Consider the following 57,671-nt stretch of genomic DNA (forward strand, 5'->3'; position numbering starts at 1 on the left):
TCCAACTCTTTTATTTCTTGCTTAAAAGAAACGTATTGAGTATTTAGAGATTCTTTTCTGGAAATAAGATCTGCAATTTGCTCTTGCAACTTATTGGAATTAAGATGTTTCAGGTTTATACCATTTTCCTGTAAAATATGTTCAGCACCCGCGAAAAGAATAATTTGAGATTCATATTTACGGAAATAACGATCTGGATCTTTGGAGCTTTTATAATGGTCGTCGTAAATTTTATTTTTCTGATATTGTTCGGCATATTTTAGCATTTCTCGAAGATGGCGTATCTGAGACTCGAGAGAAACAACAGAGGTATTTACCTCTTTTTGCTGCATATGTAACAAGGCTATGCGGTCTTCAAGTTCTGAAAAATTATGTAGATTATGTGTGAACATCTTGTTATATTCAGCAGAGACAATTTTTAAATTTTCCTTATTTGCCCATTTCTGAAGTCCAATGTTTCCTGCTATATTGGGAGCATTGGTATCTATTAATTTGTTATGAACAGAAGGAAAAATAGCTTTCTGACGTTTATTTTCAATGCGTTCTTTGATACGTTCTTTAGTAAAATTTTTTCCTAAAGATTTAGCACTTCCACGCACTGGACGGGACATATCGGGAGAACGAAAGGTAATGTATTTTCTGCTGCTTTCGCCAAATTCTGCGTTTTTTATTTCATATCCTTTAGCTTCCATAAATGCAAGAAATTCTGAGTAAGTGGAAACAATTCGGATTGTCTGGTTGATATCTTTTCGCAGCTGCGCTTTTTTACTGGATTCAGATTTATTTGCAGCCCATTCATTGTATTTCATTCCTTTTTTACCATCTGGCATAATTGTGGACAGGTTATGTTCCTGGCATAAAGTGTCGCTGAGATTTCGTATTTTCCAGTAATTCTTTTTACAGTCATGGTAATGAGAAAAAGTGATGTTATCTGCAGAACAGAAAATTAAATGGTTATGTACATGACCTTTATCAGTGTGTGTTGTCAGAACATAGGAGTATTTTCCCTCCAGTAAGCGATCCGCAAGTTCTTTGCCAATTTGATGGGCTTCTTCATAGGAAACTTCACCAGGGGAAAATGCCTGAATCAGATGAAATGCCTTATTTGTATTGTGCGGATCTCTGCAGTCATGTGTATGATCCAAAGTGTATTTAAAGTCAAGAACGGCTGTTTCGGGAGAGCAGGCAAAGGAAGAAATATATAGATTCTGGTCAGTTTTATCTGGATTGCAGATGTATTCTATTGCTTTATTAACGGTTGTTTTGATACCATGGATTTTTGTAACTGCCATATTTTTTCCATTAACTCCTTTATATCGTCCAGGTCCTTTGGGTAAACTGTATTGGTACTGTTTATACGATGGGTGATCTGATTCAAATTGCTGCTGATATTGCCCAACAGGGTATTCATTTTTCGGATATGAGAGTAGTCTACTTCATATACAAATCCATATAAGATCATTTTCCGTAGAAAGGCAGATTTGCTTTTCATCCTGGAAAGACGATATTTTTCTTCTAAAATGTATTGTTCGTCATCATTCAAATAAAATTGTACGGGATGAATTCTGGTACGTTTGCTCATTGAAATCCTCCAATTCGTTTTTTTCTATAAAAAAGAGTACAAAAAAACTGTCTAACCAGTTCGGTTATGACAGTTATATTACTTGACTGTATGATGTTTTGGATAGATGTGTCTACAGTTTATTTTAACAGGAGTAGGCGGAAGCGTCAAATTAAGAAATTATAAAATATGAGAGGGCCAGGGATACTCCCTGATACATTTTGGTAGAATGAACCGGAAAGGGAATTTGACAAAATGAGCCAGGTGTCATGACACTGGCAGTGCTTGCTTCTTTTGGGGTGTAGCCTGCAAAGCAGGCTATGCAAAAGCTATAAAACATAAATAGAACTGTGAGAAGTGGTTGAGAATACAATCCTGATAGCGTATAATCAGAGAAAGAAATCGTAAGTGAGGGATAAATTTGAAACGTGAAGAAATTTTTCAATATGTAAAAGAGCAATATGGAACTGAACCGGAATATTTATGGAAAAAAGATCCTGATTCTGCGGTGCTTCGACATAAAAATGGAAAATGGTATGCTATAATTATGGTAGTGGAAAAGAAAATACTGGGATTAGAAGAAGATGGAAACATTGACATCCTGGATGTAAAATGTGATCCTGATCTGGTTGGGATGATTATTCAAACGTATGGATTTTTACCGGGGTATCATATGAATAAGCAACACTGGATTACGATTCTTTTGGATGATTCTGTCAGTGAAGCTAAGACGCTGGATTTTCTGGATATGAGTTATGATTTAATTGACAGTGGGAAGTAATAAAAAAGGAAGCCTTTCAGAAAAATCTCTGATCGGCTCCCAGGTATTCATTCTGGATATGTATAAGTTGATCTTTGCAACAGGATATTTTCCCAATCTCGTTCATGGCGCAACACTCGGAGAATATGAATCTCTTTTGTTTCTTCCATTATAATATAAAAAATAATAGATGGCGGAAAAGATCTTTTATGTATGGAATATCCTCTGTACAGAATTTGAGTTCGGGGAAAGGCAGTACTGAACTGGCCTAAATTCTGCATTTGTTCTTTCAGATCAGATTGAAAACGGTCAGCACGTTGCTGGCCGAATTCTTCTTCAATATAATCTGCAATGTCTGTGACATCGTAAATTGCTTCCCAGGTTAAAATAATTTTATATTCTTGCATTTCTTCGTGCATCCCTTAATTCTGTGATTTTGCGAAAAGCATCTTCCAGTGGCAATTCACGACCAGCTTCCATATCATCAATTCCCCGGTCTAACATGCGGAGAAGATGATTGTTTTCCTGGTTTTTATCGGTTGTAGGGATTTTTTTTGTTAATTCCATGAAATCACTCCAATCATACGGTTTATAAATAGTGTATGTTGTTCAGAAGTATCTATCCATAGTTTAGCATAGAATGGGCAGCAATACAATTGAATTATTTTGCAGGAGCGTCCGTCAGACCAAGAAGATATTCGCAGGAAACATTAAATACTTCGGCCAGTGCGACAACTTCGTAGTCGGGAACGAAACGTGTGCCTTGTTCAATTCGCAGGATTGCCAGATCATTAAAATCATATCCTGCAAGTTGTAATTTGGCAGCGAGTGTTTTCTGAGTAAGATTATGAGCCTTTCGTAATTCTTTTACCCGTTGTCCTATTCTGTTTTTACTGTTCGTTTTTTTATCCCAATAAATAATCATTCTGATCCTCAAAAGTTTCTAAAGATGAAGTATTATTATTGATTTTAGGGAAAAATATTGTTACTATACTTCTAAAGATGAAGTTTTTGGAAAGTTTATTTGATTTTTGAAATAAGAAAATGATAATGCTGCCTGTAATGAGAAATAATTCTAATGAGAGGTGGAAAGAAGATGAATGAATTTTATGAAGCAGTATCGAATTTATTTGAGGAATTGCGCTGTGACTCCGGAGAAAGAGAATATACAGTACAGCCGGAAGAATGGAAAGAAGCAGAGAAGAATTTGAAACAAATACAAAAGAAGCTGCCACTACGTCTGGAAAAAATCCCAGAGCGTGAGCAGAATTTCTGGAATAAATATCTGGATCAGTTAGAACATTTCCATTATGAAGAGGAGCAGCGGGCTTATTACCAGGGAATGATGGATGTAGTTGAGTTTCTTATTAATATAGGGGCAATAAAGAAATCCACGAATGTTAAGAGAATGATAGAAAAATATGCACGTTAAGAGTGGCGGTATGGGAAACCATACCGCTTCTTCAGAATAATTCAGATAGAATTCAAATGAATTTCAGGGATCTTGTTTATCGTGGTCTGTAGGAATTTTGTATGTGCGCAGGTATGCTTCTACGATGGCAAGGATAGCGGTAATTTGCTCATCGTTGCATTTTGACAGGTACATGAGCAGGCGTTGATAATCAAGATTATCTGTATGATTGTTTGGATAAAACAATGGTTCAGGAGGAACATTTAAAGCGCGTACCAGTTTTCTGATTTTATGAAAACTCGGAACTCGGCCCCCATTTTCAATTTCCTTTAAATATCGGCTGGACATTTCTGCTTTTTCAGCTAATTCTTCATAAGTCAATTTTTGCTCGTGTCGGGCGTTCTTAAAAAACAATCCCAGTTCTTTATCTGTTTGTTTTGGCATATGATACACCTCCATGTTTAGTGTATAGTTCCCTTTCTTGAAAGAAAATGAACTAATATTTCACTAAAAAAGGGGGTGATATTTCACTTTTTAAAAGACATATAAAATTCTGAATTTCCGTAAAACAGATCCGGAGGTATAGGAAAGATTAAGAATTTTATTGTCTGGTATCATATCCGTCATTACGTGACGGATGAAATAGATAAATAGTTCAAAAAAGCAAATAAATTTCTTTACCTCAAAAAGTGAATTATATGCCACAAAAAATGATGGCAAAATATTATCTTTTGATATAAATAGCGTCCGATGGGCTAAAAACTACCCATTAGGACGTTTTTTATATACCTCAAAATACAGGAAAAACAATTTTCTCGTATTTATTAAGAAATTTTTTAAAAATTTCTTCCCACACCCCGACAAATGCACTCATCCGTTTGGGATATGTGTGAAGGGGAAGCAAGAACTTTGCTTATTGCCTACCGGCGGGGAAGGAGGTGAACTCTTATGGAGCAATCCTCTTTTCAAGATGAGCAGACAGTCAGACATCAGTTTGATTCTCTGTGCAAGCTGGCATTGAAAAGTGAAGTTATTAATTATGAAAAGCATATGGCATATCGCCAGAAGTATGAAGTGATGTTGTCAGAATTATCAGAAAAGGAGTTGAGCAGACTTTTTATAATGGATGAGCATGAAATGGAAACACATCGTTTTCAGGTCCTGGGTTACGACATAGAAGTCAAAGATGCATTGATTGCTGAAGCACTGCAGACACTTACTGAAAAGAAAAGGAATGTTGTGTTATTATCATATTTTATGGATATGAGTGATGCAGACATTGCCAGAGAAATGAATCTTGTACGCAGCACAATTAATGAGCATCGTAGACGATCACTGGAACTGATGAGAAAAAATATGGAGGAATCTGCAAATGAAAAAAAGTAAAAAACAGAAATGCGCATTTGATTTGCTGCCATTCCATGTTATTGAGGCAGCATCAACTGGTGATACTGAGGCAATCCAGGCAGTGTTGAAGCATTATGAAGGGTACATAACAGTTTTGGCTACCAGAAAAATGTTTGACGAATTTGGACAGGTGCATTACTGTGTAGATGAAACTCTGCGTCAACGCCTGGAAGCAAAACTGATTACTAAGACCTTGGGATTTGATACGAAATCATATGTAAGGAAAAGTAATCAGTAAAGGGAGTATTTAATATAGATTCCTTTTCCCCTTCAGGAATTTTTGTACCTTGAAAATTGTATATTGTTTTACATACAGGACGTGAAGATATGTAGAGCCACTAGGTAAATCCGCCATGATATATCTGCTCTGTTAATGGAGTAAATACGAGGAAATGCTGAAATATAACATTGAAGTAAAGGTATGGAGCGAGAAGAATTTGACAAAATGTGTAGCAGCTGCACAGGGCGACGAAGCATATCTGTGATAATGATACTTCCAGAAAAAATCTGGTCATATTTAATGACGGTGCAAAACCGATGTGGGCAGAGTACTGAACTGCCACCTGTATTGTAATTTTATCTGCCGATGACAGTGTATAAAATTGTAAATTGTCATGGGCAGATAAAAATGTTTTGTCCAAAGAGAAAAGGAGGAGAGAAGAGTGGCGATTAAAATTGAAAAAGGTAAGATTCCAATTTGGGAAAAATATATGCTTACGGTGGATGAAGCAGTGCAATATTTCGGAATAGGTGAAAAGAAAATAAGGATGCTTATTTCGGAACATCTAAATTCAGAATGTTGCTTTACAGTCCAGGTGGGGTGTAAGTCATTGATTAACCGTAAGAAATTTGAGGCCTTTCTGGATCAGACTACGTCTTTTTAAAAAATATACGAACAATTTAGCACTTTAAAGTGGAAATGTTAGCCCTGGTATGATATAATACCTATATCGTGCTAGGGCTTCTTCGTAGAAAGGGGCGAAGACGTTTGGGTAAAACAAAACGTGACCAAAAACGACGAGATAAAAAAGGTCGAATTTTACGAAACGGAGAAAGTCAGAGAAAAGATGGAAGATATGCGTTTGTATATACAGATTGTTATGGAAAGCAGAAGTTTTTGTATAGTTGGAAATTAGAGCCAACAGATTCTCTGCCAACTGGATGCAGACCATGCTTAGCTCTAAGGGAAAAAGAAAAAAATATCCAAAGAGATTTACATGATGGTATAGTACCTTACGGAGGAAATTTAACAGTTTTGGATTTGGTTCAAAAATATATTGGACAAAAAAAGGGGGTTCGTCATAATACTCAGGCGAACTATGATTTTGTGATCAATATAATAAAAAAAGAAGAATTCGGAACCAGAAGAATAGATAAAATAAAATTGTCGGATGCAAAAGCATGGTTTATTAAGCTGCAAGCAGATGGAAGAGGATACAGTTCCATTCACAGTGTGCGTGGAATTGTAAGACCTGCATTTCAGATGGCAGTTGAAGATGATTTACTGCGCAAGAATCCTTTTGAATTTCAATTATGTACAGTTGTCGTAAATGACAGTGTTACAAGACAGGCAATTACAAAAGAACAGGAAGAGTTATTTCTGGAGTTTATCCGAAATGATGACCATTACTCAAAATACTATAATGGAATGTTTATTTTGTTTAAGACTGGACTTCGTATTTCTGAGTTTTGTGGATTGACAGTGAAAGATATTGATCTTCAGGAGAGAAAAATCAATGTGAATCATCAGCTTCAGAGAACCAGAGGAATGCAGTACGTCATTGAAGATACCAAAACTTCAAGTGGAACACGAATGTTGCCGATGACAGATGAAGTTTATGAATGTTTTGAACAGATTGTGAAAAACCGTAAAAAAGTAAGGGTTGAGCCGATTATAGATGGATATAGTCGATTTTTATTCCTGGATAAAAAAGATATGCCTGAGGTAGCACTCCATTGGGAAAAACATTTTCAGTGGGCGTTAGGAAAGTATAATCGTACTCATGAGGAACAAATGCCAAAGATCACGCCTCATGTATGTAGGCATACATATTGTTCCAATATGGCGAAAGCTGGAATGAATCCGAAAGCACTCCAATATTTAATGGGACATTCTGATATAGGGGTTACGTTAAATGTATATACGCATCTGGGATTAATTGATGCAAAAGAAGAGATGAATAGGATTGCAAAACTGGCATAGTATGATAAAATAATAGAAAAAAGAATTAAAAATAATCTGATTATAAGGTTCTTAGAGAGCCTGTTTTCCAGGCTGGTTATTACTAAGAAGTTACTAAATTTGGATAAGAAAATATACGAATTTATGCTGTGATATACAGGAAAATGACAGGATTGAAGATTATCGGAAAATGCCTGTAAACAGCGTAAATACAGCATTTCAAGGAGTTTTAAGTAATGATAAGAGTGTTATTTGTCTGCCACGGCAATATCTGCAGATCAACCATGGCCGAGAGTGTTTTTACGCACAAAGTAAAAACGCTCGGCCTTTCAGATCAGTTTTTGATCGATAGTTTTGCAACAAGTACAGAGGAGATTGGGAATCCACCTCACAGAGGAACAGTGAACAAGCTGAGAGAAGTGGGAATACCACTGGTTCCGCACAGAGCGAAGCAGATTACGTGGGCGGATTATGAAAAATCCGATTATATTATTGGTATGGATTCTGCTAATATGCGTAATCTTAACAGGATGCTGAAGAATGACCCGGAAGAGAAGCTTTATAAGTTTCTGACTTTTGCCGGATCAGGACGGGATATTGCGGATCCTTGGTATACAGGAAATTTTGACGAAACTTATGAAGATATACAGGAAGGTTGTGAGGGATTTCTGGATTATCTGGAGAAACATGGAGAAATCCATTAGTGATATTTCGGAATGAGACACAAATCTGAAACAATACAAAAGGTATGACAGCAAAAGGCAGCGGAAGCTGCTTTTTCTGTCGATGAAAACTTCTTTACAAATCTGAAAACTTCTATTATACTTGTCCATACAGCAGGCAACTCAGATTCAGCAGAGAAATCTGCTCTCTGCAATTCTACAGTGGAAGTTCTTTCCACAGAAATATCTAATCATGTTATCAGATCAGAATCATTTTGTGCGTCGTTGTGAGAGCGCACAGGATTTTGTCGGGACATTCGTCCGCTTTGTTTCACAGAAAGGAAATTAAATATGGAAAAAAGTTATGAAACTTTTGTCACGGACCTGAGAAAGCTTCTTCTTGCGGCTATGGACCTGAAGGAAGAAGAAATTTATTTTTCAAACGATGGAGAAAAATATGGCTGTTTGGGAGATAGGCTATTTGTAGAGAGTGGTCATATGGAAAAGGCAAAAACAGTCTGCGGGTTGCATACAGAAGAGCTTTATAAAAGGTACTGTCAGGAAGATTCTTTTGAAAATATCGTTCATGATTGTGTTAGGGAGATAAAAAAAGTCAGTGAAAATTGTGTGCTATGTGATTTGGATGATCTGAAAGATTATGAGAAGGTAAAAAGCAGACTTTTTATTCGACTTCTGAATGCAGATAAAAACAGGACTATACTGAAGGAGTTGGTTCATCACAAAATCGGAGATATTGCTTTAGTGGTTTATTATCTTGCAGGAGAAAAAGAGGGATATGTTCTGAGTGCAAAGATCAAGAAAAGCTTTGTGGAGAAATGGGGAAAAGATGCGGATACTGTTTTCGAAGCTGCTCTAATAAATACATATTTTATCAGTCCACCAAGAATCTATCATTGGGAAAAAATGCTGTTTGATAAAACATATGAAGGAGATAATTTCATGGATATCCTTGGAACATACCATCCAAATAAAGGGATTGCCGGGAATTGCCTGAGTACAGAAAAGCGTACTAATGGAGCGGCAGCAATCTTTTTGCCCGGGGTAGCCAGACGTCTTTCTGAACTTCTGGGGTCAGACCTGTATCTGGTTTTTACCAGTGTTCATGAAGTAATGGTCCATAATGCGGATGTGGTTTATCCGGAAGATTTGAAAGAAGTTCTAAGTGATACGCTCGAGAAAGCAACTCCGGAAGAGGATTATCTGACATCTTCCATTTATCGATACAGCAGAAGGAGTGGTGAATTCTCTGTGGAATTGAAATGAGCTAAAGAGAGGTGACATGTGGAAGTGCTTTGAGTTTATCGTTATTTGGCATTAGAACAGAAATTAAGGCCGGAATCCATCATAAAGAATGAAATTCCGGCCAGGTTTTTTCCATGTGTTATGCTGTTTGTTTAACTATTATAAGAGTTCTTTTTTTGTGGTTTAGCTGAGAAGTGCGGAATCGTTGGAAAATTCTTCACCGCTGGCTTCTTCGAATTTGTCCAGGAGATCTTTGACTGTAAGCTTTTTCTTTTCTTCGCCCTGGATATCCAAAATGATCTTTCCCTCCCACATCATGATCAGACGATTGCCGTGAGTGATTGCATCACGCATGTTATGGGTGATCATCATGGTTGTCAGATGATCGCGGTTTACGATCATGTCTGTGATCTCGAGAACCTTGGCTGCAGTCTTCGGATCAAGAGCAGCAGTGTGCTCATCCAGAAGAAGAAGCTGAGGCTTCTTTAAAGTTGCCATCAGAAGTGTCAATGCCTGACGCTGGCCACCGGAGAGGAGTCCGACTTTGGAAGTGAGCCGGTCCTCAAGACCAAGACCGAGAATCTTCAGGAGTTCGTGGTATTCTTCCCGTTCCTGGCGGGTAATGCCCGGACGGAGAAGGCGGGATTTTCCGCGGCGTTTGGCAAGAGCGAGATTTTCTTCAATTCCCATAGTTGCAGCAGTTCCGGTCATAGGATCCTGGAATACACGGCCAAGATACGCGGCTCTTTTATATTCGGAAAGTTTTGTGACATCGGTTCCACCGATAATGATCTTTCCGGAATCTACAGGCCAGGCACCTGCAACTGCATTCAGCATAGTAGATTTTCCGGCGCCGTTTCCTCCGATGACTGTAACAAAATCACCTTCGTTCAGATGAAGATCCACGCCGTTTAAAGCAACCTTTTCATTGATGGTGCCCGGATTAAATGTTTTATGTATATCGATCAGTTTCAGCATGATCATTTACCTCCCTGTTTGGCTTTTGTAAAGTATTTGCCCTTCCAGTATGGGAAAGCAAGGAAAAATGCAACGACGAGTGCGGAAAGCATTTTCAGAAGGTCTGTATCAATTCCCATCCAGATAACAATCTGAAGTACCAGATAATAAAGAATAGAACCAAATACAACGCTTAACAGCTTCAGTGCAAAGTTGCGGAAAATACGGCTGAAGATCGCTTCACCGATAATTACTGCAGCAAGACCGATAACGATAGAACCACGTCCCATGTTGATATCTGCAAATCCCTGGTACTGTGTGAGAAGAGCGCCGGAAAGAGCAACAAGTCCGTTGGAAAGCATCAGTCCCAGAACCTTATTGCGGTCTGTGTTGATACCCTGTGCACGGGACATGCTTGGATTACATCCGGTCGCACGCAGGGAACATCCGAGTTCAGTTCCGAAGAACCAGTAAAGGACTGCAATCAGAATGATGATCATAATTGCTACGATAAAAAGCGTATTCTGTGTCAGAGCAACACCCTTGACACGTCGAAGGGATACCAGAAGATTAAATTTATCAACATTGATCGCCTGGTTTGCTTTTCCCATGATCTTCAGGTTGACAGAGTAAAGGGAAAGCTGTGTCAGGATTCCGGCAAGGATAGCCGGGATGCCCATAAAGGTATGAAAAATACCGGTGGCAAGACCGGCCAGAAGTCCGGCTCCTGTTGCAACCAGCATGGACACCCATACATTGTGTCCGCTGAGCATCATCATGATACAAACAGCGCCGCCTGTACATAAAGTTCCGTCAACGGTAAGATCCGCAATATCAAGAATGCGGAATGTAATGTACACACCGATCGCCATGATTCCCCAGATAAGCCCCTGTGCGGCAGCTCCTGGAAGTGCGGTTATTAAACTCATAATCTGCATGTTAAATTATCCTCCTCTTTTTTATGCACGAACAGCGAGAAGGGGAACTCCCTTCTCGCTGTATCAGTGTATAATAGGTTTTTTACCGATTATTCAGCTGTTTTATCTGTTTCGATTGCTTCATATCCATCCGGAATTTTAATACCAAGCTCGTCACAGATGTCTTTGTTGTATTCTTTTGTGAATTTTGGTGCATATTCAATCGGCATTTTGGAGATATCTTTACCATCCTGAAGGATGCTGACTGCCATTTCGCCGGTTTTGTATCCAAGATCATAGTAGCTGATGGAAAGTGTTGCAACACCACATGCCTGGCAGATACCTTCTTCACCAGCGATTACCGGGACCTTTGCCGGAAGACAGATGTTGTTGATGATCTCAGTATTGGATGCTACAGTATTATCTGTAGGTGCATAGATCACATCACTGTCATTGGCAGCTGTGGTAACAACGGATGAAAGATCGTTGGAATCAGAGAATGCATAATCTTCACAGGTATAACCAAGCTTCTCGAGAGCATCTTTTACTGTATCTACCTGATACTGGGAGTTTGGCTCTGCTGAGCAGTAGAGAAGTCCGACATTTTTTGCATCCGGGAAAAGCTCATGGAGCATATCGGCCTGCTCATCAAGAGGAGCAAGATCAGAAGTACCGGAAATGTTCCCGCCTACTGTTCCGTCAAAGTCATCGATTCCAAGAGCGACACCATATTCGGTAACGGCTGTTCCAAGGATTGGGATATCGGAAGTTCCGGCAGCTGCAGCCTGAAGAGATGCGGTTGCGTTTGCAAGGATCAGGTCTGCCCCTTCTGAAACAAAGCTGTTGATAATGGTAGAACAGGTATTAGAATCACCCTGTGCATTTTGCTCGTCAAATTTTACGGAATCACCCATCTTTTCAGTGATGGCATCCTCAAAACCCTTGGTTGCGGCATCCAGTGCGTCATGCTGGACCAGCTGGCAGATACCTATTGTGTAAGTCTTTTCTTCTTTGGCGCTTACTGTGGCAGCACAGGTTCCTGTTACAAGAGCTGCTGCGAGTACAGCTGTTAAAATACGCTTTTTCATATTGTTTTCCTCCTCACGATGTTGCTGCATTTTTGGATTATTTAAAAATACAACGCTGATTGTGTTAATATAACACTTTAACGCTTAAAAGTCAAGAAGAATTAACGTGAAAATATGTTGAGTAAACAGATCCGGAAAACAAAATAAAGCATGAAATGAAATGCAGGCACAGGAAAAAACATACAGTCATATCATATTGTGAATGAAATTCTCAAGGAGAAAGAACATGGCATATAAAATCGTTCTGGATGCCGGACATGGTGGAGAAGATCCGGGTGCTGTTTATAAAGATCGCAAGGAAAAGGATGACAATCTGAAACTGACCCTTGCAGTAGGAAAGATCCTGGAAGAGAACGGCGTGGATGTGGTTTATACCAGGACTACAGATGTTTATCAGACTCCTTTTGAAAAAGCGAAAGCTGCAAATGAAGCTGGAGCAGATTTTTTTATTTCTTTTCATCGCAACAGCAGTTCCAAGCCGGAACAATACAATGGAGTTGAAGTACTGGTCTATGATAAGAAAGGCATTAAATATCAGATGGCACAGAATATCCTGGGAGCATTGGGAGAACTGGGGTTTCGGGAACTGGGCGTAAAAGAACGTCCGGGGCTGGTAGTGCTCCGGCGCACAAAAATGCCGGCACTTTTGATCGAGACCGGATTTATAAACTCGGAAAAGGATAATCAGCTTTTTGAAAAAAAATTCGAAGAGATTGCCAGAAGCATCGCAGATGCCATTCTGGGAACATTGAATGAGGAAACGGTGGAAGAGCCATTGTATTATCGGGTACAGACAGGAGCATTTCGAAATCGGGAAAATGCAGACAGGATGTTGTATCAGCTGACAGATCAGGGATTTCCGGCGTTTATCCTGAGAGAGAATGATCTTTACAAAGTTCAGGTAGGAGCATATATGCAGCTTGGAAATGCGGTCAATATGGAACAAAGGCTGAGGGACAGTGGATATAGCACAGTGATCGTTACAAAATAGAAAACAGATGATCTGTTAGTGCATCTGCCACGAAAGAGTGATATGATTAGGCAATACAGAAAGCTGGATAAGGGATACCTGTCAGATAAATATCTTTTGATCCGGGATTTAGTTGCAGATGGTAAAGAAAGGACATAGAAAATAATGTACGAAGAGTTTCTGAAACAGATAGAAGATTTCATGTTTATAGAAGATAAGCCGGAAAAAGCGGATGTGATCTTTGTTCCGGGAAACGGATATCCTCAAATGGCGGAAAAAGCAGCGGAGCTTTACAGGAATGGGTTTGCACCAAAGATCCTGCCCAGTGGAAGATACAGTATCACAGCAGGGAGATTTACAGGAGTTCTTGACAAGAAAGAATGTTATTGTGGGACATACAAAACGGAATGGGATTTTTTGAAAGATGTTCTGATGCAGAATGGTGTACCGGAAGAAGCGATTCTGAAAGAAGATCAGGCAACCTACACTTATGAGAACGCAATTTATTCCCGGCAGGTAACAGACAGAGAATACCTGGATATCAAAAAGGCGATTCTCTGCTGTAAAACCTGTCATGCAAGACGTGCGTTGATGTATTACAAGTTGCTTTATCCGGATACGGAATTCTTTGTGAGTTCGTGTTGTGTGGATTCTATAGATAAAAATACGTGGATTATGACAAATGATGGAATTGATGAGGTAATGAGGGAAATAACTAGAATAATTAAACAATTTTCATTGATGCTCAAAAAAAATTAATTTAGGGGTGTCGTAAAAAAAAGAATTGTGTTATAATGCATTTGACGAAAAAAAGAAATATCTGTTACGAAAGATTAACAAGATATTAATTTTTGGAGAAATATTGGTTCGAGCGCATGTTACATGCGTTCGATATTTTATATAACTGAATTTTTTGACAAAAGGCAAATATGAATCTTAGATTTTGAATATAGAGGTGCAGATTATTATGAAAAAGAACACAAAGATTACATTTAGCAGAAGCTTTTCAATACTGGCAGCAGCGGCATTGTCCATGACACTGATCGGAGGACAGACCTTTCCGGCATATGCGGAGAACTCTTCAGGTATAGAATCCGGTGCTGTGATCCCGGATAATATAACTATTGACAGCCCTACAGCTCTTGCTAACATTGCGCTCCCATCTAATGCGTATGGAACTCTTTCCTGGGCAGATAGTTCTTATGTTCCGGACAAACGTGTGCAATCCTGTGGGGTAGTGTTCAAACCTGCTGCAGGTGCTGACCTTTCAGGCCTTCCGGGGTGGGATAGTAATTCAGGAACACTTACAGGTTCCGTGACAGTTGTGGTCAGCAGCATTGACAGTACAGAGGAAAATTCCGGAAGTGAGGAAAGTTCCGATTCTTCTGATTCAGATTCAGGAGAATCCTATGGAACCGATGATAAAGAGGAAAATGGAACCGACGTCAATGAGAGTGATGCAGATACTTCTGTAAAAGAAACAGAGGACAGCACTGCAGAGAATGAGAAGAAGAACGAAGGTCTGCAGGATGACAGTGCCCAGAAAAATAAAGAAGATCCGGAGACAACAGGAAAAACGGAGCAGTCTTCTTCAGATTCTTCAGATGCAGCAGATGCCAGTGGAGAGGAAAAAAGGGATCCGGAGATAACAGAAGCTCCGGAGGTAACAGCTGCACCATCTGAGGATAATAAAACTCAGGATGGGGAAGAAGCAGAAGCTGTGGAAACTCCTGCTGTAACGATAACTCCGGCGGCAGAAGATGGTATGGATCCTGATGCAGCATCTGAGAATAGAGACGATGAGAAGCATGAAAAAAATAACGATGCTGAAATTACTGCGATTCCAGAAATTACGGAGACTCCTGATACTGAAGAAAACAAGGATAATATTTTTGACAGGAAAGATGATACAGAGGATAAACGCCCTCAGAATGCAGCTACCGATCTGACAGAAACAGAAAAAGAGGAAATTGCGTCTCAAAATCATACCTGTGATGGAATAACTGTATCAGGAATCGATCTTCCGTGGTATGTACAGTTTCGTGTTTCTGGTGGTGAGGACTATCAGTTTACCAATGAAGAAGATGCAACAATCTTTAAATCCTATGAGTTTGAACTCTGGGATACACAGAATAATACAGAGTATAAAATTCCGGATGGGGAGTATATCAGTGTGACTGTACCTGTAAAGGCCGGCTATACATATTCTATTGAACACCTTCTTGATAATGGCGCAATGGAGACTATCATTCCAAGCATGGATGGTGCCACAATGACTTTCAGTACACATTCATTCAGCCCATTTGGCATCGCTGGAAGTAAATCTCTGGTAGGGCCAGATGCTGAAAGCAATACCGGTGCAACGGTTACACCTGCAGCTGATGCTTCATCTTCAGATACTGCATCTTCAGGTACTGCAGATTCTGCAGAAACAGACAGTACAGACACCAATACGGCAGAGACATCTCAGAATCTGACTTCAGATAGCACAGATCAGGAACAGTCTTCTTCTCAGAACAGTGATACGGCGGAGAATGAGGCTGAAGAACAGTCTTCTGCAACAACATCCAAGAAACAGGTAAATACCGGAGATAACACTCAGATCCTTCCGTTTGTGATCTTGTTTGTGGCAGCGGCAGTTGTAGCTGGTGTAGCAGTGTTTTTTAAGAAAAGAAAGAAGTAATGAATAAGAGAAAAAGCTCTCCCATATAATGACTGTGGGAGGGCTTTTTTATGAAGGGAAAAGCAATATTACGATCATTGCTGCTAGCCTATGGAGTGACAGGACTTTTTCTTCTGATACTGGCGTTTCTGCTCTTTCAGTTTGAATTTGGAGGAGGGACGGCGGCGGTGGGGATCATTATTATTTATGTAGTATCCTGCCTGGTCGGAGGTTTTATGGCGGGAAAGATCATACGGAAAGACCGATATATATGGGGGATCGTTACCGGGCTTTCCTATTATGTTCTGCTGCTTCTGGTATCTTTTCTGGCACAGGGGAAATGGGATATGACCTTTGCCCATGCGTTGACTACTTTTTTCATGTGTCTTGGTGGCGGAGCCATTGGTGGGATGCTGTCGTAAAAGCTTACAAAAAAATGCTTTGAAAATCGATGATTTTATGCTATACTAGGCAAAGAATAGAATACATAAAGGAGGATATATCATGGAACATATCAAGACATTAAATACAAAGAACCTTCAGAACACGGTTAAGAAGGGTGGATGTGGCGAATGTCAGACATCCTGTCAGTCTGCTTGCAAGACTTCCTGTACAGTAGGAAACCAGAGCTGCGAGCACAAATAAGAAGCAGCCGTTGAATGAGTGGAAAGCAGCGGGAGATCCGCTGCTTCACTTGTTTTATCTGAAAGTAACAGGTATCCAGCAAAACGCGCCGGAGGGCGCGTTTTGTCGGGTTATAAAAGAATTTTAGAAAGGATTGCGGGAAGATGAGTCTGATTCACCGTTATCAAAGTAATGGATATAATATTGTGCTGGATATCAACAGCGGCTGTATCCACCTAGTAGATGAAGTAACCTATGAGGTGCTGCCGTATCTTGAAGAAGGCATGGAAGCGGCTGCCATTGCTGAGAAGCTTGGCGACCGTTTTAAGAAAGAGGATGTGGAAACCTCTGTAACTGAATGTAAGAAGCTTCAGGAACAGGGAATGCTTTTTACAAAAGATATTTATGAGAATATCATTGATGAATTTACCAAAAACCGCCAGACCGTTGTAAAGGCTCTTTGCCTTCATATTGCTCATGACTGTAATCTGGCATGTAGATATTGTTTTGCAGAAGAAGGAGAGTATCACGGAAGACGTGCGCTGATGTCTTTTGAGGTAGGAAAAAAAGCGTTGGATTTCCTGATCGCTAATTCCGGCTCCAGAAAGAATCTGGAAGTGGATTTCTTTGGCGGCGAGCCTCTTATGAACTGGCAGGTTGTAAAGGATCTTGTGAAATATGGAAGAGAACAGGAGAAACTTCATAACAAAAAATTCCGCTTCACACTGACAACCAACGGCGTTCTTTTAAATGATGAGGTGATGGAATTCTGCAATAAGGAAATGGGAAATGTTGTCTTAAGCGTGGACGGTAGAAAAGAAGTTCATGACTACATGCGCCCGTTCCGTAAGGGTGCAGGAAGCTATGATCTGATCATGCCGAAATTTGAGAAATTTGCGGAATCCAGAAATCAGGACAAGTATTATGTAAGAGGAACCTTTACTCATCATAATCTTGATTTCTCTCAGGATGTTCTGCATCTGGCAGATCTTGGCTTCAAGCAGATTTCTGTTGAGCCGGTCGTGGCAGCAGATACAGAAGAGTATGCGATCCGTGAGGAGGATATCCCACAGATCCTGGAACAGTATGATATTCTTGCAAAAGAAATGATCAAAAGAGAAAAAGAGGGAAAAGGATTCAACTTCTTCCACTTTATGATAGACCTTACCGGTGGTCCGTGTGTATACAAACGACTTTCCGGATGCGGTTCAGGAACCGAGTACCTGGCTGTTACTCCGTGGGGAGATTTTTATCCATGTCACCAGTTTGTGGGTGAGGAACAGTACCTTATGGGTAATGTAGACGAGGGAATCACAAAGCCTGAAATCGTAAAAGACTTTGGAAGATGTAACGTCTATACGAAACCGGACTGTAAAGACTGTTTTGCCAGATTCTACTGCAGCGGCGGCTGTGCGGCAAATGGTTACCATTTCGGCGGGGATATCCGGGGGAATTATAAGATCGGATGCGAACTCCAGAGGAAGCGTGTGGAGTGCGCTATCATGATAAAAGCCGCTTTGGCGGAATAAGAGAGGAAAAAGAAAATGAAGAAAAGTAGAGGAATTGCAGTGCTGCTTCTGACAGCAATTGTCACAGTATTCTTCTGCTATGTGGCTGCGGTAGGCATTGGTCCTACAGGAACAGGTTCGGCTAAGAATATCAACACCGGACTTGATCTTGCCGGCGGTGTCAGCATCACATACCAGGCTAAGGACAGCAATCCGAGCAAGGAAGACATGTCCGATACTGTTTACAAGATGCAGCAGCGTGTTTCTCAGTACAGTACTGAGGCACAGGCATATCAGGAAGGTTCCAACCGTATCACCATTGAGATTCCAGGAGTATCAGATGCAAATGCGATCCTGGAAGAACTTGGAAAGCCAGGTTCTCTGTATTTTATCGATCAGACAGATGCAGACGGAAACCAGAATTTTACAACAGGAAACAGTGAGAGTGGATATGTTCTTGCAAGAAGTATTGAGGATATCCAGAAAGCCGGATCTGTTGTACTGGAAGGTACAGACGTTGCAGACGCTGAGGGAGGTGCTTATCAGGATTCATCCACAAGCTCCCAGAAATATGCAGTCAGTCTGACTCTTACAAAGAATGGAAAAACCAAATTTGCGGAAGCTACCAAGGCAAATGTTGGAAAGCAGATCGCAATCGTATATGACGATCAGGTTTTAAGCGCTCCGAATGTAAATGAGGAGATTTCCGGCGGAAAAGCTCAGATCACCGGAATGGCAAGTACAGAAGAGGCACAGAATCTTGCTTCTTACATAAGAATCGGTTCCTTAAGTCTTGAGCTTACCGAGCTTCGTTCCAGCGTAGTTGCTGCACAGCTTGGTGAAGAAGCCATTGCAACAAGTGTAAAAGCCGGAGCAATCGGTCTTGTGATCGTTATGCTGATCATGATCATCGCATACCGTATCCCAGGTCTGGTTGCATCTGTTGCACTGGTTCTTTATACAACCTTAATGCTGATCACACTGAATGCCTTTGATATCACCCTTACGCTTCCGGGTATTGCAGGTATCATCTTGGGCATTGGTATGGCAGTGGATGCCAATGTTATCATCTACGCCAGAATCCGTGAGGAGATCGCGGCAGGCCTTTCTGTCCATGCAGCGATCAAAAGTGGATTCGGCAAAGCGTTTTCCGCTATTTTTGATGGAAACATCACAACACTGATCGCGGCTTGTGTGCTGATGTGGCTTGGCTCCGGTTCTGTTAAGGGGTTTGCCTACACGCTGGCAATGGGTATCGTGATCTCCATGTTTACAGCACTGGTTATATCCAGGCTTGTTATTAATGCGGTATACGCAATTGGTGTTCGTGACCCGAAATTTTATGGCATTGCCAAGGAACGTAAGGTTGTGGATTTTGTTGGAAAGAGAAAAATCTTCTTTGCTGTTTCCATTATCCTGATCCTTTGCGGACCTGTAGGAATGCTGGTCCACAGTAATGTGATCGGTGACAAAGCCATGAATTACAGTCTGGAGTTTTCCGGCGGTACTTCTACCAATGTAACCTTCAATAAAGAGATGGATATCAAGGAGATCGATTCCGAGGTAACACCGGTTGTTGAGGCAGTGACAGGTGATAAGAATGTACAGCCGACCAAGGTGCAGGGAACCAATCAGGTAGTGATCAAAACACGTTCTCTGGATCTTAAGGAACGAGAAGCACTGAATAAGGCATTGGAGGAAAATTTTGATGTAGATACAAGTCTGATCACATCGGAGAATATTTCCGCTACTGTCAGCAATGAGATGAGAAGAGACGCTATCGTAGCGGTTATCGTAGCTGCGATCTTCATGCTTCTTTACATCTGGTTCCGTTTTAAGGATATCCGCTTTGCAAGCAGTGCAGTACTCGCACTTCTTCATGATGTCCTGGTCGTACTTGCGTTTTATGTTATTTCCAGAACATCTGTGGGAAACACATTTATTGCGTGTATGCTGACGATCGTAGGTTATTCTATCAATGCTACTATTGTCATCTTCGACCGTATCCGTGAGAATATGAGAGGCAGAAAGAAAGTTGAGGATGAGAAACTGAAAGAGATCGTAAATACCAGTGTTACAGAAACTCTGACACGAAGCATTTACACATCCCTGACAACATTTGTAATGGTTGCAATTCTTTATGTAATGGGTGTTTCCTCAATTAAAGAATTTGCAGCACCGCTGATGGTAGGTATCATTGGTGGAGCATATTCTTCTGTATGCATCACTGGTGCTCTGTGGTACACCATGAAAACATTCAGAAAAAATCGTGTTGCAGCACCGGCAGCTGCAGCAGCTTCCGCAAAGATTTCTTCCGAGAAATCTGAGAAAAAGGTAAAACAGCCATCCGGACAGCAGACAGCTCAGCAGCAGCCGAAGAAGAAAAACCGTAAAAGAGTTGCCGAGCGCCTTGCAGCGCAGGAGGCAGCAAAGCAGCAGAATGATGAGGAGAAATCTGAATAAAATTGCTGAATAACAGAAACGTTCCGTACCGGGAAAGAATATTTCCTGGCGGAGCGTTTTTTTTTTGTGTGGCATAAAAAACTTGCAGCTATGCAGGAGTATGAGTTACAATACGGTTATTGCGTTGCTTTGAAGAAAGAAAGCGGCAAAGCATCAAGGAGGAAACAATATGGAACGATGGGTTGTTGTTGCAAAACGGGCGGATTTTGCTGCAATTGGAAAAGAGTTCGGAATTGATCCGGTGATCGCCAGACTGATCCGAAACCGGGATGTACAGGACAGGGATGAAATTCGCAGATATCTTTATGGAAAGGTGGACGAACTGGCTTCTCCGCATTTGATGAAAGATGTGGATAAGGCAGTGGAGATCCTGCGGAATAAAATAAAGGAAAAAAAACGCATCCGTATTATAGGCGATTATGACATTGATGGGGTAGTATCGACCTTCATTCTGATCAAAGGACTGAAGCGTGCAGGAGCTCTGGCAGATACATATATTCCGGACCGTGTGGCGGACGGATATGGAATCCATGAGCACCTGATCGAAAGAGCAGTGAATGATGGGATTGACGTAATTGTTACCTGTGATAATGGAATTGCGGCGTACAATGAAATCACTATGGCTAAAGAGAAGGGAATGACGGTGATAATAACCGATCATCATGAAATTCCCTATAAAGAAACGGAAGATGGAAGAGAACTGATCCTTCCGCCGGCTGATGCCATTGTAAATCCAAAACAGCCGGACTGTAATTATCCGGAGAAAAGATTGTGCGGAGCAGTTGTTGCGTTGAAGCTGGTGACAGCTCTCTATGAGGCATGCGGGATTCCGGAAAAAGAGCTGGAAGATTTTCTGGAATTAGGAGCCATTGCCACGGTGGGAGACGTGATGGATCTTCAGGGTGAAAACCGCATCCTTGTAAAGGAAGGCCTGAAACGACTTTCCCACACTTCTAACAAAGGTCTCCGTGAACTGATCCGTGCCAATGGCCTGGAGGAGGGGCCGATCACTGCCTATCATGTAGGGTTTGTGCTGGGACCATGTATCAATGCCAGTGGAAGACTAGATACCGCTGCACGTTCCCTGAAACTGCTCTGTGCGGAGACGGAAGATGAAGCAGCAAAACTTGCCGGTGATCTGACTGCGCTGAATCAAAGCAGAAAAGCTCTCACAGAAGAGGGAAAGGAAGCAGCGATCCGTATTGTGGAAGAGACAGAAATCGGACAGGACAGGGTTCTTGTGATCTATTTACCGGACTGTCACGAAAGTCTGGCCGGAATTATTGCAGGACGTATCCGGGAAAAGTACAATAAACCGGTCTTTGTCCTGACAAAAGGTGAAACAATGGTGAAAGGCAGCGGACGTTCCATAGAAAGCTATTCCATGTTTGAGGAACTGGTAAAATGCGGAGATCTGATGGAACAGTATGGCGGTCATCCTATGGCGGCAGGATTATCCATTAAAGAAGAAAATGTGGAAGAGTTCCGCAGACGGTTAAACGAAAACTGTACTCTGACAGAAAAGGATCTGGCTCCAAAGATCCTGATCGATGTGCCAATGCCGGTTTCCTATATAAATAAGGAACTTGTGGAAGAGATATCCCTGCTGGAGCCTTTTGGAAAGGGAAATACCAAACCGATTTTTGCACAGAAGGGACTTCGGGTTTTAAGCAGCCGTATTCTTGGCAAAAATAGGAATGTGGCAAAGCTTCAGCTGTCAGACAGTACCGGCTGTGTAGTGGAAGCAGTATATTTTGGAGAAGCAGATGAATTTGTTGATAGAATAAAAAACTGTGGAAGTATTGCGGTCACATATTATCCTGAGATCAACCGTTATCAGGGAAGAGAGACCTTACAGATCGTAATCCGAAATTATATTACAGAATAACAGGAGAAAGTATCTCTAAAATGCACATCCTGACAGCGAGTAATTGACTGTCAAACAGGAAAGGAAGCTCTGTACTGGGCAATATGCAGTCCAGGACCTGTCGTAATTCCACGAGTTCTGTCGGGTTGCACATTGATTCCCTACAGAAAAAGTGCTATACTATCTAACATCTGATTGACAAATTAAACCATTGGAGGTTATTATGAAAAAAATAGAAGAATATGTAAGAAGTATCCCGGACTTTCCAGAGCCAGGGATTATTTTCCGTGACGTTACCAGCGTCCTTCAGGATGCGGATGGATTACAGCTTGCCATTGATTCTATGCAGGATTGTCTGGAGGGTGAGGAGTTCGATGTGATCACAGGTCTTGAATCCAGAGGCTTTATCTTTGGTATGCCGATCGCATATAATCTTCACAAACCCTTTGTTCTGGTCCGCAAAGCAGGAAAACTTCCATGTGAGACCGTTTCCAGAACCTATGATCTGGAGTATGGAAGTGCAACTATCGAGATGCATAAGGATTCCATCAAGCCGGGACAGAAGGTTGTTATTGTGGATGACCTGATCGCTACGGGCGGAAGCGTGGAAGCAGCCATCAAGCTTGTGGAGGAGCTTGGCGGCGAGGTTGTCAAGGTGGTTTTCCTTATGGAGCTTGCAGGTCTGAAGGGACGTGAGCGTCTCAAAGGTTATAATGTGGCATCTGTGATCTGTTACGACGGAAAATAATTTTTTGTCGGTGGAAGGGGATGTGAACTGTTGTAGTCATACGGCAGTATGAAATTGTGCACAGGCAGGTGGGATTTAATGGCAGAGACAAAAAATACGGAAAAACAAAACATTGAGATACAGAAGGAAGAAGAAAAAAGAGAGTCTGTCCGGAAGGCAGATGCGGCGGTGAAATCCATGCATGATTTTACAAGCCCTGAGGTTCTTTATCAGGAGCTGATAAAAAGTGTGAAGAAATATCATCCGTCTACAGATATTTCCATGATTGAAAAGGCCTATAAAGTGGCCAGTGAGGCACATAAGGATCAGAAACGTAAATCCGGTGAACCTTATATCATTCATCCTCTTTGTGTTGCAATCATCCTTGCGGATCTTGAGCTGGATAAGGAGACCATAGTGGCAGGTCTTCTTCATGATGCGGTAGAAGATACTTGGATGACGTATGAAGAAGTAGAAAAGGAATTTGGTTCTGAAGTAGCGCTTCTGGTAGATGGTGTTACCAAGCTGGGACAGCTGTCCTATTCCAAGGACAAGGTAGAGGTTCAGGCTGAGAATTTAAGAAAGATGTTCCTTGCAATGGCTAAGGATATCCGCGTCATCCTGATCAAGCTTGCGGACCGTCTTCATAATATGCGTACCCTGCAGTATATGAGACCAGAGAAACAGCAGGAGAAGGCAAGGGAAACCATGGATATCTATGCTCCCATTGCTATGCGGCTTGGTATTTCCAAGATCAAGGTGGAACTGGATGATCTTTCTCTTAAGTATCTGAAGCCGGATGTTTACTATGATCTGGTAGAAAAGGTTGCTCTTCGCAAAAGTGCCCGTGAGGAATTTGTTAATTCTATCGTGAAACAGGTAAAGCAGCATATGGAGGATGCCAATATCAGGGCACAGGTGGATGGCCGCGTGAAGCATTTCTTCAGCATCTATAAGAAGATGGTCAATCAGGATAAAACCATTGATCAGATTTATGACCTGTTTGCTGTACGCATCATTGTAGATACTGTGAAGGACTGTTATGCAGCTCTTGGTGTTATCCATGAGATGTACAAGCCGATCCCCGGCAGATTTAAAGATTATATCGCAATGCCGAAGGCCAATATGTATCAGTCTCTGCATACAACGCTTATTGGTCCTAACGGACAGCCTTTCGAAATCCAGATCCGTACATTTGAAATGCATAAAACCGCAGAATACGGTATTGCAGCTCATTGGAAATATAAGGAAACTTCCGATGGTAAGAAACCTGGAAAGAGTGAGGAAGAGAAGCTGAACTGGCTGCGCCAGATCCTGGAGTGGCAGCGCGACATGTCCGATAACCGGGAGTTCATGAGCCTTCTGAAAAATGATCTGGATCTTTTTGCGGACAGTGTTTACTGTTTCACTCCCCAGGGAGATGTAAAAACACTCCCAAATGGTTCTACACCTATTGATTTTGCATACAGCGTGCACAGTGCAGTAGGAAACAAGATGGTAGGTGCCAGGGTCAATGGCAAACTTGTTCCTATTGAATATAAGATCAAAAACGGTGATCGTATTGAGATCATAACATCCCAGAATTCTCAGGGCCCCAGCCGTGACTGGCTGAAGATCGTAAAGAGCACACAGGCTAAGAATAAGATCAACCAGTGGTTTAAGAAAGAACTGAAGGAAGATAATATCCTGAAGGGTAAGGACATGCTGAATCAGTATGCCAAGACCAAGGGCTTTAAACCAGGCATATATACCAAGCCACAGTATATGGAATCGGTAATGCATAAATATGGTTTCCGAGACTGGGATTCTGTATTGGCAGCGATCGGACATGGTGGCCTGAAAGAAGGTCAGGTGTTTAACAAGCTGGTAGAAGCCTATGAGAGGGAGCATAAGAAGAATCTTACAGATGAACAGGTCCTGGAGGCAGCTTCCGAATCACAGGAGAAGCTTCACATTGCCAAGAGTAAGAGTGGCATTGTAGTAAAAGGCATTCATGATGTGGCAGTTCGTTTTTCCAAATGCTGTAGTCCGATCCCGGGAGATGAGATCGTAGGCTTTGTAACAAGAGGAAGAGGGATCACCATTCATCGTACAGACTGTGTGAATGTGCTCAACATGCCTGAGATTGACCGGAAACGTCTCATTGAAGCAGAGTGGCAGATGCCGGACAGAGCGGATTCCGAGAAATACGAAGCGGAGATCCAGGTTTATGCAAATAACCGTACCGGACTTCTGGTGGATATTTCCAAGATCTTTACAGAGAGGAAGATCGATCTTCGTTCCATTAACAGCCGTACCAACAAGCAGGAACGCGCCACGATTTCCATGTCCTTTAATGTATGCAGCAAACAGGAACTGAATTCTCTGATCGAAAAGATCCGTCAGGTTGAAAGTGTTCTTGATGTAGAGCGAACAACGGGCTGACCCGATAAACGGAGGAATTTTTATGAGTAAACTTGAAATGCAGCAGTGTGTGCTGGGCCAGGTGTTTACCAACTGCTATTTTCTGAAAAATAAAGAGACCGGAGAACTGCTGATCGTAGACCCGGGAGACTATGCAGAAAAAGTTTTTCAGAAAGTATCTCTTATGCAGGGAAAACCGGTGGGGATCCTTCTGACACATGGTCATTTTGATCACATCATGGCTGTAAAGGAAGTGAAGGAAAAATATCAGATCCCGGTTTATGCATGCATGCAGGAAGAAGTGATGCTGGCAGAGCCCACGATAAATATGACTGTTGTTTATGGAAGTGCCTGTTCAATTAAGCCGGATGTTCTTCTGGATGACGGGCAGATCTTCGAAGCGGCTGGATTTTCCATTCAGATGTTCCACACACCGGGACATACCAAAGGAAGCTGCTGCTATTATATCAAAGACGAAGGTGTGCTTTTCAGCGGAGATACATTGTTTTGCGGCTCTGTGGGAAGAACCGATTTTCCTGGCGGAAGTTCTGCTGAGATCGTAAGAAGCCTTCACAAGCTTGTGGATACTTTGCCGGAGGATACAGAAGTATTTCCGGGGCATGACGCATCCACAACCATTGGTTATGAAAAGAGGTATAATCCATTTGTATAAGATTGGCATTTTGTTTCAGAACAGAGATTTTGAGCATGATGTGTATGAACTGATCAAAGCGTTTTATCCCGGAAATGAGATCGTTTCTCTTTATGAAGAGGATGATGCGGATTATGATATCCGCTTCCGGGTCTCACGTGATGAAGAAGGTTATACCATCAGTTACAACAACGGAATAGAGAAAAAAACAGCTCATGGGGCTGTGATAGAAGGGCAATCCAGTGGAGAAGCTTCGGATGCCCTTATTTCTTGCAATGATGCCCATGATATCCGCAGAAAAAATAAAGACGCGATCAAATACGCTCTGTATCAGATGCTTTCCAAAGTTACAGGAAAGACACTTCCCTGGGGAAATCTTACAGGCATCCGTCCTGTGAAAATGGCTATGGGAATGCTGGAGTCCGGAATGAAAAATACGGAGATCGCCAGATATATGAGAGATCAGTATCTGGTAAGTCCAGAGAAAACAGCTCTTGCAGTTACCATCGCAAATCGTGAGCGGGATATCCTGAAAAACATTGATTATGAAAACGGTTACAGCCTTTATGTTGGCATTCCTTTCTGTCCGAGTATCTGTCTGTACTGTTCATTCAGTTCCTATCCGCTGGAGAGATGGCGTAAATATGTGGAGGCGTATCTGGATGCGCTGGTAAAGGAAATCAGGGCTGTTTCCGGGATGATGAAAAACCGGAAGCTGGATACGGTCTATATCGGTGGGGGAACACCTACCACACTGGAGCCGGATCAGCTTCGGAGACTTCTTGGCGCGATCACGGAATATTTTCCCTGTGAGGAGCTGGAAGAATTTACGGTTGAGGCAGGAAGACCGGACAGTATAACCTTGGAAAAGCTTCAGGCGATCCGGGAGTTTCCGGTTACCAGGATTTCTGTAAATCCACAGACCATGAATCAGGAAACCCTGGATATCATTGGCAGACGTCATACAGTAGAACAGACAAAGAATGTGTTTCATCTGGCAAGAAAAGCCGGATTCGACAATATCAATATGGATCTGATCGTGGGTCTTCCCGGCGAAGATATCACAAAAGTGCAGCATACACTGGACGAGGTAAAAGCTCTCGGGCCGGACAGCCTGACCGTACATTCTCTTGCTGTGAAGCGTGCGGCAAGACTGAATATTTTCCGTGATAAATACCAGGAGATGACCTTTGAAAACAATCAGGAAATCATGGATCTGACTATGAAAACTGCCTACGAGATGGGAATGGGCCCTTATTATCTGTACAGACAGAAGAATATGAAGGGGAATTTTGAGAACGTTGGGTATTCTGAGGTTGACAAAGCAGGGATTTACAATATACTGATTATGGAGGAAAAGCAGCCGATCATCGCACTGGGTGCAGGTGGTTCCTCCAAGCTTGTGTTTGATCACGGACAGCGCATTGAGCGTGTGGAGAATGTGAAGGATGTTGTCAATTATATCACACGTATCGATGAAATGATCGAGAGAAAACGCGAGGGCATTGCAAAATGGCTGTAGACGGAAAGGAGAGACGGATCCTTGAAAAGCGTACAGAAGATAAGTGAAACTACGCAGGACCGGATCCTGGAAATGGATCTTTCCGCAGAGCTGAAACATGGGGTTGTTGTCAGTAACCTTGCCTATGATGTGGCAAAGGAGCTTGGTCTTGGCGAGAAAGAATGTTATCAGCTGGCTATTGCCGGAATGCTCCATGATATAGGCAAGCTGAAACTGGAAGGATACATTAATGGCCAAGAGCAGAATCCGATGGTCATTGAAGAATTGAAGTATGTCCGCATGCACTCCACATTAGGTTACGAGATCCTGAAAGACCAGGGATATTCCGATTATGTTCTGGAAAGTATTCTTTATCATCATGAGAATTTTGACGGCAGCGGTTATCCCTGCAACAGAAGCGGAAAGGATATCCCTATGGGTGCAAGGATCCTGAGAGTATGTGATGTATATGCGGCTTTGAGTATGGACAGACCATATCGGAAAGCTCTGGAAAATGATGAAGTTTTAAGACTGATGATCGATGAGATTAAAAACTTTGACATGCAGGTGTTTCTTGCATTTCAGAGGGTGATTCATAAAGGAGGAAACTATGGCATTAAAAAAGAAACCGGTTACAGGAATGAAGGACATTTTACCGAAGGAAATGGCAATCCGTAACTATGTGATGAATATGATCAGAGAGACGTACGGAACCTTTGGTTTTTCCGCAATTGAGACTCCCTGTGTAGAACATATTGAGAATCTCTGCAGCAAGCAGGGCGGTGAAAATGAAAAACTGATCTTCAAGATCATGAAGAGAGGCGAGAAACTGAAACTGGATACTGCAAAAACAGAGAATGATCTGACAGATTCCGGACTTCGCTATGACCTGACCGTACCGCTTTCCAGATATTATTCCAATAATGCAAACGAGCTTCCAGCTCCGTTTAAGGCACTTCAGATGGGAAATGTATGGAGAGCTGACCGTCCGCAGAGAGGTCGTTTCCGTCAGTTTATGCAGTGTGATATCGATATCCTGGGTGAGCCGACCTATCTTGCTGAAATCGAGCTTGTACTTGCAACTACAACACTTCTTGGAAAACTGGATTTCCATAACTTTACGATCCGTATCAATGACAGAAGGATCCTGAAGGCAATGGCTCAGTACAGTGGATTCCCGGCAGAGAGCTTTGATACTGTCTTTATTATTCTTGACAAGATGGATAAGATCGGCATCGAGGGAGTTGCAGAGGAGCTTGAGAAAGAGGGCTTTGCGAAAGAGAGCATTGACACTTATCTTGGACTTTTCCGTGAGATCACCAACGATGTTGAGGGTGTCCGTTATATTAAAGAAAAACTTTCTGATGTTCTGGAAGCAGGTATTGCAGAGGATCTTGAAACGATCATCAACACTGTAGAATCTGTAAAAACAGCAGACTTCAAAATGTCCTTTGACCCTACACTGGTACGTGGAATGTCCTATTACACAGGTCCGATCTTTGAGATTTCCATGGATGAGTTCGGCGGAAGCGTCGGTGGAGGCGGACGTTACGATGAGATGATCGGTAAATTTACAGGAAATAATACCTGTGCTTGCGGTTTCTCCATTGGATTTGAGAGAATCGTTATGCTGCTTCTTGAGAGAGGCTATGAGATTCCAACCAAGAATGGCAAGAAAGCATATCTGATCGAGAAGAACATGCCGGCAGACAAGCTTCTGAACATCCTGAAACAGGCAACTGAGGAAAGAAGTGCAGGTACACAGATCAATATCTCTATCATGAAAAAGAACAAAAAATTCCAGAAAGACCAGCTGGCAGCAGATGGTTATACAGAGTATGTAGAATTTTTCAACAGAGACTGAAACTGCCCGTCTGAAAACGGAGATAGCAGAGTAAATTAAAATGACTATGAAAAAAATAGTCAGAGGAGGATAAAGAGATGGCTGAAAGCATGCAGGGACTGCACAGAACTTGCCGATGTGCAGAAGTGACCACAGAGATGGTCGGAAAAGAAGTAACATTAATGGGATGGGTGGCAAAAGCCAGAAATAAAGGAGGTCTTGTATTTGTGGATCTTCGTGACCGTTCCGGGATCATGCAGCTGATTTTTGAGAATGGCAGCATTGACGAGGAAGGCTTTACAAAAGCAGGTAAACTGCGTAGTGAGTTTGTTATTGCTGTAACCGGTACCGTAGAGAAACGTGGAGGAGCAGTAAACGAGAATCTTGCAACTGGCGAGATCGAGCTTCGTGTAAAATCCCTCCGTGTTCTTGCTGAGGCAGATGTTCCTCCATTCCCGATCGAGGAGAATAGCAAGACAAAAGATGAGATCCGACTTAAATATCGTTATCTTGATTTAAGAAGACCAGATCTTCAGAGAAATATCATGATGAAGAGCAAGGTTGCCCAGCTTACAAGACAGTTCTTTACAGAAGAGGGATTCCTTGAGATTGAGACACCGATGCTTGGAAAGAGTACTCCTGAGGGAGCCAGAGACTATCTGGTACCATCACGTGTTCATCCGGGAAGCTTCTATGGCCTTCCACAGTCTCCGCAGCTGTACAAGCAGCTTCTGATGTGCTCCGGATTTGATCGTTATATCCAGATCGCAAGATGCTTCCGTGATGAGGATCTTCGTGCTGACCGTCAGCCGGAGTTCACACAGATCGATATGGAGCTTTCCTTTGTTGATGTAGACGATGTTATCGATGTTAACGAGAGATATCTTGCATTCCTGTTCAAAGAAGTTCTGGATATCGATGTAAAACTCCCGATCCAGAGAATTACCTGGCAGGAAGCTATGGATCGTTTTGGTTCCGACAAGCCGGATATGCGTTTCGGTATGGAACTTCATGATGTCAGTGATATCGTAAAAGACTGCGGATTTGGTGTGTTCACAGGTGCGCTTGAGAACGGCGGAAGTGTTCGTGGTATCAATGCAGAAGGTCAGGGCGCAATGCCGAGAAAGAAGATCGATAAGCTTGTTGAGTTCGTAAAAGGTTATGGTGCAAAAGGTCTTGCATACATTGCCATTGCAGAGGACGGAACCAGAAAGTCTTCTTTCGCCAAGTTTATGACAGATGAAGAGATGGATGCTCTTGTAAAAGCTATGGACGGCAAGCCGGGAGATCTTCTTCTTTTTGCAGCAGATAAGACAAAATTGGTATACGATGTACTGGGAGCACTCCGTCTTGAGCTTGCAAAACAGATGGATCTTTTAGATAAAAATGAGTATCGTTTCGTATGGGTAACAGAGTTCCCGCTTCTTGAGTGGAGCGAGGAGGAGAACCGTTTTACAGCAATGCACCATCCGTTCACCATGCTTATGGAGGAGGATCTTCCGCTTCTTGACACAGATCCGGGAAAGGTTCGTGCAAAAGCATACGACATCGTTCTTAACGGAAATGAGATCGGCGGCGGCAGCGTGCGTATCCATCAGGATGATATTCAGGAAAGAATGTTTGAGGCACTTGGCTTCACAAAAGAAGCTGCACATGAGCAGTTCGGATTCCTTCTGGATGCCTTCAAATATGGAGTTCCGCCACACGCAGGACTTGCATATGGCCTTGACAGACTTGTTATGCTTATGGCAAAGGCAGATACGATCCGTGATGTTATTGCATTCCCGAAGGTTAAGGATGCCTCCTGTCTGATGACTCAGTCTCCTAGCCAGGTAAGTGAGGCACAGCTTCATGAGCTGGGACTTGACCTTGAGCCGCAGAAAGAAGAGGAAGAATAAAAGATCATGCAGCCGACAATCTATACATTTCTGATCGTTTGTCCACTTGTATTTCTTGCCGGATTTGTAGATGCTGTAGCAGGCGGGGGAGGACTGATCTCCCTGCCTGCTTATCTTTTGGCCGGAGTTCCTGTACATAATGCTGTTGCCACCAACAAGCTGTCATCAGCAACAGGAACATTGATCTCAACTGTCCGTCTGTGCAAAAATAAATTTGTGGACTGGATCCTGGTGCTTCCATGTATTCCAATGGCACTCCTGGGATCTTCCATAGGAGCTCACCTTGCGCTTATAGCCAGTGATAAGCTCCTGCGTTATATGCTGATCCCGGTTCTTCCGGTGGTTGCTTTTTATGTGCTGCGCAAGAAAAATATGGATGAGAAGGGTGGCGAGATCGCCAGAAAAAAACAGATCCTGCTCTGTGCCGTATGCTCTCTTGCTGTAGGATGCTACGATGGATTTTATGGACCAGGAACAGGAACTTTTCTCCTGCTTTTGTTTACAGGATTGGGAAAAATGAGTGTGGCAAAAGCTTCCGGTACCATGAAGGTTACCAACCTCTCTTCTAATGTAGCGGCTCTTGTTGTATTTCTGCTCAGCGGAAAGATTGTGATCATGCTTGGAATTGCAGCGTCAGTGTTCTCGATCGCAGGACATTATACCGGTGCAGGTATGGTTATGAAAAACGGAAGCCGGATCATACGGCCTATTATTCTTATAGTCCTTGCATTGCTTTTTATAAAGATCATATCCGGAATATAAAAAAGAAGAATATAAAAAACCCGTGAAGATCACGCTTTCCTGTCAGAGAAAGCAGATATTCACGGGTTTTCTAGCTTTTATTCTTTATTCGTTATCTTCGGTAGAATCTTCAGGAACCGGTGAAGCGGTAAGAGTTCCGAAGATGGCATTGCCTAGTTCGGTACCTGCATTCTCAAGCTTCCAGGATGCACCATCGTTTGTGAGATGGAAGGTAGCAGTGGCAGTTATGGTTGCCTGATTATTCCTGATACTGTCCAGAAGCAGTTCATGTGATTTGTTGTAACGCTTCTGGGAACCGTCGATCACTGCATCAGCAGAAGCCAGATAAGTATTCAATTCTTTTTCGTACTGTGTAAGAATGGAATTACTGTCAAATGTGGTAAGCTCTGCGTCCACTTCAGCAAGATATCCGGAAACAGAGGTGCTTGATATTTTGTAGTTAAAACAGGAGTGAAACTGTTCCATAAGGGCAGAGGCAATGGCGTTTTTTGCCGAATCTGAAGTGTTCAGAATGGAATCCAGCCCTAAATAATTAGCCATCTGCTTTACATCCATTTCCTGAAGCGTTTTCAGATAGACGGTAAGCGTTTCGGCAGGCGGCACAAGATCAGGATCGGACAGATAGGTGATAAGGCCACCGACCAGATCATTTTCGAGAGAGGAACTGTGCGTAATCTCCCAGTCAGGTTCTGAAGAAGATCCAAGATTGTTTAGTTGGATGGAAGTATTGCGTTCTACAGAACTGTACGTGTTATTCTTGAGAAGCTTGTACAGGAGCAGATAACGCTGCTCCAGGGAATTTCCGTTATCATTTTCTTTACCGGAGGCGGTTTCCAGTATTTCTTCCTGAAGGCTTGCAGAAACAAAATCACTGGCAAGAGCTTCAGCATCCAGAGTAGTAAGCTTAAGCTGCGCAGAAGCATTTTTTTCGTCGCTATCAACGGATATATCCAGGATTTTGTAATCGAAATTCTGAAAGAAGAGAGAAAATACTTCTTTTATGTCAGCAGAAAGCTTTGTGCTGTCATCAGAATCCGGAAACAGTTCCTGATAGGATATGTACTGCATGGTTGTTTCAGAGTCCAGATTTTTAAGAAGATCCAGATCTTTTTTGATCGCCTTCTCCGCATGAGCTTTGGCCGACTGGGAGCAGCTACATAAAAAAACTGAGAGAAGAATGATCATCAAGAAAGCCAGCAGATGTTTCACTGTCTTCATATTGTTCTTTCCTTTCAAAAAAGTTATATTACAACATTTTAGCAGATAAAGTACCGAAAGTCAAAATATCGCAAAAATGGAGAAAAAGGAGACTTTTTTATGAAAAATCTGTGAAATCTGCATCGTTTTCTTCAGGGACTTTTCTTTTTAGAGTGAATCTGCTATGATGTTTGAAGCAACAGATAGTTTTAGTACGATGCTGAGAAAAGGGGACAGATATGAAAAAACGTATTTTGATCGCACTTGGGGTCCTTGTACTTGCAGCCGGTATCGGAGCCGGTGGATGGTATTATTATACACATCATGCAGGGTCCGCAGGAGGCAGCGATATTGTATATGTAACAAAGATAAGCAAGCTTTCGGAAATGGATTCCGGAGTGGAAAACCGATATGCAGGTGTTGTGGAACCGCAGGAAACGGTTCAGGTAAAGATCGAAAGCGGTCGAAAGGTAAAAGAAGTTCAGGTAAAGACCGGTCAGGAAGTCAAGAAAGGGCAGCTTCTTTTTCAGTATGATCTTGGAAGTATCCAGCAAAGTCTTCAGGAAGCACAGCTGGCCTTGGATCGCCTGAAAAACGAACAGTTAAGTATATCTGATCAGATCACTACACTGGAAGCTGAGAAAAAGAAAGCTACAGCAGATAATCAGCTTTCCTATACAATAGAGATCGAAACACAGAAAATGAATCTCAAGAAGAATGAATATGATCAGAAAAGTAAACAGGCAGAGATCGATAAGCTTTCCCAGGCAACGCAGAATACCGAGGTGCGCAGTGAGATCGATGGAGTGATCCAGAAGATCGATACCTCCAAGATGGGCAGCGATGATTCTGAGGGCGTGGAGGATACGCTGACAGAAGGCACGACGGATTCCACAGATTCCAGTTCCGGAGACAGCTCCGGCAATGCATTTATCACGCTCCTGAGTACAGGTGCTTATCGTGTAAAGGGAACGGTAAATGAAATAAACCGTGATTCGATCATAGAGGGAACTCCTGTGATCATTCGTTCCAGAGTGGATTCTTCAAAAACCTGGAAGGGCACCATGGGCTCTGTTGACCTGGATAATTCTACCAGCAACAGCAGTTCGGATATGGCAATGTTCGGAATGTCCAGTGCCAGTGATGATCAGACATCATCCAGTACCTATCCGTTTTATGTGAATCTGGATTCATCTGAGGGTCTGATGCTGGGGCAGCATGTGTATATTGAACCGGACGAAGGACAGGATGAGAAGAAGTCCGGTATCTGGCTGAACGATTATTTTATCGTGGATGCGGATACAGACAGCCCATATGTCTGGATCGCAAACGGTCAGAACAAGCTGGAGAAGAGAGATGTCATATTAGGACAGTATGATGAAGATCTTGGGGAATATGAGATCGCAGACGGACTTTCTGAAAAAGATAAGATCGCATTTCCGACAGATGAGCTGAAAGAAGGTATGTCTGTCACAGAAGGTACTGCAGATCAGACTACAGCGGCGATGTGGGATGATTCCGAGGATGATGAAAGTATTGATGATTCTGCGTACACGGAAAGTGATGGCTCAGAGCCTGAAATGATCGAAGATGGAGCGATCGACAGTGACATGATGGATGCGACAGACGATATTTCTTCGGGAGATGACCTTGTTCCGATGGAAGGAGCGCCGACAGAATGATTTTGGATTTAAAAGGAATATATAAGGATTATCAACAGGGGAAAATGACGGTACCTGTATTGAAAGATGTAGATTTTTCCATGGAGGAGGGAGAATATGTGGCGATCATGGGACCTTCCGGTTCCGGAAAGACTACACTGATGAATATTATCGGATGCCTGGACAAACCTACCAAGGGAACTTTTCTCCTGAATGGAGAAGATATTGCCAAATGTACAGAGAATGAGATGTCAGATATCCGTCTGAAAACGATCGGATTTGTATTTCAGAGCTTTCATCTCCTTCCAAGGCAGAGTGCGCTGACAAATGTGGAACTGCCGCTGAATTATGCAAGGGTTCCCAAAAAGGAGCGCCGGGAACGTGCACGAAAAGCTCTGGAGCGTGTAGGCCTTGCCGACAGGGTGGATTTTAAGCCCAACCAGCTTTCCGGAGGACAGATGCAGAGAGTGGCTATTGCAAGAGCAATCGTAAACAATCCCAAGCTTTTGCTGGCAGATGAGCCTACTGGGGCACTGGATACGAAATCGGGAGCACAGGTTATGGAACTGTTTCAGAAGCTGAACGATGAGGGAGTTTCTGTGCTGATGATCACACATGACCCGGAGATCGCGGCACATGCCAAACGGGTTGTTATGATCCGTGACGGTGAGCTGCAGGAAAAGAGGTGATAGAATGAAAGTGGTGAAGAGAGTGATCGTTGGTGTACTGGTTGCGGCATTGGCAGCCGGAGGAATCTACACAGGGCTTATGCATGTGAAAGAATCCAAGGTAACAGAGGTGCCGGTAACCAGCGTCAGCAATCTTCAGACGGACTGGTATTCGGAGACAACACTGGATGGAACCATCACCACGAATGTTTCTCAGAATGTAAATATGGATAAAGATATGATCATCGAGAAAATATATGTATCCCAGGGTGATGATGTAAAAAAAGGCGATAATCTGATCTCCTTTGATATGACACTTGTAGAGATGGAACTGAATATTGCAAAGCTGAAACAGCAGAAGCAGGAGCAGGATCTGACCAAAGCACAGAACCGTCTGACAAGTCTTCAGAATGGAGGTCCCATCGAAGACAGTACAGACAGTACTGATGATACGGACCTGAATCTTACAGGTGGTGATACAGGAGGTGACGGAGAAATGACAAATACCGATACACCTTCCGGAAGTGACGGAGACGAGGATATGCAGTCAACTACTGGTTCCGCGGCTACTGCAGATGGCAGCTATCTTGCAGCGGTTTCCTCCAAGCCATTACTTCTCAGTGCCTTTACAGATACAGAAGGAGATCTTGAAGATTCTGCAGAGAAAGTTACCGAAGAAATGCCGTCCGGAGAAACGACGGACAGTGAAACAGAGCAGATGACCGGAGATGACACAGCGGATATGGAAGAGGATACAACTGCATCCGATGAGGATCTGATCATGGATCCGACTTACCAGGATCCTACTGTCAATGATATTACAGACGGAGAAACTACGGACTGGGGTTCCGGAGAAGATGACACCCCAACGGTATCTCCGACACCGACTCCCACACTGGGACCCAATGAGCTTCCTGATCCAAATATAACAGAACCGGAAATTCCGGGGATCACAGATGGTGAACCGGAATTTTATCAGAAGCTGGATTATACTTCTCAGCCGTTTACAGGAACCGGTACGGAAGAAGATCCCTATGTTTTTCTTGTAAGCAGTGCCAAAGGCAAAGTTACGGTGATGGGATCCTTCTTTAACAGAATGGCGGGATACAGTGAGGATGGAACCAAAGTGGTCCAGAAAGGCGGCAGCTGGTTCCAGCTGGAGTTTCATGAGAATGATACCATTGCTGATTTTCAGGACAGAACACTTTCCTGTACAGGATATTATCTGATCGATGGAAGTCTTCTTGAAAATCCGGTATATATGTATGCGGAAACAGAATTTACACTGGACGAGGCTTCCAAATATGACAACAATGATGATGAGATACCGGATGACAGCGGTGATGGAGATGACGGTACTGATGGCACAACCATGTCAAGAGAGGATGCGATCAAGATCCAGAAAAACAAGATCGCAAGTTTGAAACTGGATATTGAGGAAAATAATCTGAAAATCACTAAGCTGGAGAACAAAATAAAAAACAAGCTGATAACAAGCAAACTGGATGGAACGGTTGCTTACATCGGAGATGAAGTCACAGGTTCTTATAATGGAGATGCTTTTCTGAAAGTAAAAAGCAAGGATGGTTTTTATGTTACCGGAACGGTCAGCGAACTGATGCTGGATCAGATGAAGGAGGGAACACTTCTTCAGTGTACCAGTTATAATTCCGGCAGCTTTGAGGCGAAGGTACTGAATGTATCCGATTACCCGGTGGATTCTTCAAATGCTTATTATGGTGGAGATTCTAATCCCAATGTATCGTATTACACCTTTAATGCAGAGATCACAGATCGTTCATTGCAGTTTACCGACCAGGATTATGTGACGGTATCTCTGAAGTCAAATAAACTTGCCGAAGGCAGTATGGTTGTGATGAAGGCATTTATCCGTACGGAAAATGGAACCAGCTATGTATACAAAGACGTGAAGGGAACACTGAAAAAGCAGCAGATCACAGTGGGAAGCATTGTAAACAGCGGATATTATGCAGTTGTAACTTCAGGTCTGAAATCCGATGATCTTCTTGCTTTCCCATATGGTGATGCCGTGAAGGAGGGAGCCAAGACAAAAGAAGTGACTTTGGATGATATGTACAATGAATAAATAACAGGAAGGAGAAATTTCATGTTTGAAAATATACGCCTGGCTTTTCAGGGAATATGGTCACATAAGATGAGATCCTTTCTGACCATGCTGGGTATTATTATTGGTATTGCATCTATTATTGCAATTGTATCTACGATCAAAGGTACCAGTGAGCAGATCAAGGAAGATCTGATCGGGTCCGGAAACAATACCGTACAGGTTATGCTCTATGACGGAGACAGTACATACGATATGGATTATGGTTCTTACGGAAGCTCGGCCACACCGCCGGTTATTTCTGATTCCCAGAAAACGGCGATCGGAGACTTGGATCATGTGATCAGTTCTACATTTTATTACAGTAGCCAGTCTGCCAGTGTTTATTATAAAAACACAAGCTTTCAGGGCGGAACCGTGTACGGGATCGACAGCAATTATCTGAAAACGATGGGATACCTGGTCCAGTCCGGGCGGGGATTTGTACAAAAAGATTATGACAGCTACCGAAAGGTTGCTCTTGTGGATTCCAATGCTGCACAGAATATTTTCGGAAGTGAGAGCCCTGTAGGGAAAACCATTGAGGTGGGATCAGAACCGTATATCATTGTAGGTGTGATCACTCAGAGTGAGGACAGCATGCCGAAGATCAATACGATTTCTGAATACGAGGAATATTCGCAGACGATCATGGGAAGCGTGATGATCCCGGATACTACCTGGCCTGTTGCATTTAAATTTGATCAGCCGCAAAATGTGACAGTCCGTGCAGACAGCACAGATAATATGAGTTCTGTAGGAAAAGCAGCAGAGGATATTCTGAATACAGGAATCCAGAATGAAAAAAACAAATCGAACTTTAAATATAAAGCGGAAGACATTATGGAGAAGGTTAAGAATCTCCAGAAGCTCAGCGAAAGTACCAATCAGCAGCTGATCTGGATCGCAAGTATCTCCCTGCTTGTTGGTGGTATCGGTGTTATGAATATCATGCTTGTATCTGTCACAGAACGTACCAGCGAGATCGGACTGAAAAAAGCTATCGGAGCAAGAAAAAAAGTGATCCTGGGACAGTTTCTGACGGAAGCTTCGGTGCTGACCAGTATCGGAGGAATCATTGGTGTGGTCCTTGGGATCATCCTGTCAAAAATGGTGTCTCAGGTGTCAGGAGCACCAACAGCCATCAGCGTTCCGGCAATTATCGGTTCTGTGGTATTTTCCATGCTGATCGGTCTGATCTTCGGACTTCTCCCATCTGTAAAGGCAGCTAATCTTAATCCGATCGATGCCCTTCGCAGTGAATAAAAAGATATACATACATATAGCATCTGCAATTGCCGGAAGGATTCCGGCGGCAGATGCTTATTTTTATATCTGAAAGTATTGTTCAGGTTTTATGAAGCTCTGCGGTCTTTATTTTGTCACTTTTGCTGTATATATGACAAAAAAAGAAAGTATAAATAGAGTTTTTACAGGTTTTTTAGAGATCATAAAAAAATCGTGGCAGAATCTTTGGATAGTGTGATATAATACATCATAAGTGGGCAAATATAAAAACAGAAGGAGATAATTTCATGAAGGTTTTGGAAGGTAAATCTGTATTTTCCGGTATTGCGATCGGTAAGATCTCAATCCTCCAGAAAGTTGACGCCAGTGTTAAACGTGTTCACGTGGAGGATCCGGAAGAAGAGGTAAAGCGTGTGGAGGCAGCCAGAGAGCAGGCTATGGCACAGCTTCAGAAGCTTTATGACAAGGCTCTTCAGGAAGTTGGAGAGTCCGGAGCGGCAATCTTTGAGGTTCATCAGATGATGCTGGATGATGATGACTATCTGGATTCCATCCACAACATTATCCGTACAGAGTCTGTAAATGCAGAATATGCGGTTGCAACAACTGGTGATAACTTCTCATCAATGTTCGCACAGATGGACGACGATTATATGAAAGCAAGAGCAGCTGATGTAAAGGATATCTCAGACCGTCTGGTACGTGTGCTTTCCGGCCATGGAGATGGAGAGCTTGAAGCATCCGAGCCGGTGATCGTAGTTGCAGAGGATCTTGCACCAAGTGAGACTGTACAGATGGATAAGAGCAAGGTTCTTGCTTTTGTCACAAGAAAAGGTTCTTCTAACTCACATACTGCGATTCTTGCGAGAACCATGAATATTCCGGCGCTGATCAATATTGAATACGATGAGTCCATGGACGGTAAGATGGCAGTCGTAGACGGAAAGAGCGGAAATCTGATCGTTGAGCCGGATGCAGAGACCCTTAAAAAATATGAGGATATGCGTGCCGATGAACTTGCACAGCGTGCAATGCTCAAAGAACTGAAAGGTAAAGAAACTGTTACCAAGAGCGGTCGTAAGCTCCACCTTTATGCCAACATCGGAAGTACAGGTGATGTTGCGAATGTACTTGCCAATGATGCGGAAGGCATCGGACTTTTCCGAAGTGAGTTCGTATACCTGGAAAAAGAAGACTATCCTACAGAGGAAGAGCAGTTCCAGGTTTACAAGACCGTAGCTCAGAATATGGCCGGTAAAAAAGTTATCATTCGTACTCTGGATATCGGAGCGGACAAGCAGATCGATTATTTCAATATGGCGCATGAGGAAAACCCTGCAATGGGATATCGTGCGATCCGTATCTGTCTGGACCGTCCGGAAGTATTTAAGACACAGCTGAGAGCACTTTTCCGCGCAAGCATGTTCGGAAATATTTCCATCATGTATCCGATGATCATCTCTGTAACAGAGGTGAAGCAGATCAAGGCCATTGTAGCAGAAGTAAAAGCAGAGCTTAAGGAACAGGGGATCCCGTTCCGTGATGACGTGGAGCAGGGTATCATGATCGAGACTCCGGCAGCTGTTATGATCAGTGATCTTCTTGCAAAAGAGGTTGATTTCTTCAGTATCGGAACCAATGATCTGACCCAGTATACACTGGCTATTGACCGTCAGAATGCAAAGCTTGACAACATTTATGATTCCCATCATGAGGCAGTTCTACGTATGATCCAGATGGTTGTGGATAATGCACACAAAGAAGGTATCTGGGCCGGAATCTGTGGTGAGCTTGGTGCGGACACTACACTTACTGAGAGATTTGTAGAGATGGGACTGGACGAGTTGTCCGTATCTCCGACATTTGTTCTTCCGGTTCGAAAGATCGTAAGAGAAATGAAATAAAACACAGATCATAAATATATAAGGATATTTTTGATAAATAGTGTGACAGCTGCTGTGCATAAATATTTGTATGGCAGCTGTTTTTTTAGTTACTGTTCACTGGTAATATTCCGCGAGGTGTTTTTTGTGAGCGAAGGTCACAGAAAATTTCCAATTGTGATATAGAAAAAAATATGATACACTAACATCATGGCTTTCTACAGCAGTTCAAAGAATTAGTCCATCAGGGGCTGATGTATTAATTCTTTGAACTGTGAGATAACAGACCAGGAGGAGAGAAAGAATGGGCAAAATTGCCATTGTAACAGACAGCAACAGCGGTATCACACAGGCCCAGGCAGAAGAGCTTGGCGTTTATGTGATACCGATGCCGTTTTATATTAATGAAAAAATGTATCTTGAAGGTGTAACTCTCACACAGGAAGAGTTTTATGAGAAGCTTAAGAAGGATGAACCAATCTCCACATCTCAGCCAAGTCCGGCTGATCTCTGTGATCTGTGGGACAAGCTTCTGAGAGATTATGAGGAAATCGTTCATATTCCGATGTCAAGCGGATTGAGTGCATCCTGTTCTACTGCAATGGGACTTGCTATTGATTATAATGGTCGTGTTCAGGTAGTGGACAATCAGCGGATTTCCGTAACACAGAGACAGTCTGTAATGGATGCTAAGATGCTTGCCGAGGCAGGAAAAAGTGCTGCAGAGATCAAGAAGATCCTTACAGATCAGAAACTCGATTCCAGTATTTATATCACACTTGACACCCTGAAATATCTGAAAAAAGGTGGCAGGATCACACCGGCAGCAGCAGCCATCGGAACGGTTCTGAACCTGAAGCCTGTACTTCAGATCCAGGGAGAGAAGCTGGATGCCTACGCCAAGGTCCGTGGCAAGAAGCAGGCCAAACGTGCCATGCTGAAGGCAATGAAGAGTGATTGGGAAACACGTTTTAAGGAATACGCATCTGACGGTGAGATGTGTCTTCAGGCTGCTTATACAGGAAATCTGGAAGAAGCAGAAGAATTTAAAAAAGAGATCCAGGAGGTATTTCCGGGAATGGAGATACATATGGATCCCCTTTCTTTAAGTGTTGCCTGCCATATCGGTTATGGTGCCCTTGCAGTCGCATGTTCAAGAAAAGTGACGTTATAAGCATAAAATACAGAAACAAAGATATGAGGAGTTTGAAACATGAAGAAGATTATGGAACAGATGGCGGAAGAACTTTCCGCAGCATTTGAAAAAGCAGGTTATGATCCGTCCTACGGAAAAGTTACTGTTTCCAACAGACCGGACTTATGTGAGTATCAGTGTAACGGTGCTATGGCAGGAGCCAAAGCATATCACAAGGCACCGTTTATGATCGCTGATGATGTGGTAGCACAGCTGTCAGACAGCCGGATCTTTTCCAGAGCAGAAGTTGTAAAGCCTGGATTTATCAACCTGGATGTGAAACCGGAATTTGTTGCAGAATACATGAATAAGATGGCAGAGGACGAGAAGCTTTCTGTTGAGATTGCCAAGAATCCGAAGACGATCATTATCGACTATGGCGGACCAAACGTTGCCAAGCCGCTTCACGTAGGACATCTCCGTTCTGCGATCATCGGTGAGAGCATCAAGCGTATCGGACGCTTTGTAGGACATAAGGTGATCGGTGATGTACATCTTGGAGACTGGGGCCTTCAGATGGGACTGATCATCACCGAGCTGAAACACCGGAAACCGGAGCTGGTATATTTTGATGACAGCTTTACCGGTGAATATCCGGCAGAAGCACCGTTTACTATCAGCGAGCTGGAAGAGATCTATCCATGTGCCAGTGGGAAGTCCAAAGAGGATGAGGCTTACCGTAATGAGGCACTGGAGGCAACCCACCTTCTTCAGCAGGGAAAACCCGGATACATGGCTCTCTGGAATCACATTATGAATGTATCTGTAACAGACCTTAAGAGAAACTATGCGAATCTGAACGTAGATTTTGACCTCTGGAAAAAAGAATCCGATGCACAGCCATACATTCCGGATATGGTAGAGGATATGAAGAAGCGAGGATTTGCCTATGAGGATCAGGGCGCTCTTGTTGTAGATGTAAAAGAAGAGAGTGATACCAAGGAGATTCCTCCATGTATGCTTCTGAAATCAGACGGAGCTTCTCTCTATACGACCACAGACCTTGCTACTATCGTAGAGCGTATGAAACTCTTTCAGCCGGATGAGATCCTTTATGTTGTTGACAAGCGTCAGGAGCTGCATTTTATCCAGGTATTCCGCTGCGCAAGAAAAACCGGTCTTGTAAATCCGGAAACCAAGCTTTCCTTCCTTGGTTTCGGTACCATGAATGGAAAAGACGGTAAACCGTTTAAGACAAGAGAAGGCGGTGTTATGCGTCTGGAGAACCTGATCGCAGACATTGATGAGGAAATGTATCGCAAGATCGTGGAGAATCGTAGTGTAAAAGATAAAGATGCAAAGGATACTGCCAAGATCGTAGGACTTTCCGCAATCAAATACGGAGATCTTTCCAACCAGGCGACCAAGGATTACATCTTTGATGTTGACCGCTTTACATCCTTTGAGGGAAATACAGGTCCGTATATCCTTTATACTATCGTTCGTATTAAGTCGATCCTGAACCGTTATGTACAGGAGGGAGGAGATTTAAGTACAGGTAAGATCCTTCCGGCAGTCAATGCCAGTGAGAAGAACCTGATGCTTCAGCTTTCCGGCTTTGCGGCAATGGTTGAGAACGCTTTTGAAGAAAAAGCACCACATAAGATCTGTGCATATATCTATGAGGTATCCAATGCATTTAACAGCTTTTACCATGAGACCAAGATCTTAAGCGAAGAGGATCAGGCACAGAAGGAATCCTTCCTTCAGCTGCTCCAGCTTACAAGAAGAGTGCTTGAGACAAGCATCGATCTTCTTGGATTCTCTGCACCGGATCGTATGTAAGGTATAGCTTTGCAGATACAAACACTATGAATAATGACAGACCGCCGGATAAAGAGACATTTTTGTCTGCTATATTCGGCGGACTTTTTTATATAGAAAGTTCTTTGCAAAAAGAACAGGACGTGCTATAATAGGACTTATCCTAAACGAGGGCAGATCACAAATATCTGCCTGACTATAAGTTATCTGTTTTTTTTCAAACCGGAATTCACCGGATTATCCCAAATCAATAAGAAACGTAATCATAAATATTGTCTGACAGAAATGAGAGGAAGGTGATCTGTCTGATCGGAAATGTTCTGAAAGAACGTTATTGCATTGTAGAACAAATTGGACATGGCGGAGGTGGAAGCCTTTATCTGGCAAAAGATATGGAGCTTGGTATCTGCCGTGCAGTGAAAGAGATACCGATCGCAAAGAAAAAAGAAGCCAGACTCATGCAGCATCTGGAATATCCTGCAATACCGAAGATTATCGATTATGTGGAAACAGGGGAGTACTGTTATCTGATCATGGAATATATCAAGGGTCAGTCGCTGGGAGAACTTCTCCGTTCAGGAAAACGGTTTTCTTTACGGGAAATCCTTGCTCTGGGAAAGGAGATTGCCAGAGTATTGGAATATCTTCACAGTCGGAAGCCACCGGTCTGTTACGGGGACCTGAAACCGGATAATCTTATGTTTTCTGAAACCGGGCATCTGTATCTGATAGATCTTGGAAGTGCCATGTTCGATCATGGAAAAAGAAAACAGATCTGTGAAGGAACGAAAGGCTATGCGGCGCCGGAGCAGTATCAGGGCTACTTAAGACCGGGAAGTGATATTTATGCTCTGGGGAAGACCCTGGAAAAGCTTTGCGGAAAAAAGAAATGGCAGTGGATTTTATATCCGGATTTTTTCTGGCTTCTGTTCCGATGTACCAGAAAACAGGAAAAATACAGATATTCGGATATGTCAGTGGTTCAGAAGAAAATCCAAAAGCTGGAAAACAGATATCGGATGATCACTTGGAGAAAACGATTTCTGGAAGCGGCAGCTGCAGGGATTCTGATAGGAACACTGATCTTGATAGCAGGATTGCTGAAAACGGAAGAATTTTCTGTGGCGATCTCAGAAGTAACAGATTTGTATTACGAAGCCAGACAGTATCCGGAAGACTCAAAAGATCGGGAAAAGTGCTGTATGGCAGCGGAAAAGAGACTCCAGAGGTTAAGTAGAAATTATGGGGAAAAAGAACAGCAGCGTCGTATTGAGCTATTGCTGGCATGGAATGCGGAGCTTTTGTGTGAACCGGAAAAAGCGGCTTTATATTATGAAAATCTTCTTCTGTATGATGCAGAATATCCTGTGGCTTACGGAGAATATGGGATGTTTCTTATTCGGACCGGGCAGAAAGAGGCCAGCAGAAAGCTGTGGGAAGATTATAAAAAGAAAGAAAAAGCGGAATTACTGGATGACAGTGAAAGCAGAAATCTGCAGCTTTGGGAGGAGATTAATGAGAAAAAGAAGAGAAAGTGATCAGAAAAAACCAAAAGAAATGAAAATTACTAGTAGGAAAACCTGTTTTATTGTTTTGTTTCTGCTGGTCTTATGCAGATGGATGATCCCTTCCATTGCTGTCTATGGATTTGATGTGTCAGGAATGGATAGTTTTGATACCGGCGGATTTGATATGAATGTGGGAGAAGGAACCGGACAGCTACCGGAAGACTGGGAAGAAAGCTATGCAGGAGAAGGAAGTGATGATAGTAATTGGAACAGAGAAGAAGGAAATACTGAGGAGTATTCCGCTGCCTGGGCAGAATCAGAGAATGATCAGGAGGAGTCTGCACAATGGAATTTAGATTTTCAGACAGATGAGGTACGTTCTCAGGAAGAAAGCTTTATGGAAAATGGAGAAGATCCGGGGGTCGGGGGAGAAGGCTATGAAGTTCAGGAACCGGATATCAGACAAGATGAAAATCCGGGGATAACTATTCCGAAAGAAGCAGAGATAGCTGATACGCTTGCGGAAAAACTGACGGAAACGCCGATACCAACAAAACTGCCAATACTGACTGAACAACCAATCCCCATACAGACAGTGACAGCAAGTCCATCTGTAACGTTGACTCAAAAACCAGTTCGAAAGTCAGTGACAGATGCATCAAAGAGGGAGAAGAAGCAAAATCCGGCATTATCTTACTATCGGACAGAACCAACAGGAACGTCGGATAGGAAAAAAGAAAAAGAGCAAAAACCGGTGATCCGAATGAAAACAGACGGTAACAGGATCCGGATAGAGATCAGTCCGGATATTCCGTTCCAGATCCTTTCATTTCGGATCAATGGAAAAGAATGTGATTTTTACTGGCAGGGAAAAAAGCTTCTGGCGGAATTACCGAAAAAAAGCAGAAATCCCTGGAAAGCAGAACTCATGGGTTTTGTGAAATCCGGGAAGCTGTACTATGAAACCATGGACTTACCAGAAAAACAGTGATACAATAGGCATACTTACTGATTATTTTATACAACAGGAGGAATTTATGTATAAGGCAATCTTTTTTGATCTGGACGGAACACTGACAGAATCCGGAGAGGGGATTACGAAATCTGTACAGTATGCACTGGAGAAGCTTGGAGTTTCGGCACCGGAGCTGGAGCCATTGAAGGTTTTTGTGGGTCCGCCGCTTCTGGAACAGTTTATGAAATATGCGGGATTTGATAAAGAGACAGCGCAGAAGGGAATCGAATATTACAGAGAGCGGTATTCAGAAAAAGGAATGTATGAGAATACCGTTTATCCGGGCGTGGAAAACACTCTGGCAGAACTGAAACGTCGTGGCTACAGAATGGCTGTGGCGTCTGCGAAACCGACCTTTTACGTAACACAGATCATGGACCATTTTAATCTGAGCCGGTATTTTGAGGTGATCGCCGGGACGGACCTCAATGGACCGAAAGTAACCAAATCTCAGGTGATCGAGGAAGCTCTGGAAAGAATGAGCCTTTCTGACCACCGTGACCAGGTGATCATGGTGGGTGACAGAGAACATGACATTCTCGGAGCCAGACGATGCGGGATCCAGTGTGTGGCTGTATCTTACGGATATGGAAGCAGAGAAGAACTGGAAAAGGCACAGCCTCTTCAGATCGTAGCTTCCGCAGATGAACTTCTGAATTTTTTCGTCTGACCCCTCTGCACAGACAGAATATTTTTCAAATAGTGTGGAGGGAGCTTTATCCGGCAGGAATCCATTATCTTATCGGACAGATCCTCGGAAGCGCCGTGCTTCTCTGGCTGACAGGGCATGTCGGCAACGCACAGGAAAGGTACTATAGTTATACGCTGGTGATCACCGGACTTACCGGAGTGTTGGTTATGTTTCCGGCAGTATATTTTTACCGGAAGGATCGTATAGGAAGGCTGATTGGCGGTTTGACTTCCGTTGAGGAACAAAGGCTATCTATTCCTGAAATGCTGCTTCTTCTTGCTGCTGGAGCCGGATTTGCCCAGTATGCCAATGTGCTGGTGGCGATCCTGCAGAACTGGATCTCATCCAGCTATGGAGAGACGATGACGAAGATTACCTCAGGAAAGAGTTTGTTTATGATGATCTTCTGGATGGGGATCATAGCGCCTGTTGCAGAAGAAATGATCTTTCGCTGGCTGATCTATCTGCGACTTCGGGATCACTTTTCTGTACTGTTTTCCGCTGTGATCTCTGCGGCGTTTTTCGGAATTTATCACGGAAATGTCCTGCAGGCTGTGTATGCGTTTGTTCTGGGAGGGATTTTTGCGTGGTTTCTGGAGATGGGCGGTAATAAGTGGACCAGTGTGCTGATGCACATCGGAGCCAATACCTGGATACTTATTTTCAGTGAATACGCCCAGACTCTGGTGGAAAAAGCCGGAGCAGGAAGCCTTCTGATGATCTATGGCGTTTTTGCGGCAGCGATGATTGGAGGATATCAGTATTTTGCACGCCGGGGAGAAAAACGTGGCTACCGGGCTGTCTGATCCAATGTGGAACACGAATGTCTGCCTGCTACTGGATCAGGCAGAGTGATAGATGAATATTTGCTTTACAGAGAATCTGTAGTGGAATCATAGTATAAGGATGCCATTACAGATTTTTTTATAAAAATATGCCGGAATCTTTTGCTGCCGGTAAATTTATATAGATTTTATATTTATTTAAGAGACCATTTCTTGCGTACCTTTGTATCATGTGCTATCATAAGTGTATTAAAAGAATTAATACACTTAATACACAGATTACAGAGAAAGGAGCGTCGTATGTTATTCTTGGACTATCAGGACAGACGTCCCATTTACGAGCAGATCGTAGAGAAATTCCGGATGCTGATCCTGTCAGGAGCTGTGGAGCCATCTTCCAAGATGCCGTCTGTGCGGCAGCTGGCCGTGGAATTATCCATCAATCCCAATACCATCCAGCGGGCATATATGGAACTGGAGCAGCAGGGGCTGATCTGTCCGGTGAAGGGAAAAGGCAGTTTTGTCACAGACAGCAGCAGGATCAGGCAGATTGGTATGGAAGAAACCTTAAGTGAGCTGAAAAAGATCACAGAAAAGGGAATGGCTCTGGGAGTAGGGGAGGAAGAAATGATCGGTGTGATCCGCTTATGCTATAAGGAGGGAAACAATGATTGAGATAAAAAACTGCAGCAAAGCTTTTGGTAAGATACAGGCAGTAAATAAGGTCACCATGGATATCGGGGAACGGGAGGTTTTTGGACTGATTGGCTCCAACGGTGCGGGAAAAAGTACTCTGCTCCGTATCATGGCCGGGATCATCCGTCAGGACAGAGGAGAGGTGCTGATGGATGAAGAACCGGTTTTTGAAAATGAAAGGATCAAAGAGCATTTTTTCTACATCCCGGACGATGCATATATTCCGGCAAATTACAATGCTCTGGACATGGCAGAATTTTACCGTTGTATTTATCCGGGATTTCAGCAGGCGCGTTTTGAGACAATGATGAAGCAGTTTCATCTGGATGGAAAACGAAAAATCAGCACTTTTTCCAAGGGAATGAAGAAACAGCTTCTGGTGATCCTGGGAATCAGTACAGGAACGAAATATCTGTTTTGTGATGAAACCTTTGATGGCCTGGACCCGGTAATGCGCCAGGCAGTAAAAAGTATTTTTGCATCGGAGATCATGAGTCGTGAATTTACGCCGGTGATCGCTTCCCACAATCTTCGTGAGCTGGAAGATATCTGCGATCACATCGGGCTTCTTCATCAGGGAGGAATTCTCCTTTCCAGAGATCTGGAGGATATGAAATTCCACATCCATAAGATCCAGTGTGTACTTACTGACAAAAAGAAAGAAGAAGAATTAAAGAAAGAGCTGGATGTTTTGAAAACAGAGCATCAGGGCTCCCTGCTGCTTATTACTGCAAGGGGAACAAGAAGAGAGATCATGGAGAAGATACAGGCAAAAAATCCTCTTTTCTGCGAAGTGCTCCCACTGACTCTGGAAGAAATATTTATCAGCGAAACGGAGGTGGCAGGCTATGAAGTCAAAAATTTATTCCAGTGAGTATATGAAATCCTCTTCTAAAGGACAAAGATGGATCCCGGCATTTGCCATGATCGCATTTCTCCTTGCATTTCCGGTAGCGGAACTTATTCTGATGGGAAAATGGAATGAGCGCAGTTATACTCAGAGTCAGCTTTCCTATCTGTATTCCAGCCTGTGGAGCAGTGACTTTCTCACAATGGGAGCAGCTGTGGCTGCGGTAACCGCATGTTTTGCAGCAGTAAGCGGCTTCTGGTATCTGTATTCCCCGAGAAAAGTGGATTTCTATCACAGCCTTCCGGTAAAGCGAAGTGCACTGTTTCTGCACAGAGTATTGTTGGCTGTTCTTTATTATCTGGTGCCATATGTGATCATGGAATTTGCTGCGGTATGCATCGGGGCAGCCAGAGGATATTACAGCCTTTCCATTATGAAAAAGGCACTGATCCTGCTGGTGCTCCATCTCCTGATGTATCTTCTGGTGTATTTTTCCACAGTGCTGGTGATCGCCTGCACCGGTACCATGTTGATGGGAGCACTTGCATGGGCAGGGCTTTTTACCTACAGTATCGTTCTGGCAGTGATGCTGCAGTTAAGCGGACATTTATTTTTTGATACCTGGTACGAGGGCAGTTACGGAATTCTGGCAGCAGTGCGGAATCTGGGATCTCCTCTTATGGTGATCGTAAGCTTTATAGATAGATACAGCAGCGGAAGCTTTGGAAAGCAGTTGCTGATACTGATCCTCACGCTGTTTATCATGGCAGCACTTTCCTGGATGGCATTTTGCAGACGAAGGTCAGAGAATACCGGAAAAGCTCTGGTATATACCTGGATGGAGCCGGTCTTAAGTGCCCTGATCACAATACCATCCGGACTGGGGATCGGTCTGATCTTTTATATGATTCCGGAAGATTCATCCAAAACAGCATGGTGGATCTTCGGAATGATACTGGGAACGATCCTGGTCCATGGAATTCTGGAAGTGATCTATGAAATGGATTTTCGCAGATTTTTCCGCAGAAAAGTGCAGCTTATGATCCTTGGAGGTGTTGTGGCAATCTGTGCGCTGACCATGAAAATGGATCTTCTGGGATATGACAGTTATTTTCCGGCTTATGACAATCTTCAGGGAGTTGTGATAAATGTAAGCAATCTTTCATATACAGAGCAGCTTTGCAATGTGGAAAAAAAAGAAAGCGGAATCTATAAGATCCGGTATACTGCCACCTCAGACAATAGTTCCGGTCTGCTGGATCAGCCGGTGATGAAGAGTAAAGCATTGTATAACAGTCTGAAGGATATCAGGCTTCAGAATGAAAAAGAAAAAAGATCCGGAAGGCGTATGTATGTACGCTACATAAATAAACAAGGGTTCAGTGTCTGCAGAAGCTATAGTGTATCTTCTGCACAGGCGCAGAATCTTATGGAAGCCCTGTATGATGAGCAGACATGGAAAGAAGACAGATATTCATTTTTCCAGCTGGACAAACAGTATCTGAAAGAGGTTACCGGTATTTTCTGTGACGGAGATATTCATTCTTTATTTGAAAAAAATGCAGAGAAGCGTCAGGCACTGGCAGAGGCACTGAGAAAGGACATTCTGGAAAACGGCGGTCAGACAGTAAAAGACCAGCCATGTGCAATGCTGATGTTCGATTATACGGGAATTCCGTCAGAAGGCTACATGGATGAATGGGGAATGAATGTACCGGCTGTGCAGGAAGGAGAGAATGTGTCCACCTCCGTTCTGGTGTATCCGTCATATAAGAGAACACTTGCAATTTTGGAAGAAACAGGATATCCTCTTTCTATGGATGAGCTGTCTGTTGAGTATATTGATGTTTATTACTTCAGCTCCGAAGCTGCCGGCGAAGATGATGAAGCTTTTTCCGACACTGAGCCCATTTCGGATCTTGAAGAAACAGAGAACGGTTATAAAGTCCGTTACGATAAAAAGGAACAGCTGGAAGCCCTGAAAAAATGTATCCGTCCATCACAGCTGGTAAACGGATGGACTATCTGGAATGCAGATGCCACAATGGAAGTGGTTCTGGAAGGACAAGAGAGCACCGGCGGGGATTCCGGACTTTATATGACATTTGTCGGTGAGATCCCGGATTTTATCAGAGCAGATGCAAAGGCAGCCCATGTAACAGAATGGGAGGTAAATGATTAATGGAAAAACCAGTCCGGCTGGATAAATTTCTGGCAGATGCCGGCGCAGGTACAAGAAGCGAGGTAAAAAAATACATACAGAAGGGTCAGGTGCAGGTTAACGGGAAATCTGTGAAGAAACCGGAGCTGAAGGTAACAGAAGAAGATCAGGTGGTTATGAACGGGCAGGAGCTCCATGCTGCACCGGAATATGTATACTATCTTTTTAACAAGCCGGCAGGCTGTGTCAGCGCAACGGAGGACTTCAGAGATAAAACGGTTCTCGACTACATTGAAGAGAAAGACAGAAGAAAGGGTCTTTTTCCGGTGGGACGCTTGGATAAAGATACAGAAGGCTTTCTTCTGATCACAGATGACGGTCCTCTGGCACACGAGCTTCTTTCTCCGAAAAAGCATGTGGATAAGACCTACTATGCAAAAGTATCCGGGAAAGTGACAGAAGAAGATGTCGTGAAGCTGGCAGAAGGCGTGGATATCGGGGAAAAAGATCTCACACGACCGGCAAGGCTGGAGATCCTTTCTACCTGGGAGTCCGGCACAGAATCTGCAGAAGCCGGTAAGAACTGGGAATCTGAGATCCGACTTACCATCCACGAGGGAAAATTCCATCAGGTAAAACGGATGATGGAGGCACTGGGAAAAAAAGTAACTTATTTGAAAAGACTATCCATGGGGCCGCTGGCGCTTCCTTCAGATCTTCCGACAGGAAAATATCGTTCGCTCACCGAAAAAGAGCTGGAGCTTCTGAAGTCTGCCGGAAACCGCTGAAAAACAGAAAAAAATTGGAAAAATCCCCTTTACATAAGGGGATTTTCTATGCTATAATTCAGAAGTTGCAAAAATAAGCACGCACGGCGATTCTATAAGGATGGTGCCCTACGGTGTGAGGATGGGTCCAGAGAGAAGGCGACCTGTGCGGAAGAATTTAACCAAAAAGGAGAAAAGACATGAGCGTTATTTCAATGAAGCAGCTTTTAGAGGCAGGTGTTCATTTCGGACATCAGACAAGAAGATGGAACCCTAAAATGGCTCCGTACATCTACACAGAGAGAAATGGTATCTATATCATCGATCTTCAGCAGTCTGTAGGAATGGTTGACGATGCTTACAATGCAGTAGCAGATATCGTTGCCAACGGTGGACACATCCTTTTCGTAGGAACTAAGAAACAGGCTCAGGATGCTATCCGTACAGAGGCAGAGCGTTGTGGAGAGTTCTTCGTAAATGAGAGATGGCTTGGTGGTATGCTTACAAACTTCAAGACAATCCAGAGCCGTATCGCAAGACTGAAAGAGATCGAGACAATGGAAGCTGACGGAACATTCGACGTACTTCCTAAGAAAGAAGTTATCGAGCTTCGCAAAGAGCTTGTTAAGCTTCAGAAGAACCTTGGCGGAATCAAAGAGATGAAGAGAATCCCGGATGCTATCTTTATCGTAGATCCTAAGAAAGAGAGAATCTGCGTACAGGAGGCTCATACACTTGGAATCCCGCTTATCGGTATCTGCGATACTAACTGTGATCCGGAAGAGCTTGACTATGTGATCCCGGGAAATGACGATGCTATCCGTGCAGTAAAACTCATCGTTTCCAAGATGGCTGACGCTGTTATCGAGGCTAAGCAGGGAACTGCTGAGGCAGATGGCGAGATCGAGGCTGAGTCTGAGGAGTTTGCAGCTACAGAGGAATAATTCGTATAAACAGAATATTTCAGGAGGAAACGAACAATGGCTATTACAGCAGCACAGGTAAAAGAGTTAAGAGAGATGACCGGCGCCGGAATGATGGATTGTAAGAAAGCTCTTACATCTACAGATGGTGATATGGATAAAGCAGTTGAGTTCCTGCGTGAGAAGGGTCTTGCTACAGCACAGAAGAAAGCAAGCCGTATTGCAGCAGAGGGTCTTTGCAAAACTCTAGTAACAGAGGATGGAAAGAAAGCAGTCGTTGTTGAGGTTAATGCTGAGACAGACTTCGTTGCAAAGAACGAAAAATTCCAGAGCTATGTTGCAGATGTTGCAGCACAGGCACTTAACACAACAGCAGCTGATATCGATGCTTTCCTTGCTGAGGCATGGGCACTTGATACAACTAAGACTGTAAAAGAGGCTCTTGCAGCTCAGATCGCAGTAATCGGCGAGAACATGAACATCCGTAGATTTGCTCAGGTTGAGGAGCAGAACGGATTCATCGCTTCCTACACTCATATGGGTGGAAAGATCGGCGTTCTTGTAGACGTTGAGACAGATGTTGTTAACGATGCTGTTAAAGAGATGGCTAAGAACGTAGCTATGCAGATCGCAGCTCTGAAACCGCAGTACACAAGCGACAAGGAAGTAAGCGCTGACTATATCGAGCATGAGAAAGAGATCCTTATGGCTCAGATTCAGAACGACCCGAAGGAGTCCCAGAAACCGGCTAAGGTTATCGAGGGAATGATCACAGGACGTATTAAGAAAGAGCTCAAAGAGATCTGTCTTCTTGACCAGACATACGTAAAAGCAGAGGACGGAAAACAGTCCGTTGCTAAATACGTAGAGCAGGTAGCAAAAGAGAACGGCGCTAAGATCCAGATCAAAGGCTTCGTTCGCTACGAGACAGGCGATGGTCTTGAGAAAAAAGAAGAGAACTTCGCTGAGGAAGTTGCAAAGCAGATGGGTAAATAATCTGATATCTGCAGATCTTTAATAAGATCCATAAAACCCTTGAAAATCCAGTATTTTCAAGGGTTTTTCTTATATTATCCACTTCATATACTACATTATAAAATATGGATAGACTATAGTAACAGGAAGTTGCTTTTCAGAACATGGATCTATCTTTATAATAGGATAATGGAGGTGACGGCTATGGAAACAAAAAATGTAATCTTAAAACTTAGAACGGAAAGAGGAATGTCACAGGACGAGCTGGCAGATAAAATCATGGTAACGAGACAGGCTGTATCACGCTGGGAAAATGGAGATACCGTTCCGAATACTGATACACTTAAGCTCTTATCGAAAGAATTTGATGTATCGATCAATACGCTTTTGGGAGAACCCAGAAAGCTGATCTGTCAGTGCTGCGGGATGCCAATTGATGATGATTCCATATTGGGACGTGATAAGGATGGCACATTAAATGAGGAGTATTGTAAGTGGTGCTATGCAGATGGAACATACACATATAATGATATGGATGAATTGATTGATGTTTGTGTAAAGAATATGGTAAATGAAAGCTTTACCGAAGAACAGGCACGCACTTATCTGAAAGAAATGCTTCCAAAGTTAGATTACTGGAAAAGGTATGAGGAACTTAGTGACAATGGGCAGTTTGAAGAGTTTAAAATGCAATTGATAAATGAAATAAATGATTTACATATAGATGGACTTCCAAGGGTAGACAGACTGAATGCACTTGTAGGTAAATATGTAAATCTGGAATATGCACTGCCAAATGGACAAAAAGTGAAATTTCTGGATGACCAGAAAACTTATCTGGGAAATCAAATGGAATCTGAATTCGGAGGGGACAGATACTTCGGTATTCTGGCAAATATGGATTTTATTATGATATGTACATATGAGAAAGACGGTGAAAATCCTGAATTGGTTATATACAAAAAAAGATGAGTATAGTATGCGGATTAGTGATTAGTTTCGTTACCGTTCAATGATAATATTCCGCATGGAATGAGTAAAATAAAAATTCCGCTTTACAAATGACAGATAAAGTATTAAAATAAACAAAAAGATATCTTCAGGGCAGGGTGTGATTCCCTACCGGCGGTAGAGCCCGCGAGCCGAAAGGTATGATCCGGTGAGATTCCGGGGCCGACAGTATAGTCTGGATGGAAGAAGATGATAGTACAGTTGATTTTTGTATGAATGAATGTAGTATCAGAGCTCTGAGATGGTGATCCATTTCAGAGCTTTTTATGTAGGAAATAATCAGACATTCATTTATTGATCATATGTAACAGATCAATTCCACCCTGCAGATATTTCTGCAGGCTTTTTTTGTATTTGGCACATCGTTTTCGAAATAAATATACCACTCACTTGCCTGTGAATCCGATTGCACAGGTCTAAAAGCCTCGGCGCACCAGGCAAAGAACAGGAATAAGAAAGAAGGAATAAAAATGACGGATCAGGAATATATGCTTCGGGCGATTCAGCTGGCCAAAAAAGGAGAAGGCTGGACGAATCCCAATCCGATGGTAGGGGCAGTGATCGTAAAAGACGGAAGGATCATCGGGGAAGGCTATCATAAAAAGTATGGAGAACTTCATGCGGAACGTAATGCAATTGCTTCCCTCACAGAATCAGCAGAAGGTGCGGTGATTTATGTTACGCTGGAGCCTTGCTGTCATCATGGAAAAACACCTCCATGTACGGAAGCGATCATTGAACAGAAGATCAGAAAAGTGGTGATCGGTTCCCGAGATCCGAATCCGAAAGTGGCAGGAAAAGGTGTACAGATGTTAAGGGAAGCCGGTGTAACAGTAGTTGAAGATTTTATGAGAGAAGAATGTGATCAGCTGAATCCGGTTTTTTTCCATTATATTACTACGAAAACCCCATACGTGGTGATGAAGTATGCCATGACACTGGATGGGAAGATCGCAACGAAGACAGGAGCATCAAAATGGATCACCGGAGAAGCGGCAAGAAAAGAAGTACAGCATATGCGGCATCAGTACATGGGGATCATGGCAGGTATTGGAACTGTGCTTGCAGATGATCCGATGTTGAACGTCCGGGTAGAAGGCTGGAAAAGTCCTGTCAGGATTGTGTGCGACAGTAAGCTCAGGATCCCGCCGGACAGTCAGATCGTAAAAAGTGCGGAAAAGTACCGGACGATCGTGGCTTATGCAGATCAGAAAAATACAGAAGAAAAAATAAAAATATTACATACCATGGGAGTTGAGACCATTTACTGTCCGGATGAAAAGGATCAGATAGACCTTAAAAAGTTGATGACAGATCTTGGAAACAGGGGTATTGACAGCATCCTCCTGGAGGGAGGCGGTACGTTAAATGACAGTGCCCTGCGAGCCGGAATTGTAAAGGAAGTACAGGCTTTTGTGGCACCAAAGCTGTTTGGTGGTGTGGCCGGGAAGACACCGGTAGAAGGTATCGGAGTTGAATTCCCGTCTGAAGCAGTAGAACTGAAATATACAGATATCTGCCAGATCGGTGAGGACATCCGGATAAGATGTCAGGTGTGTGAGAAAAAACAGGAGGAATCATGTTTACAGGAATCGTAGAAGAGAAAGGAAAAGTCCGTTATATACAGCTGACAGGAGAATCAGGGATCCTGGCAGTGAAAGCCCGGAAAGTCCTGGAAGGGACAAGGATCGGTGACAGTATTGCTGTGAATGGTGTGTGTCTGACAGTTACGTCGATCCAGCCGGACGGATTTACTGCCGATGTGATGGCAGAGACGATCAGAAGAAGCAGTCTTGGCAGTTGTAAAGCTGGAAGCCAGGTAAACCTGGAACGTGCAATGGCTGCAGATGGCAGGTTCGGGGGACACATAGTAAGCGGTCATATTGATGGGACTGGAGTGATACGTTCCATGCTCCGGGAAGAAAATGCCATCTGGGTATCAATTGAGACATCGCCACAGATCTTGCATCTGATCGTGGAAAAAGGATCCGTTTGTATTGATGGGATCAGCCTGACAGTTGCAAGGGTTGATGAAACTGGTTTTCAGGTGTCGGTCATTCCACATACAGGAGAAGAAACCACCCTTTTGGAAAAGGTGCCGGGGGATCTGGTTAATCTGGAAAATGATGTGATCGGAAAATATGTAGAAAAATTGCTTGGCATCAGAAAAAACGAAGAAGAGAAAAAAGAATCCGGAATTACGATGGAGTTTCTTGAAGAATTCGGGTTTTAGAACAGGAGGATATACAGTATGTCACAAAATTATCAGTACAACACAATTGAAGAGGCACTTAGGGATCTTAAGGAAGGAAAAATAATTCTGGTCACAGATGATCCGGACAGAGAAAATGAGGGAGATCTGATATGTGCGGCAGAGTTTGCGACCCGGGAAAATATTAATTTCATGGCGACTTATGCAAAGGGTCTTATCTGTACACCGATGAGTGCAGAAATTGCGGC

55 protein-coding genes and 1 riboswitch (1 of these 56 running past the window's edge) are annotated in these 57,671 nt (G+C 43.0%); of the genes, 45 read left to right on the forward strand and 10 right to left on the reverse strand.

What is annotated here, in order from left to right; translation table 11 throughout:
- Both DW694_RS10060 and mobC read right to left on the reverse strand, forming a co-directional pair.
- On the reverse strand, positions 1-1,292 hold a 1,292-nt coding region (locus DW694_RS10060), incomplete at its 3' end, for a relaxase/mobilization nuclease domain-containing protein (protein WP_118752937.1).
- Positions 1,241-1,582: a plasmid mobilization relaxosome protein MobC gene (gene mobC, locus DW694_RS10065; RefSeq protein ID WP_005426517.1), complete on the reverse strand. Its 342-nt coding sequence runs from the start codon at positions 1,580-1,582 to the stop codon at positions 1,241-1,243. The genes DW694_RS10060 and mobC, both read right to left, overlap by 52 nt.
- Positions 1,583-1,982: 400 nt before the next feature.
- Between mobC and DW694_RS10070 the strand changes: the two genes are divergently transcribed.
- Positions 1,983-2,342, forward strand: a complete 360-nt coding sequence (locus tag DW694_RS10070; protein ID WP_019162150.1) for an MmcQ/YjbR family DNA-binding protein — start codon at positions 1,983-1,985, stop codon at positions 2,340-2,342.
- Positions 2,343-2,389: 47 nt separating this feature from the next.
- Here the strand turns inward: DW694_RS10070 and DW694_RS10075 are convergent, their stop codons facing one another.
- The 3 genes from DW694_RS10075 to DW694_RS10080 form a co-directional block, all read right to left on the reverse strand.
- Positions 2,390-2,728 carry a type II toxin-antitoxin system RelE/ParE family toxin gene (locus DW694_RS10075; RefSeq protein WP_019162149.1) on the reverse strand — a complete coding sequence of 113 codons (339 nt, stop codon included), beginning with the start codon at positions 2,726-2,728 and terminating at the stop codon, positions 2,390-2,392.
- Positions 2,715-2,888, reverse strand: coding sequence for a hypothetical protein (locus tag DW694_RS16945; protein ID WP_021650358.1), 174 nt, complete (start codon positions 2,886-2,888; stop codon positions 2,715-2,717). Before DW694_RS16945 ends, DW694_RS10075 begins: the two co-directional genes overlap by 14 nt.
- Before the next feature lie 94 nt (positions 2,889-2,982).
- Positions 2,983-3,246, reverse strand: a complete 264-nt coding sequence (locus tag DW694_RS10080; RefSeq protein WP_015541275.1) for a helix-turn-helix transcriptional regulator — start codon at positions 3,244-3,246, stop codon at positions 2,983-2,985.
- Positions 3,247-3,417: 171 nt separating this feature from the next.
- On the opposite strand from DW694_RS10080, the gene DW694_RS10085 reads away from it, so the two are divergent.
- Positions 3,418-3,753, forward strand: a complete 336-nt coding sequence (locus tag DW694_RS10085) for a hypothetical protein (RefSeq protein WP_286186995.1) — start codon at positions 3,418-3,420, stop codon at positions 3,751-3,753.
- Between the two features lie 63 nt (positions 3,754-3,816).
- Here the strand turns inward: DW694_RS10085 and DW694_RS10090 are convergent, their stop codons facing one another.
- Positions 3,817-4,176: a helix-turn-helix transcriptional regulator gene (locus DW694_RS10090; RefSeq protein ID WP_015524620.1), complete on the reverse strand. Its 360-nt coding sequence runs from the start codon at positions 4,174-4,176 to the stop codon at positions 3,817-3,819.
- Between the two features lie 504 nt (positions 4,177-4,680).
- Here DW694_RS10090 and DW694_RS10095 point away from each other — a divergent pair.
- From DW694_RS10095 to DW694_RS10120, 6 genes are all read left to right on the forward strand, one after another.
- Positions 4,681-5,118, forward strand: coding sequence for a sigma factor-like helix-turn-helix DNA-binding protein (locus DW694_RS10095; RefSeq protein ID WP_005426505.1), 438 nt, complete (start codon positions 4,681-4,683; stop codon positions 5,116-5,118).
- A complete protein-coding gene (locus DW694_RS10100) occupies positions 5,105-5,377 on the forward strand; it encodes a helix-turn-helix domain-containing protein (RefSeq protein ID WP_015541278.1) in 273 nt (90 codons plus the stop codon). The genes DW694_RS10095 and DW694_RS10100 overlap by 14 nt, the downstream gene beginning before the upstream one ends.
- Before the next feature lie 424 nt (positions 5,378-5,801).
- Complete coding sequence (locus DW694_RS10105) at positions 5,802-6,023, forward strand: excisionase (protein ID WP_286186996.1); 222 nt, start codon at positions 5,802-5,804, stop codon at positions 6,021-6,023.
- Between the two features lie 104 nt (positions 6,024-6,127).
- Positions 6,128-7,342 carry a site-specific integrase gene (locus DW694_RS10110; RefSeq protein ID WP_044960653.1) on the forward strand — a complete coding sequence of 405 codons (1,215 nt, stop codon included), beginning with the start codon at positions 6,128-6,130 and terminating at the stop codon, positions 7,340-7,342.
- Between the two features lie 215 nt (positions 7,343-7,557).
- Complete coding sequence (locus tag DW694_RS10115; protein ID WP_118752939.1) at positions 7,558-8,025, forward strand: low molecular weight protein-tyrosine-phosphatase; 468 nt, start codon at positions 7,558-7,560, stop codon at positions 8,023-8,025.
- A 309-nt stretch (positions 8,026-8,334) separates the two neighbouring features.
- On the forward strand, positions 8,335-9,267 hold the full coding sequence (locus tag DW694_RS10120) for a DUF5688 family protein (protein WP_110102448.1): 933 nt from the start codon (positions 8,335-8,337) through the stop codon (positions 9,265-9,267).
- Positions 9,268-9,429: 162 nt separating this feature from the next.
- On the opposite strand, the gene DW694_RS10125 is transcribed toward DW694_RS10120, so the two are convergent.
- The 3 genes from DW694_RS10125 to DW694_RS10135 all read right to left on the reverse strand — a co-directional run bounded on the left by DW694_RS10125 (position 9,430) and on the right by DW694_RS10135 (position 12,208).
- Positions 9,430-10,224: an ABC transporter ATP-binding protein gene (locus tag DW694_RS10125; RefSeq protein WP_021977269.1), complete on the reverse strand. Its 795-nt coding sequence runs from the start codon at positions 10,222-10,224 to the stop codon at positions 9,430-9,432.
- 2 nt (positions 10,225-10,226) lie between these two features.
- On the reverse strand, positions 10,227-11,141 hold the full coding sequence (locus DW694_RS10130) for a branched-chain amino acid ABC transporter permease (protein ID WP_021650367.1): 915 nt from the start codon (positions 11,139-11,141) through the stop codon (positions 10,227-10,229).
- Positions 11,142-11,230: 89 nt separating this feature from the next.
- A complete protein-coding gene (locus tag DW694_RS10135) occupies positions 11,231-12,208 on the reverse strand; it encodes an ABC transporter substrate-binding protein (RefSeq protein WP_044960660.1) in 978 nt (325 codons plus the stop codon).
- 226 nt (positions 12,209-12,434) lie between these two features.
- Between DW694_RS10135 and DW694_RS10140 the strand changes: the two genes are divergently transcribed.
- The 16 genes from DW694_RS10140 to DW694_RS10215 all read left to right on the forward strand — a co-directional run bounded on the left by DW694_RS10140 (position 12,435) and on the right by DW694_RS10215 (position 32,088).
- Positions 12,435-13,199 (forward strand): N-acetylmuramoyl-L-alanine amidase, encoded by a 765-nt coding sequence (locus DW694_RS10140; protein ID WP_110102449.1) that lies wholly within the window; start codon positions 12,435-12,437, stop codon positions 13,197-13,199.
- 144 nt (positions 13,200-13,343) lie between these two features.
- Positions 13,344-13,937 carry a YdcF family protein gene (locus tag DW694_RS10145; protein ID WP_110102450.1) on the forward strand — a complete coding sequence of 198 codons (594 nt, stop codon included), beginning with the start codon at positions 13,344-13,346 and terminating at the stop codon, positions 13,935-13,937.
- Between the two features lie 208 nt (positions 13,938-14,145).
- Positions 14,146-15,861: a hypothetical protein gene (locus DW694_RS10150; RefSeq protein WP_110102451.1), complete on the forward strand. Its 1,716-nt coding sequence runs from the start codon at positions 14,146-14,148 to the stop codon at positions 15,859-15,861.
- Positions 15,862-15,911: 50 nt separating this feature from the next.
- A complete protein-coding gene (locus DW694_RS10155; RefSeq protein WP_021650373.1) occupies positions 15,912-16,262 on the forward strand; it encodes a TIGR04086 family membrane protein in 351 nt (116 codons plus the stop codon).
- An 82-nt stretch (positions 16,263-16,344) separates the two neighbouring features.
- Positions 16,345-16,485, forward strand: a complete 141-nt coding sequence (scfA, locus tag DW694_RS10160; RefSeq protein ID WP_015524633.1) for a six-cysteine ranthipeptide SCIFF — start codon at positions 16,345-16,347, stop codon at positions 16,483-16,485.
- Positions 16,486-16,634: 149 nt separating this feature from the next.
- The gene (gene scfB / locus DW694_RS10165) at positions 16,635-17,993 is read left to right on the forward strand and encodes a thioether cross-link-forming SCIFF peptide maturase (RefSeq protein ID WP_059086868.1); all 1,359 of its coding nucleotides are present in this window, start codon (positions 16,635-16,637) and stop codon (positions 17,991-17,993) included.
- Positions 17,994-18,008: 15 nt separating this feature from the next.
- On the forward strand, positions 18,009-20,435 hold the full coding sequence (gene secD / locus DW694_RS10170; protein ID WP_114002779.1) for a protein translocase subunit SecD: 2,427 nt from the start codon (positions 18,009-18,011) through the stop codon (positions 20,433-20,435).
- A 169-nt stretch (positions 20,436-20,604) separates the two neighbouring features.
- Positions 20,605-22,323 (forward strand): single-stranded-DNA-specific exonuclease RecJ, encoded by a 1,719-nt coding sequence (recJ, locus tag DW694_RS10175; RefSeq protein WP_118752940.1) that lies wholly within the window; start codon positions 20,605-20,607, stop codon positions 22,321-22,323.
- 202 nt (positions 22,324-22,525) lie between these two features.
- Entirely contained in the window at positions 22,526-23,050 is a 525-nt protein-coding gene (locus DW694_RS10180) for an adenine phosphoribosyltransferase (RefSeq protein WP_092068853.1), read from the forward strand.
- A gap of 177 nt (positions 23,051-23,227) precedes the next feature.
- Positions 23,228-25,453 carry a bifunctional (p)ppGpp synthetase/guanosine-3',5'-bis(diphosphate) 3'-pyrophosphohydrolase gene (locus DW694_RS10185; protein WP_353611209.1) on the forward strand — a complete coding sequence of 742 codons (2,226 nt, stop codon included), beginning with the start codon at positions 23,228-23,230 and terminating at the stop codon, positions 25,451-25,453.
- Between the two features lie 22 nt (positions 25,454-25,475).
- Entirely contained in the window at positions 25,476-26,105 is a 630-nt protein-coding gene (locus DW694_RS10190) for an MBL fold metallo-hydrolase (RefSeq protein WP_118752941.1), read from the forward strand.
- A complete protein-coding gene (hemZ, locus tag DW694_RS10195) occupies positions 26,098-27,606 on the forward strand; it encodes a coproporphyrinogen dehydrogenase HemZ (protein WP_353615813.1) in 1,509 nt (502 codons plus the stop codon). The genes DW694_RS10190 and hemZ overlap by 8 nt, the downstream gene beginning before the upstream one ends.
- Before the next feature lie 21 nt (positions 27,607-27,627).
- Complete coding sequence (locus tag DW694_RS10200; RefSeq protein WP_286187008.1) at positions 27,628-28,263, forward strand: HD domain-containing phosphohydrolase; 636 nt, start codon at positions 27,628-27,630, stop codon at positions 28,261-28,263.
- The gene (hisS, locus tag DW694_RS10205) at positions 28,196-29,449 is read left to right on the forward strand and encodes a histidine--tRNA ligase (protein WP_114002783.1); all 1,254 of its coding nucleotides are present in this window, start codon (positions 28,196-28,198) and stop codon (positions 29,447-29,449) included. The genes DW694_RS10200 and hisS overlap by 68 nt, the downstream gene beginning before the upstream one ends.
- Before the next feature lie 77 nt (positions 29,450-29,526).
- Complete coding sequence (gene aspS / locus DW694_RS10210; protein WP_015524642.1) at positions 29,527-31,326, forward strand: aspartate--tRNA ligase; 1,800 nt, start codon at positions 29,527-29,529, stop codon at positions 31,324-31,326.
- Between the two features lie 6 nt (positions 31,327-31,332).
- Positions 31,333-32,088 carry a TSUP family transporter gene (locus DW694_RS10215; RefSeq protein ID WP_021650384.1) on the forward strand — a complete coding sequence of 252 codons (756 nt, stop codon included), beginning with the start codon at positions 31,333-31,335 and terminating at the stop codon, positions 32,086-32,088.
- 84 nt (positions 32,089-32,172) lie between these two features.
- Here the strand turns inward: DW694_RS10215 and DW694_RS10220 are convergent, their stop codons facing one another.
- On the reverse strand, positions 32,173-33,306 hold the full coding sequence (locus tag DW694_RS10220) for a hypothetical protein (RefSeq protein ID WP_021650385.1): 1,134 nt from the start codon (positions 33,304-33,306) through the stop codon (positions 32,173-32,175).
- Positions 33,307-33,524: 218 nt separating this feature from the next.
- Between DW694_RS10220 and DW694_RS10225 the strand changes: the two genes are divergently transcribed.
- The 21 genes from DW694_RS10225 to DW694_RS10325 form a co-directional block, all read left to right on the forward strand.
- Complete coding sequence (locus DW694_RS10225) at positions 33,525-34,967, forward strand: efflux RND transporter periplasmic adaptor subunit (protein WP_118752943.1); 1,443 nt, start codon at positions 33,525-33,527, stop codon at positions 34,965-34,967.
- Positions 34,964-35,635 (forward strand): ABC transporter ATP-binding protein, encoded by a 672-nt coding sequence (locus DW694_RS10230; protein ID WP_015524653.1) that lies wholly within the window; start codon positions 34,964-34,966, stop codon positions 35,633-35,635. The genes DW694_RS10225 and DW694_RS10230 overlap by 4 nt, the downstream gene beginning before the upstream one ends.
- 4 nt (positions 35,636-35,639) lie before the next feature.
- On the forward strand, positions 35,640-37,721 hold the full coding sequence (locus tag DW694_RS10235) for a hypothetical protein (protein ID WP_021650387.1): 2,082 nt from the start codon (positions 35,640-35,642) through the stop codon (positions 37,719-37,721).
- Positions 37,722-37,742: 21 nt separating this feature from the next.
- Positions 37,743-39,005, forward strand: a complete 1,263-nt coding sequence (locus DW694_RS10240) for an ABC transporter permease (protein ID WP_021650388.1) — start codon at positions 37,743-37,745, stop codon at positions 39,003-39,005.
- A gap of 269 nt (positions 39,006-39,274) precedes the next feature.
- The gene (gene ptsP / locus DW694_RS10245) at positions 39,275-40,891 is read left to right on the forward strand and encodes a phosphoenolpyruvate--protein phosphotransferase (protein ID WP_118752944.1); all 1,617 of its coding nucleotides are present in this window, start codon (positions 39,275-39,277) and stop codon (positions 40,889-40,891) included.
- A 283-nt stretch (positions 40,892-41,174) separates the two neighbouring features.
- Positions 41,175-42,044 carry a DegV family protein gene (locus DW694_RS10250; protein ID WP_021650390.1) on the forward strand — a complete coding sequence of 290 codons (870 nt, stop codon included), beginning with the start codon at positions 41,175-41,177 and terminating at the stop codon, positions 42,042-42,044.
- Positions 42,045-42,083: 39 nt separating this feature from the next.
- Positions 42,084-43,850: an arginine--tRNA ligase gene (gene argS, locus DW694_RS10255; RefSeq protein WP_021650391.1), complete on the forward strand. Its 1,767-nt coding sequence runs from the start codon at positions 42,084-42,086 to the stop codon at positions 43,848-43,850.
- Positions 43,851-44,125: 275 nt separating this feature from the next.
- On the forward strand, positions 44,126-45,367 hold the full coding sequence (locus tag DW694_RS10260) for a serine/threonine-protein kinase (RefSeq protein ID WP_049946976.1): 1,242 nt from the start codon (positions 44,126-44,128) through the stop codon (positions 45,365-45,367).
- A complete protein-coding gene (locus tag DW694_RS10265; RefSeq protein ID WP_021650393.1) occupies positions 45,345-46,328 on the forward strand; it encodes a hypothetical protein in 984 nt (327 codons plus the stop codon). The genes DW694_RS10260 and DW694_RS10265 overlap by 23 nt, the downstream gene beginning before the upstream one ends.
- Before the next feature lie 46 nt (positions 46,329-46,374).
- Entirely contained in the window at positions 46,375-47,022 is a 648-nt protein-coding gene (locus DW694_RS10270; protein WP_044960674.1) for an HAD family hydrolase, read from the forward strand.
- Positions 47,023-47,054: 32 nt separating this feature from the next.
- On the forward strand, positions 47,055-47,849 hold the full coding sequence (locus DW694_RS10275; protein WP_021650395.1) for a CPBP family intramembrane glutamic endopeptidase: 795 nt from the start codon (positions 47,055-47,057) through the stop codon (positions 47,847-47,849).
- A 279-nt stretch (positions 47,850-48,128) separates the two neighbouring features.
- Positions 48,129-48,503, forward strand: coding sequence for a GntR family transcriptional regulator (locus DW694_RS10280; RefSeq protein WP_015524662.1), 375 nt, complete (start codon positions 48,129-48,131; stop codon positions 48,501-48,503).
- Entirely contained in the window at positions 48,496-49,398 is a 903-nt protein-coding gene (locus tag DW694_RS10285) for an ABC transporter ATP-binding protein (protein ID WP_021650396.1), read from the forward strand. The genes DW694_RS10280 and DW694_RS10285 overlap by 8 nt, the downstream gene beginning before the upstream one ends.
- Positions 49,373-51,556, forward strand: coding sequence for a DUF6449 domain-containing protein (locus DW694_RS10290; protein WP_118752945.1), 2,184 nt, complete (start codon positions 49,373-49,375; stop codon positions 51,554-51,556). Before DW694_RS10285 ends, DW694_RS10290 begins: the two co-directional genes overlap by 26 nt.
- Positions 51,556-52,323, forward strand: a complete 768-nt coding sequence (locus tag DW694_RS10295) for a pseudouridine synthase (RefSeq protein ID WP_110102466.1) — start codon at positions 51,556-51,558, stop codon at positions 52,321-52,323. The genes DW694_RS10290 and DW694_RS10295 overlap by 1 nt, the downstream gene beginning before the upstream one ends.
- A gap of 179 nt (positions 52,324-52,502) precedes the next feature.
- The gene (rpsB, locus tag DW694_RS10300; protein WP_044960678.1) at positions 52,503-53,246 is read left to right on the forward strand and encodes a 30S ribosomal protein S2; all 744 of its coding nucleotides are present in this window, start codon (positions 52,503-52,505) and stop codon (positions 53,244-53,246) included.
- A 36-nt stretch (positions 53,247-53,282) separates the two neighbouring features.
- Positions 53,283-54,221, forward strand: coding sequence for a translation elongation factor Ts (gene tsf / locus DW694_RS10305; RefSeq protein WP_110102467.1), 939 nt, complete (start codon positions 53,283-53,285; stop codon positions 54,219-54,221).
- A gap of 183 nt (positions 54,222-54,404) precedes the next feature.
- Positions 54,405-55,172 (forward strand): zinc ribbon domain-containing protein, encoded by a 768-nt coding sequence (locus DW694_RS10310; RefSeq protein WP_118752946.1) that lies wholly within the window; start codon positions 54,405-54,407, stop codon positions 55,170-55,172.
- Positions 55,173-55,291: 119 nt separating this feature from the next.
- Positions 55,292-55,406: riboswitch (FMN riboswitch) on the forward strand.
- Between the two features lie 275 nt (positions 55,407-55,681).
- Positions 55,682-56,809: a bifunctional diaminohydroxyphosphoribosylaminopyrimidine deaminase/5-amino-6-(5-phosphoribosylamino)uracil reductase RibD gene (ribD, locus tag DW694_RS10315; RefSeq protein WP_110102469.1), complete on the forward strand. Its 1,128-nt coding sequence runs from the start codon at positions 55,682-55,684 to the stop codon at positions 56,807-56,809.
- Positions 56,791-57,444 (forward strand): riboflavin synthase, encoded by a 654-nt coding sequence (gene ribE, locus DW694_RS10320; RefSeq protein WP_021650402.1) that lies wholly within the window; start codon positions 56,791-56,793, stop codon positions 57,442-57,444. Before ribD ends, ribE begins: the two co-directional genes overlap by 19 nt.
- An 18-nt stretch (positions 57,445-57,462) precedes the next feature.
- Positions 57,463-57,671: the beginning of a bifunctional 3,4-dihydroxy-2-butanone-4-phosphate synthase/GTP cyclohydrolase II gene (locus DW694_RS10325; RefSeq protein ID WP_015524672.1), read on the forward strand. 1,009 nt of this gene lie beyond the right edge of the window; 209 of the gene's 1,218 nt are visible here — the first part of the coding sequence; it begins with the start codon at positions 57,463-57,465; its stop codon lies off the right edge, out of view.

It is taken from the genome of Ruminococcus sp. AM26-12LB (genome assembly GCF_003480785.1).
In the GTDB taxonomy this organism is placed as follows: domain Bacteria; phylum Bacillota; class Clostridia; order Lachnospirales; family Lachnospiraceae; genus Blautia_A; species Blautia_A fusiformis.

Bases quoted from the DNA above. Each gene is read 5' to 3' on its own strand.
- mobC (WP_005426517.1), bottom strand. From the start codon at position 1,582: ATGAGCAAACGTACCAGAATTCATCCCGTACAATTTTATTTGAATGAT.
- DW694_RS10075 (WP_019162149.1), bottom strand. From the start codon at position 2,728: ATGCAAGAATATAAAATTATTTTAACCTGGGAAGCAATTTACGATGTC.
- DW694_RS16945 (WP_021650358.1), bottom strand. From the start codon at position 2,888: ATGGAATTAACAAAAAAAATCCCTACAACCGATAAAAACCAGGAAAAC.
- DW694_RS10080 (WP_015541275.1), bottom strand. From the start codon at position 3,246: ATGATTATTTATTGGGATAAAAAAACGAACAGTAAAAACAGAATAGGA.
- DW694_RS10085 (WP_286186995.1), top strand. From the start codon at position 3,418: ATGAATGAATTTTATGAAGCAGTATCGAATTTATTTGAGGAATTGCGC.
- DW694_RS10090 (WP_015524620.1), bottom strand. From the start codon at position 4,176: ATGCCAAAACAAACAGATAAAGAACTGGGATTGTTTTTTAAGAACGCC.
- DW694_RS10095 (WP_005426505.1), top strand. From the start codon at position 4,681: ATGGAGCAATCCTCTTTTCAAGATGAGCAGACAGTCAGACATCAGTTT.
- DW694_RS10100 (WP_015541278.1), top strand. From the start codon at position 5,105: ATGAAAAAAAGTAAAAAACAGAAATGCGCATTTGATTTGCTGCCATTC.
- DW694_RS10115 (WP_118752939.1), top strand. From the start codon at position 7,558: ATGATAAGAGTGTTATTTGTCTGCCACGGCAATATCTGCAGATCAACC.
- DW694_RS10120 (WP_110102448.1), top strand. From the start codon at position 8,335: ATGGAAAAAAGTTATGAAACTTTTGTCACGGACCTGAGAAAGCTTCTT.
- DW694_RS10125 (WP_021977269.1), bottom strand. From the start codon at position 10,224: ATGCTGAAACTGATCGATATACATAAAACATTTAATCCGGGCACCATC.
- DW694_RS10130 (WP_021650367.1), bottom strand. From the start codon at position 11,141: ATGCAGATTATGAGTTTAATAACCGCACTTCCAGGAGCTGCCGCACAG.
- DW694_RS10135 (WP_044960660.1), bottom strand. From the start codon at position 12,208: ATGAAAAAGCGTATTTTAACAGCTGTACTCGCAGCAGCTCTTGTAACA.
- DW694_RS10140 (WP_110102449.1), top strand. From the start codon at position 12,435: ATGGCATATAAAATCGTTCTGGATGCCGGACATGGTGGAGAAGATCCG.
- DW694_RS10145 (WP_110102450.1), top strand. From the start codon at position 13,344: ATGTACGAAGAGTTTCTGAAACAGATAGAAGATTTCATGTTTATAGAA.
- DW694_RS10150 (WP_110102451.1), top strand. From the start codon at position 14,146: ATGAAAAAGAACACAAAGATTACATTTAGCAGAAGCTTTTCAATACTG.
- DW694_RS10155 (WP_021650373.1), top strand. From the start codon at position 15,912: ATGAAGGGAAAAGCAATATTACGATCATTGCTGCTAGCCTATGGAGTG.
- scfA (WP_015524633.1), top strand. From the start codon at position 16,345: ATGGAACATATCAAGACATTAAATACAAAGAACCTTCAGAACACGGTT.
- secD (WP_114002779.1), top strand. From the start codon at position 18,009: ATGAAGAAAAGTAGAGGAATTGCAGTGCTGCTTCTGACAGCAATTGTC.
- recJ (WP_118752940.1), top strand. From the start codon at position 20,605: ATGGAACGATGGGTTGTTGTTGCAAAACGGGCGGATTTTGCTGCAATT.
- DW694_RS10180 (WP_092068853.1), top strand. From the start codon at position 22,526: ATGAAAAAAATAGAAGAATATGTAAGAAGTATCCCGGACTTTCCAGAG.
- DW694_RS10185 (WP_353611209.1), top strand. From the start codon at position 23,228: ATGCATGATTTTACAAGCCCTGAGGTTCTTTATCAGGAGCTGATAAAA.
- DW694_RS10190 (WP_118752941.1), top strand. From the start codon at position 25,476: ATGAGTAAACTTGAAATGCAGCAGTGTGTGCTGGGCCAGGTGTTTACC.
- hisS (WP_114002783.1), top strand. From the start codon at position 28,196: ATGGCATTAAAAAAGAAACCGGTTACAGGAATGAAGGACATTTTACCG.
- aspS (WP_015524642.1), top strand. From the start codon at position 29,527: ATGGCTGAAAGCATGCAGGGACTGCACAGAACTTGCCGATGTGCAGAA.
- DW694_RS10215 (WP_021650384.1), top strand. From the start codon at position 31,333: ATGCAGCCGACAATCTATACATTTCTGATCGTTTGTCCACTTGTATTT.
- DW694_RS10220 (WP_021650385.1), bottom strand. From the start codon at position 33,306: ATGAAGACAGTGAAACATCTGCTGGCTTTCTTGATGATCATTCTTCTC.
- DW694_RS10225 (WP_118752943.1), top strand. From the start codon at position 33,525: ATGAAAAAACGTATTTTGATCGCACTTGGGGTCCTTGTACTTGCAGCC.
- DW694_RS10230 (WP_015524653.1), top strand. From the start codon at position 34,964: ATGATTTTGGATTTAAAAGGAATATATAAGGATTATCAACAGGGGAAA.
- DW694_RS10235 (WP_021650387.1), top strand. From the start codon at position 35,640: ATGAAAGTGGTGAAGAGAGTGATCGTTGGTGTACTGGTTGCGGCATTG.
- DW694_RS10240 (WP_021650388.1), top strand. From the start codon at position 37,743: ATGTTTGAAAATATACGCCTGGCTTTTCAGGGAATATGGTCACATAAG.
- ptsP (WP_118752944.1), top strand. From the start codon at position 39,275: ATGAAGGTTTTGGAAGGTAAATCTGTATTTTCCGGTATTGCGATCGGT.
- DW694_RS10250 (WP_021650390.1), top strand. From the start codon at position 41,175: ATGGGCAAAATTGCCATTGTAACAGACAGCAACAGCGGTATCACACAG.
- argS (WP_021650391.1), top strand. From the start codon at position 42,084: ATGAAGAAGATTATGGAACAGATGGCGGAAGAACTTTCCGCAGCATTT.
- DW694_RS10265 (WP_021650393.1), top strand. From the start codon at position 45,345: ATGAGAAAAAGAAGAGAAAGTGATCAGAAAAAACCAAAAGAAATGAAA.
- DW694_RS10270 (WP_044960674.1), top strand. From the start codon at position 46,375: ATGTATAAGGCAATCTTTTTTGATCTGGACGGAACACTGACAGAATCC.
- DW694_RS10280 (WP_015524662.1), top strand. From the start codon at position 48,129: ATGTTATTCTTGGACTATCAGGACAGACGTCCCATTTACGAGCAGATC.
- DW694_RS10285 (WP_021650396.1), top strand. From the start codon at position 48,496: ATGATTGAGATAAAAAACTGCAGCAAAGCTTTTGGTAAGATACAGGCA.
- DW694_RS10290 (WP_118752945.1), top strand. From the start codon at position 49,373: ATGAAGTCAAAAATTTATTCCAGTGAGTATATGAAATCCTCTTCTAAA.
- DW694_RS10295 (WP_110102466.1), top strand. From the start codon at position 51,556: ATGGAAAAACCAGTCCGGCTGGATAAATTTCTGGCAGATGCCGGCGCA.
- rpsB (WP_044960678.1), top strand. From the start codon at position 52,503: ATGAGCGTTATTTCAATGAAGCAGCTTTTAGAGGCAGGTGTTCATTTC.
- tsf (WP_110102467.1), top strand. From the start codon at position 53,283: ATGGCTATTACAGCAGCACAGGTAAAAGAGTTAAGAGAGATGACCGGC.
- DW694_RS10310 (WP_118752946.1), top strand. From the start codon at position 54,405: ATGGAAACAAAAAATGTAATCTTAAAACTTAGAACGGAAAGAGGAATG.
- ribD (WP_110102469.1), top strand. From the start codon at position 55,682: ATGACGGATCAGGAATATATGCTTCGGGCGATTCAGCTGGCCAAAAAA.
- ribE (WP_021650402.1), top strand. From the start codon at position 56,791: ATGTTTACAGGAATCGTAGAAGAGAAAGGAAAAGTCCGTTATATACAG.